Source organism: Halorubrum sp. SS7 (assembly GCF_005435055.1).
Lineage (GTDB): Archaea > Halobacteriota > Halobacteria > Halobacteriales > Haloferacaceae > Halorubrum > Halorubrum salinarum.
In genome coordinates this window covers 1-56,368 of sequence record NZ_SGXV01000014.1, presented here as the reverse complement: position 1 = coordinate 56,368, position 56,368 = coordinate 1, and the positions used below count along the sequence as shown (strand labels likewise).

Genomic DNA, 56,368 nt, shown 5'->3' with positions numbered 1-56,368 from the left:
CGGCGAGCTCCGGGTCGGTGTCCACGTCGACCACGTCGAGGGCGACCGTCACGCCGTCGAGGTCGGCCGCGACCGACTCTATCGTCTCGCGGGCGACGACGCACAGCGAGCAGTCCTCGCGGGTGTAGAGGGTGACAGAGACGGTCGTCGCGTCGGCGTCGCCCTCGCGTCCGGCCGCGTCGCCGGCGTCGTCCCCGCTCACGGCTCGCCGTCGTCGGAGAGCAGCTCCTCGGCGACCGTCGCGGCGTCCAGCAGGTCGGGGTCGACCGCGAGGTCGGCGACCGTCGCGACGAACTCCGGCAGCGACCGGCTCGCGTAGGTGACGACGCGGACCTCGGGGTTCAGCTCCTTGGCCACCGGGATGCCGGTCGCCTCCTCGACGTCGGTGAGGACGAAGTAGGCGGCGTCGGCGACGCCCGCGTCTTCGAGCTTCGGCGCCGTGACGAGCCCCTCGATCCGGCGGACCTCGACGCCCAGCGCGGCGAGCTTCTCGCCGAGGCCGTGTTGGTCGGGGCCGGCGACGACCGCGAGTCGGCCCTCTGCGCGGCCGCCGTCGGGGCGGGCTGACGGCTCCGCCATCACTCGTACTCGATCGTCGCGGGCGGCTTGTGGGTCACGTCGTACACCACGCGCGCCACGTTCTCGTTCTCGCCGGTGATCCGGCTCTGGATGCGCTGGAGCGTGCTCCAGTCGATCTCCTGTGCCCGGGCGGTCATGCCGTCGCGGCTCTCGACGGAGCGCACGGCGACGACCCAGCCGTGGACGCGGTTGTCGCCCTTGACGCCGGTCGCCTTGCCGAGGACCGCGGCGAACGCCTGCCACGGGTCGTACTCCGCCAGTTCCTCCTCGACGACGTGGGTCGCCTCGCGGGCGACCGCGGCCTTCTCGGGCGTGACCTCGCCGACGATCCGAACGGCGAGTCCGGGCCCGGGGAACGGCATCCGCTCGGAGATGATCTCTTCGAGGCCGAGCGCGCGGGCCACCTCGCGCACCTCGTCCTTGTAGAGGTCGCGCACGGGCTCGACGATCCCCTCGAAGTCGACGACCTCGGGGAGGCCGCCGACGTTGTGGTGCGACTTGATGTTCCCCTCCGACTCGATGCGGTCGGGGTAGATCGTCCCCTGAACGAGGTAGTCGGCGTCCACGTCGCGCGCGACCGTCTCGAACTCGTCGATGAACCCCTCGCCGATGACGTGGCGCTTCTCCTCGGGGTCCGTGACGCCCGCGAGGCGGTCGAAGAACCGGTCTTGGGCCTCGATCACCCGCAGCGACTCCATGAAGTCGAACGTGTCACGGATCTCCGCGGTCTCTCCCTTCCGCATCAGCCCCGTGTCGACGTAGACGGGGGTGAGCTGGTCGCCGACCGCCTCGTACGCGAGCGTCGCCGCGACCGAGGAGTCGACCCCGCCGGAGAGGGCGATGACGGCGTTCGCGTCGCCGATCGCCTCCCGTATCTCCGCTTTCGCCTCCGCGATGAATTCCTCCGTCTCGACCATCTATAGCCTCACGTCCGCGTTCCGCTCTGTTGTGTCCGTCGATCCCAGCGCCGCCTCGACGAGGGAGACGAACGGCGGGCTCGCCCGGTCCGGGCGCGACCGGAACTCGGGGTGCGCCTGCGTGCCGAAGAAGAACGGGTGGTCCGGGCGTTCGAGGATCTCCATCCGGTTGTCCGCGCGGCCGGAGAAGACGAGCCCGTCGGCCTCCAGGTCGTCGATGTACTTGGGGTTCACCTCGTAGCGGTGGCGGTGGCGCTCCGTGCAGGCGTCGGCGCCGTACACCTCGGCCGCGAGCGTGTCGGGCTCGATGTCGGTCTCGTGGGCGCCGAGCCGCATCGTCCCGCCCATGTCTTCCGTCTCGTACTGCTCGGGGAGGAGGTCGATGACGGGGTGGGGCGTGTCGGGGTCGATCTCCGCCGAGTGGGCGCCGTCGAGCCCGAGGACGTTCCGCGCGTGTTCGACGACGGCCATCTGGAAGCCAAGGCAGAGCCCGAGGAACGGCACGTCGTTCTCGCGGGCGTAGCGGACCGCCTCGATCTTCCCGTCCGTGCCGCGGGAGCCGAACCCGCCGGGGACGACGACCGCGTCGGCCGTCGCGAGCCGCTGCTCGTGTTCCTCCCGCGTCTCGTCGGCGTCGACCCACAGCACGTTCACCTCGGTGCCGGTCTGGATGCCCGCGTGTTTCAGCGCCTCGTGGATGGACATGTAGGCGTCTTCGAGGGCGTACTTGCCGACGAGCGCCACGTCGATCTCCTCGTCGCGGTCGCGGGTGACGAGGTCCCGCCACTCGGTCGACCGCTCCGCCTTCGGGAGCGCCTCGTCGGCGAGGCCGAGCCGCTCCATCACGTACTCGTCTAACCCCTCGTCTTCGACCATCAGCGGGACGTGGTAGATGTCCTCCACGTCGGGGTTCGAGAAGACGGCGTCCGTGGACACGTCACAGAACAGGGCGATCTTCTCTTTCGTTTCCGGGTCGAGCCGGTCCTCGGAGCGGCCGACGAGGACGTCCGGCTGGAGCCCGATCGAGCGCAGTTCCTTCACGGAGTGTTGGGTCGGCTTCGTCTTCTGCTCGCCGTTCTTCGAGTACGGGACGAGAGTGACGTGGGTGAAGAGGATGTCCTCGTCGTCCTCCTCGTGGGCGAACTGCCGGAGGGCTTCGAGGAACGGCATCGACTCGATGTCGCCGACGGTCCCGCCGATCTCGACGAGGCAGACGTCGGAGCCCTCGGCGGCCTCGCGGATCCGGCGCTTGATGTCGTCGGTGACGTGCGGGATGATCTGAACCGTCTTCCCGAGGTAGTCGCCGGCGCGCTCGCGCTCGATGACGTGCTCGTACGTCTTCCCCGTGGTGACGTTGTGGTCGAACGTCATGTCGGTGCCGAGGAAGCGCTCGTAGTTGCCTAGGTCGAGGTCGACCTCGCCGCCGTCCTTGAGCACGTACACCTCGCCGTGCTCGTACGGGTTCATCGTCCCGGCGTCGACGTTGAGGTACGGGTCCACCTTGACGGCGGTCACGTCGAAGCCCGCGTTGGCGAGAAGGCGCCCGGTGCTGGCGGCCGTGATGCCCTTGCCCAGCCCGGACATCACACCGCCCGTGACGAACACGAACTTCCGACCCAGCGAGGGGTCGTACCCCGTGTCGGGATCTGCTGGCATATCGACCGTCCGTCAGGCGCCGGCAAAACCGTTTCGGACCCTCCGTTTCGGGTGGACGTTCGTGACTGTCCGCTGCGGCACCGTCCGACCCCCGGCGGGGGGCCGGCTCACTCCGGCGCGGCGAGCCGGTAGCACATGCCGGGCTCGTCGGTGTCCTCCGGGGCGCGCTCGGTGTAGTAGATCCCGTCGTCGGTGACGAACGGCGCGCTGGTCACCTCGCCGTTGCCCTCGACCGCCCAGGTCACCGAGCCGTCCCCGCGGTCGAGCGCGTAGAGGTGGTGGTCGTACGAGCCGACGAGGACGTGCCCGTTCGTCACGGTGACGTTCCCGGTGATCCACCCGTCCGTCGGGGTCGACCACAGCTCCTCGCCGGTCGCCAGATCGATCGCGTAGACGTTCGTGTCGTGGCTCCCGACGTACACCGTCCCGTCGTGGACCGCCGGCGCGCACATGACGCCGCCCGTGCGGATCGGGTCGGGCTCGTCCGACGGCGACACGGACTCGTCGGTCTCGAACGCCCAGAGCCCGGAGCCGTCGGCGACATCGACGGCGGTGACGGTGCCCGCCCACGACGGCACCACCGCGATTCCGCGGCTGACCGCGATCGGCGCCTTGACGTCGCCGCCGGTGTCGAAGGTCCACGCGCGCTCGCGGTCGGAGACGGACCACGCGTAGACGCGGCCGTCGTTGGCGCCGAACAGGAAGCGGTCGCGGTCGAGGTCGACCGCGATCGTCGAGTGCGGGTGGTCGGTCGGCCGGCCGTCGCGCCACACCTCCTCGCCGCTCTCGGCGTCGAGCGCGACGGCGGCGCCGCTCGGCGGCGTGAACTCGACGGCGAGGTACAGCGTGCCGTCGTGGTACGTCGGGCTGGCGGCGGCCGCGTCGCCGACGTCGGTCTGCCACTCGATCTCGCCGGTCGCGACCGAGACCGCGGAGACGACGCCGTCGTAGGTGCCGACGTACGCCGACCCCTCGGCGACCGCGGGGGTGCCGTGGCTTCCCCACTTGGCGTCGGAGAGGTCAGTCGCCCAGTTCGTCGTCCCGTCGACCGCGATCGACTGGATCCGGCCCGTGTCGTCGGCGACGAGGATGTCGCCCGCCGGCGTCGGCATCGGGCTGCCCTTCGAGGCGGAGTGCTCGCCGCGGTTCGCCGGCACCGACCACCGCACCTCGACGCTCTCGGGTATCGTCGCGTCGATGTGGCCGTGGTTCCGGAGCCCCTGTCGGAACTGCGACGTGAGCCCGTCCGACGACTGCGGTCGGGCGGCGAGGTCCAGCGGCAGGTCGGCCTCGTCGAATCCCGACCCGGCGCCGGCGGCGGGCGAGTCGCCGTCGCCCGGCGAGTCGCCGCCGAGCGAGCTACACCCGGCGAGGCCGGCGACGCCGACCCCGCCGGCGACGCGGAGCCAGTCGCGGCGCGTGCGATCTCTCATAGGGACCGGTTCGGGGGTGAGGATAAAAATCCACCTCGCTCGGAGCGAGCGGAGTCGAAGGACGCGACGCGGCCGCGGCTGGTCGGGGCAGCGGTCCGAGTGAAGTTTTGCGAGGGAAGAGCGCTCCGAGAGCGCCTTCCGCATCACGGGGGGTGTACCCCGGCGATGCGAGGGGAGGGATTTGAACCCACGGACCTCTACAGGAGCGGAGCTTGAATCCGCCGCCGTTTCCGGGCTTGGCTACCCTCGCACGCGGGCTGGCGTTGGATGGGCGCCTTCTTTACGCCGTCGGTTCCGCGCCGACCAGCGTCGCGCGGAACCCGCCCGCTGCCGACTCGTCGATTTCGAGCGTCCAGCCGTGCGCGGCCGCGACGCGCTCGACGATGGCGAGCCCGATCCCGGTGCCGCCGTCCGGCGAGACGCCGAAGTCGGTCAGCGCCGCGCGGTCGCCCTGGTCGTCCGGAAGGCCCGGTCCGTCGTCGGCCACGTAGATCCCCCGGTCGTCGACCCCGACTCGGACCGTCGGCGCGTCGCCGCCGTGGTCGAAGGCGTTGCCGATCAGGTTGCCGACGGCGCGCCGGAGCAGCGTCGGGTCGCCGGTGACGGGGCCGGCCTCGTCGACGACGAGGTCGGCGTCGGGGGGGCAGTCGCCGAAGTCGCCCGACTCCAGGCAGTCGGCCGCGAGCTCGGAGAGGTCGACCGCGGCGTCCTCGGTCTCGATCTCCTCGGGCTCGCGGGCCATCACGAGCGCCTCGTCGATCATCGTCTCGATCCGGTCGAGCGCGTCCTCGGCCGCCGCCAGCCCCTCCGTCTCGCCGGTCTCGCGCGCGAGGTCGACGTACCCCCGAGCGACAGACAGCGGGTTCCGGAGGTCGTGCGAGAGGAAGCCCGCGAGGCGTTCGAGCCGCTCGTTGAGCCGCTTCAGCTCGCGCTCGCGTTCGACCCGGTCCGTCACGTCGCGGATGACCCCGACCGCGCCGACGATCGACCCGTCGTTCTCGATCGGCGTCAGCCGCGTTTCGACCGTCATCTCGCAGCCGTCGCCGAGCGTCGTCGTGAGCTGGACGCGCTCGTCGTCCGCCTCGCCGTCGAGGACCCGTTCGACCGCCGCCCGGTAGCGGTCCCCGGTCTCCGCGCTCCAGTACCCCTCCTCGACGAGCCGCTCGGGGTGTTTCGCGTGGAGCACGTCCTCGTCGAAGCCGGTCACCTCGCGGAGCCGGTCGTTGACGAACACGCGGTTTCGGTCGCCGTCGAGGACGTAGGCCCCGTCGCCGAGGGCGTTCACGATCGACTCGGCGTGGTCGATCGGGCTCGACTCCGACGGGGGTTCCATACGGTCGCTACGGGGCGCACGGTAAAGTCACTCTCGGGTGACCGACGGCTCGCTCTGCGTGTCAACCAGCTATCATGGCGACGCCGACCACCGCGAGGACGGCCGCGACGAGCCGGAGCCGGAAGTGGCGCTCGCCGAGCAGCACGCCGCCGAGGACGACCGCGACGATCGCCTGCGTGTTGATCACCGGCGAGGCGACGCTCGCGGGCAGCGCCGCGAACGCGACCGTGGTCAGGTGCTCGCCGACGGCGACGAGCGCGCCGGCCGCGAGGAACTTCGGAACGTCCCGCCGGCTCGCGTCGATCGGGGTTCGCACGGCCGCCGGGAGCAGCACGACCGCGACGCCGGCGAGCAGCAGCGGCACCCAGAGCGTGCCGGGGATCGCGAGCTCCTGGAGCGCGACCCGCTTGCCCACGTCGCCGACGGCGTAGCAGGCCGCGCTCGCGAGCGCCAGTTGTGCGGGCCGCGAGCGGGCGGCCCGCGCGAGCGGCGCGAAGAAGCTGCCCGGCTCGTAGTTCGCGACGTACACCGCGAGCGTGGTGACGACGACGCCGGCGACCTGGACCGGCGCCAGCACCTGGCCGAGCAGCCCGACCTCCAGCGGGAGGACGAACATCGGGATCACCTTGTTGATCGGCGCGACGTACGACACCGCCCCGTCCTCGATGGCGCGTAGGAAGAGGACGAACGCCGCCGCCGTCGCGACGCTCGTCCCGGCGACGACGGCGAACCGCCGGGGGACGGCGAGCCCCGACAGGCCGGCCGCGGCGTCGCCGAACCCGACCGTGAGCCCGGTGCCCGCGAGGAACCACCCGAGCGCCGCGGCGTTGACCGCCACCGTCAGCGCCGCGGGCGGGTACTCGGAGAAGGCGCGCTTCAGGACGAAGAGGTACGTCCCCCAGACGACCGCGGCGGCGACGGCGAAGAGGAGTCCGGGAGCCATTCGTTCGCCCCGAGCGCGACCGGCGGAAAGAGTGGTTCGATCCGGTCGCGGAGCCGCCCGGTTCCGGGCCTCGCGAAACGGTTAGGTCGCTCCCGCGAGAACGCCGCGCACATGGACGACCACACCCGCGACCCGGGCGTCGCCCCGCCGCTCGGGAACCCGACCGGGTGGCACGCGGGCGGCGAGCCGTCCGGCGACGGGGAGGCGTCGGCGGACGGCGCGGCCGACGCGGGGGCCGTCGGGGGGTACTGGGAGCACGCGACGCTCCGGCGCGCGACCGAACACGGGGTCCGGCTGTTCAACGACGCCGCCTACCACGAGAGCCACGACTGCTTCGAGGACGAGTGGTACAACTACGGCCGCGGCACCGCGGAGAGCGCCTTCCTCCACGGGATGGTCCAGGTCGCCGCCGGCGCGTACAAGCGCGTCGACTTCGGCAACGACGCGGGGATGCGGTCGCTGTTCGAGACGGCCCTCCAGTACCTCGACGGCGTCCCGAGCGACTTCTACGGCGTCGACGTCGCGGACGTCCGGGAGACCCTCCGCGCCGCGCTCGACGACCCGAGCGCGGTCGACGGCTGGCGGATCGCCCTCGACGACGCTCGCCCGCCGGCGTACCCCGCGGACTACGAGTACGCGGAGCGGGTGGAATAGGCTGTTACATCACGACGCAGTAGTTATCGACAACAGCTGGTTGGCGATCTTATCGAGATCTACTCTTGTTCAAACATCGCACGGATATCCATATCCTCCGAGTCGAATGCCTGACTGATAATCCAGACAACGACCGCAAACAGAAGGAACAGGTATGAGACAAATATCGTCAGTATTCCAAGATTTAGCACCTCTTGAGTAGGAACAGGCAAGAGCGGATCGCCGGTCGGTTGAAATACACCAAAGAGGACCATACCGCCGCCGATAGCGGTTGCTAGGAGGGCGACTGCACCGATTATTACGTGTGTTTGTTCGAAGAACTCACTAGCAGACATCTCCTCTGAATCCGGCTTTGGGTGGACGACAGTATCTCTCGGTAAGGGGTACTCAGAGTCGGGGAAATTAATCCACCAATAGTCCCCGTTGTTGATTGATCCCTTCTTGAGCATTCCCTGCTCAACCATTTCATCGAGACGGTCAGAGATCGTCTGACGATCTCTATCAATCACCGACTCAAGTGACCCAAGAGAGTGTATCGCATCATCGCTGTACCATAACTCTCGGAATACGGCTTCTTGAAGGAGTTCGTTCTGCGTATTGTTGTTCAATCGCTGCTTGAAGTAGTCTGGTATACCCTCATCTTCCCGTTCCGCATTCACGTAACGGCGATGTACGTTCGCCAAATCACTATCCTCGTTCACTGAAAGCCGGTTTCAGCGGCCGTTCAAAGTATCTATCGGCTCTCATGATCGACTGATGCTTCCAACCAAGGCATCGGTGAACCTGGAGGTGTGGAATCGTGGTTAGACAAGCTGCTCAGGTGATCGGGCTGCTCATGACGATTCTGACGCTGGTTAGTTGGTTAGTGATCAACAGCAACCTTCCGGGCACTGTCGGAGCTGGAGTCAACCTCGTCGCGGTTATCGTGTCGATGTTGACCGGGCTGTTTGCTTATGTTGCTGTGATCAAGTCCTGAGAGCGGCAGGGCGTATCAGTAGCCGCCTCAAATTATTCGTCCGGGCGACATCGTAGTCGCATCGCCGATCCGAACGCCACTTATCCGCCGCCCGCCTGGGAGTCGTATGGAGATTCACGACCTGGGCGACGGGGAGCCCGAGGTCGCCGTGGTCGGCGCGATCCACGGCGACGAGCCCTGCGGCGCCCGCGCCGTCGAGCGCCTGCTCGACGCCGACCTCGCCCCCGAGCGCCCGGTGCGGCTGATCGTCGCCAACGAGGCGGCGCTCGACGCCGGCGAGCGGTACCTCGACGCCGACCTCAACCGGTCGTTCCCGGGCAACCGCGACGCGGCGGCCCACGAGGTGCGGCTCGCGGCCGACCTCGTCGACGCGCTGGCGGGGTGTACCACCCTCGCGATCCACTCGACGCAGTCGTACGCCGAGCCGTTCGCCGTCATCGACTCGATGGACGAGGTGACCCGCGCGGTCGCGCCGCACCTCCCCGTCGACGCCGTGATCCAGACCGACGCGTTCACCGAGGGCCGGCTGATCGAGCACCCGCACACGCTCGAAGTGGAGGCCGGGCTCCAGGGCTCCGAGGGCGCCGCCGACAACGCCTACTGGCTCGCCCGCGCGTTCCTCGCGGCGACCGGCGCCATCTCCGCGCCCGGCGCCGACGACGTGCTCGACGCCGGCGGCCGCGAGGACGTGTCCGTGTTCCGGCTCCGCGAGCGGATCCCGAAGCCCGACGCGGAGGCGTACGAGGTGTTCGCGCGCAACTTCGAGCGCGTCGAGTCCGGCGAGCGGTTCGCGGCCGCGGACGGCGAGCCGCTGCTCGCCGACGAGCCCTTCTACCCCGTGCTGCTGTCGCCGAACGGCTACCGCGACCAGTTCGGCTACGTCGCCGACCGGGTCGGCACCCTGGAGTAGCTACCCGACGAGCTCGATGGTGTCGTCCCCGTTCGGCACCGCACAGATGAACGCGCCCGGCTCGTCGCCCGCGTTCCGGTACCAGTGTTCGACGCCCGCGGGGATGAGGAGGGCGTCGCCCGGCGACACCCGATGCTCCTCGTCGCCGATCCCGACGACGTACTCGCCGGAAAGGACGTACTGCTCGTGTTCGACCGCGTTGGTGTGGCGCGGGACCTCGGCGCCCGCCGCGAGTTCGAAGCGGCGCATCGCGAAGTTCGGGGCGCCGTCGGACTCGTCGAGGAGGACGGCCTTCGAGAGCCCCTCGGCGGCGTCGACCGGCTCGGACGCGACCGCGTCGGCGCGTTTCACGACCGCCTCGGGATCGCCTGTGTCGCTCATGGGATTTCGTGACGGGCGGGGGGCACTTAACCGATCACCGCACGGACCCGGTGAGATAACCCATCACCGCACGGACCCGGTGACTTAACCGACCACCGACCGAACCCGAGGGTATGCGTGGAATCAAGGTCGGGAGCGCGTTCGGGATTCCGATCCGCCTCAACTGGACGTTCTTGCTCGTTTTGCCGCTGTTCGCGTACCTCATCGGCGGAGAGGTGAGTACCATCGCGGAGGTGATGAACGAGGTCGCCGGGCTCGGCATCGACACGGCCGCGGTCGCGACCGGGACCACGCCGTGGATCCTCGGGCTGTCGGCCGCGGTGGGGCTGTTCGTGGGCGTGCTGCTCCACGAGTTCGGCCACTCGCTCGTCGCCATGCGGTACGGCTACGAGATCGAGTCGATCACGCTGTGGCTGCTCGGCGGCCTCGCCAGCTTCGCCGAGTTCCCCGAGGACTGGAGACACGAGTTCTGGATCGCGATCGCCGGCCCGCTCGTCAGCGTCGCGGTCGGGGTGGCCTGCTACGCCGTCGTCCTCGTCGCGCCGATGGGCTCGAACGCCGTGCTGTTCGTCTTCGGCTACCTCGCGCTGTTGAACGTCGTGCTCGCGGTGTTCAACATGCTCCCCGCGTTCCCGATGGACGGCGGCCGGGTCCTCCGGGCGCTGCTCGCGCGGAACCAGCCGCACGCGCAGGCGACCCAGCGGGCCGCCGCCGTGGGGAAGGTGTTCGCGTTCCTGATGGGGATCGTCGGCCTGTTCACCTTCCAGCTCTTGCTCATCGTGCTCGCCTTCTTCGTCTACATCGCCGCCTCCGGCGAGGCCCAGCAGACGACCCTGAAGGCCGCCTTCGAGGGCGTCAGCGTCACCGACGTGATGACGCCCCGCGAGGACCTCCACACGGTGACGGAGGACACCTCCGTCGCCGACCTGATGAGTCGGATGTTCGAGGAGCGCCACACCGGCTACCCGGTCCTCGACGGCGACGACCTCGTCGGGATGGTGACCCTCGAAGACGCGCGGTCGGTCCGCGAGGTGGAGCGCGACGCCTACCGCGTCGACGACGTGATGGCGACCGACCTCGTCGCCGCCGACCCGAACGCCGACGCCCTGACCGCGCTCCAGACCATGCAGGAGCACGGCGTCGGGCGCCTCCCGGTCGTCGACGCCGACGGCGCGCTCGTCGGGCTCATCTCGCGGTCGGACCTGATGACCGCGTTCAACATCATCCAGACCGGCGGCACGCCGGGCGTCATCAGCGGCCGCCGGCAGGGGGCCGGCGACGAGCCGCGGATCCTCTGACCGCTCGCGCCCCGGCGACGGCCGACCGCACCCCCCGGCGTGGGGTATATACGCGGCAACGACCTACCTCGGTACGTGACAACCCGGACCATCCGCGCCCGCGACCGGCCGGTGTTCGGCGTCGACGTCCACAGCGGCGACGTCCGCGGCGACAGCCCCTCCTACGCGCTCGTCATCCTCGACCCCGTCGACGAGGACGACCCGGACGCCCCGGACGCTGACGGGCCGATGGCCCGGGTCACCCGCGACGTGGTCTCGTTCCGGAAGCTCTGCCGGCTGATCGACGACCGCGAGCCCCTCTACGTCGCCACCGACAACGCCTACGAGCTGGCGGCCGACAAGAACGAGCTGGTCGGCTTCCTCCGGTCGCTGCCGGACGGGACGCGGCTGGTCCAGGTGACCGGCGCCGAGCGCCCGGAGCCGCTCTCGCGGGTCGCCTCCCGGCACGGGATCCCCTACGGGAAGGAGCCGATGAAGGAGGCGGAGGCGGCCGCGCGGCTCGCCGCGGCCAACGTCGGCCACGAGGTGACCGCCTTCACCGACGAGACGACGGTGAAGGTGTCCCGCGGCCGCTCGACGGGCAAGGGCGGGTGGAGCCAGGACCGCTACACCCGGCGGATTCACGGCAACGTCCGGAAGCGGACGCGGCAGGTCCAGTCGAAGCTGAACGAGGCGAACCTCGACTTCGAGCGCGACGTGACCGAGAAGTACGGCGGCTACGCGAACGCGACGTTCACGGTCGAAGCCCGCCCGGAGGACATCCCCGTCTCGGACTCGCGGGCCGGCGACGTGCGCGTCGAGGTGGAGCGCGAGCGCCGCGACGGCATCGAGTACGAGCCGCTGGTGAAGCGGCGCGACCGCGTCATCGTCGGCATCGACCCCGGCACCACCACCGCGGCCGCGGTCGTCGGCCTCGACGGCACCGTCCACGCGCTCTACTCCTCGCGCACCGGCGACACCGCCGAGGTGACCGAGTGGATCGTCGAGCAGGGGCGGCCGATCATCGTCGCCGCCGACGTGGAGCCGATGCCGGAGACCGTCGAGAAGTTCCGGCGCTCGTTCGACGCCGCCGGGTGGCGCCCCACGACGGACCTCCCGGTCGACGAGAAGCTCCACCGCACCCGCGAGGCGAGCTACGACAACGACCACGAGCGCGACGCGCTCGCCGCCGCGCTGTACGCCTACGACGACCACGAGGACCAGTTCGAGCGGATCGCGGCGAAGACGCCGCCGCGGCTCGACCGCGAGGCGGTGATCGCCGGCGTCGTCGCCGGCGGCTCGTCGGTTGAGGCCGTCATCGAGGACCTGAGCGAGGACGACGGCGACGGAGACGACGGGGGCGACGAGGCGGAGACGGACCCCACGGAGCCGGAGCGCACCGAGGAGGAGGAGACGATCCGCCGGCTCCGCGAGCGCGTCGACCGGCTGGAGTCCCACGCCGAGTCGCTGGAGGAAGACCTCGACGAGCGCGACGACCGGATCGCTGAGCTGGAGTCCGAGCTGGAGGAGGCGAAACGCGAGGAGCGCATCGAGGCGCGCACCCGCCGGGCGGTCTCGCGGCTCGAACGCGAGACGGACCGGCTGGAGCGCGAGCGCGACGAGGCCCGCGAGCGCGTCGAGGACCTCGAACGGAAGGTGGAGACGTTAAAGGAGCTGTGGCGGCTCGACCACTCGAACTTCGGCGACGTCGCCGAGGGGCAGGGCCTCGTGAGCGTGAAGGTCGTCGAGCAGTTCACGCTCGACGCGCTCGACGCCGCCGACGAGGCGTACGGGCTCGTCGCCGGCGACGTGGTGTTCCTCCGGGACGCCTCCGGGGCGGGCCGCCGGACCGCGGAGCGGCTCGCCGAGGCGGAGCCCCGCGCGGTGATCCGCGGCGAGGGGAACCTCTCGGACGTGGCCGACGAGGTGCTGTTCGAGCGCGGGGTCCCGGTGGTGCCCGCGGACGCGGTGCCGGTCCGCGAGGTGGACGAGCTGGCGGTCGCGAGCGAGGAGGCCCTCGTCGAGGCCGTCGACGAGTGGGAGGAGCGGGCCGCCGAGCGCCGGCGCGACGAGAAGGCCGAGCGGATCGACCGGATCATCTCCGAGCACCGCGCGGGGCGGACGCTGCCCGAGACCGAGGAGTGACCCCGACCCGGTCGCCTCGAAACCGAGGAACCGGCGGTCGACGGCCGCGCTGGCGGCGCTCCCCGTGAGTCGTCGGCACGCATCCAGAAGTCATATGTCCGGGAACGCACACTCGGAGGTATGGACGCTCACGAGCTGATCACCCGGAACGCGGCCGAGGTGGTCACCGAGGCGGAGATCGAGGCGCTGGCCGACGACCCCGAGGGCAAGCGGGCGTACGTCGGCTACGAGCCCTCGGGCGTGCTCCACATCGGTCACATGCTCACCGCGAACAAGCTCATCGACCTCCAGGAGGCGGGCTTCGAGGTCACCGTGCTGCTGGCCGACGTACACGCCTACCTGAACGACAAGGGGTCGTTCGAGGAGATCCGCCACACCGCCGAGCGGATGCGCGACCAGTTCATCGCCTACGGACTTGACGAGTCGAACACGCAGTTCGTCCTCGGCTCCGACTTCCAGCTCGACGACGACTACACGCTCGACCTCCACGCGCTCGAACTGGAGACCACCCTCTCCCGCGCCGAGCGCGCGATGGCGGAGATCAGCTCGGGCGACTCGGTGAAGGTGTCGCAGGCCGTCTACCCGCTGATGCAGGCGCTCGACATCCCGTACCTCGGCGTCGACCTCGCGGTCGGCGGGATGGAGCAGCGCAAGGTCCACATGCTCGCGCGCGACGTGCTCCCGAGCATCGACCGCGAGCCGCCGACGAGCCTCCACACGCCGCTGATCGCCGACCTCGGCACCGGCCGCGGGAAGATGTCCTCCAGCGAGGGCGTCACCATCTCGATGGAGGACTCCCGCGAGGACATCGAGTCGAAGGTGAACGACGCCTACTGCCCGCCGACGGCCGACCCAGAGCCGACCGACGACGGCGCCGAGCGCGAGAACCCCGTCCTCCAGGTGTTCGAGTACCACGTGTTCCCGCGGTTCGACGCGGTGACCGTCGAGCGCCCGGAGGAGTACGGCGGGAACCTGGAGTACGACGCCTACGACGACCTGGAGGCCGACCTGGAGGCCGGCGAGCTCCACCCCGCGGACGCGAAGGGCGCGCTCGCGGAGTACCTCGACCGCCTCATCGCGCCGGGCCGCCAGCAGCTCGCGGAGTAGGCCGGTCGTCCCGCGGCGCCCTCACTCGGCGTCCGCCTCGTTTCTCACCGCGCGACCGTCGAGCGCGCAGGTCCCGTCCAGACAGCCGAGCCCCGCCGCCGTCTCGAAGACGGGGAGCCCACAGTCGCACTCGTCGACGACGACCCCGGCCGGGAACGAGAAGGTCGTCTCGCAGTCCGGGTAGTTCTCGCAGCCGAGGTAGACGCGGCCGGGCGCGGAGCGGACCCGGAGGTCGCCGTCGCAGTCGGGGCAGTCCCAGACGCCGTCGAAGCGGTCGCTGACGGCCTCCGCCATGGGGTCACAGCCCGGGTCGAGACAGAGGTGGAAGGGCTCGCCGCGCTCGACGCGGATCTTCGGGAGCCCGCAGTCGTCGCAGGTCGCGTCCGTGACGCTGGCGCCCGCCGGCAGCCCCCGCCGCTCCTCGCAGTCCAGGCAGACCACGTCGCCGCGCGAGCGAACGAGCGGCCCGCCGTCGTCCGGGCAGGTCCCGACCGGGACGCCGGCCTCGGTGACGGGGAGGGCCCGGCTCGCGGTCGCCTCCGCCGCGACGATCCGGAGCCGTCGGGTGCCGTCGCGGGCGGTGACGGTGAACCCGTCGCCGTCGCCCTCGACGACGACGCTCTCGGGGCGGGTGAGCCACGCGACGGGCTGGTAGCCGTCGGCGTCGTGGACGAGCGTCGTGTCGTCGGGTTTGATCAGGACGACGACCCGTCCCCGGTGGGTGCGGGTGCGGTCGCCGCGGTCGGTTACCTCGCAGTCGCCGGCCAGCACGCGGAGTCGCTGCGGCATGGGGCGACTGGCCGCGGAATGGCTGAAAAGCGCTCGTGACGGGGTTTATCGGGGATGCGGAGCGCCGGCAGCGGGCGAGGGCGACGCCGTCACTCCACCCGGACCGTCCGCGTCGCGGTGACGGGGAGCAGCGGGAGGTCCGGGAAGGCGACCTCGACGACGAACTCCAGTTCGTCGGCGTCCGGCGGCCCGAACACGCCGACCGGGACCGTCGCCGTCCCGTCGAGGTACGTCGTCGTCGCGGTCATCTCCACGTCGTTGACCGTGACGCGGATCCCGGCGCGCGCGCCGCCGGAAACGGCCTCGACGGCGACCTCGCACATCTCGTTTTCCCCGACCGCGATGGCCTCGGGGAAGTCGCCCCAGTCGACGTCGACGCGGGGGCAGTCGCGCGCGGCGTCGACGATCCGCTCCGCGACGGAGTCGCTCATGCCGGCGCGTTCGAGGCCCGCCGCGCCGGCGTCGACCACGTCGACCGGGGAGGCGAGGCCGGCGTCGGCGAGGCGCTCGGCGCGACCGGAGCCGACCCCTTCGATCGCCGTGAGCGCGACCGCCTCGCGGGAGACGCCGTGCTCGACGCGCGCCTCGACGCGGCGGGCGAGGTTGGCGGCGCGCGGGCCGGCGAAGCGGTCGAGGAACTCCGCGAGGGCGGCGAGCAGGCGGAGCGCGTTCTGTCGGATCACCCACGCGTCGGACCGGAGGTCCGAGGGGATCGAGTCCGCCATGCCGGCGAGCAGGATGGCGAACACCTTGCGGTGGCCGTCCTCCAGGTCGGTGTCGCGCCCGTCGAGGATGCGGTCGATCGCGTCCGACTCGGCCGACCGCGCCGAGACGGAGTCGAACTCCCCGGCGGCCGCGACCGTCTCCAGCACCGAATCGACCGTCAGCGTCTCGCGGTCGGCGAGGCGGCGGAAGCGGCGCGCGGTGTCGAGTCGGAGGTAGTACTTCGAGGCGAGCCGGCCGAGGGCGGTCGGCTCGATCGCGAGGTCGTCGTCGGCCGCGACGAACCCGTCGTCGACGAGCGATTCGAGCGTGTCGCGCACGCGGTCGCGGAGCGTCGGGAAGTCGTACGCGTCCGGCTCCGACCGCGCGCGGACGTAGTAGAAGGTGGTCTCCAACCACGCCATCACGTCCTCGAGCCCGCGGATCGTCCCCATCGCGATCTCGGCGTTGAGGTGCGACTCGAGGTCGGCGGCGAGCCGCGACTCGATCTCCTTGCCGTCTCGCAACAGCTCGCGGTACCTGTCGGCGTCCGCGCGGTCGCAGACCACCCAGCCGTACCCCACGTCGTCGTACTCCGGCCGGCCGGCGCGCCCGAGCATCTGGAGCACGTCCAGCGGCGAGATGTCGGTCTCTCCCTCCAGCGGGTCGTGGTACTTGGTGTCGCGGATCACGACGCAGCGCGCGGGGAGGTTCACCCCCCACGCCAGCGTCGACGTCGAGAAGAGGAACTTGATCTTCCCCTGCTTGAACCACTCCTCGACGCGGTCGCGGTCGTCCTTCCCGAGGCCGGCGTGGTGGAAGCCGACGCCGTCCGTGACCGACTGCCGGAGCGTGTCGTTGGTGAGCTCCTTGGCCTCGTTGTGGAAGTCGTAGTCGTCCCGCGAGTCGATCGGGATGTCGCGTTCGGTGATCTCGTCGCGCGCCTTCTTGGCCGCCTGAACCGTGTCCTGCCGCGAGGAGACGAACACGAGGGCCTGCCCGTCCTCGCGGACGTGCGGCTCGGCCAGGTCGAGCGCGCGGTAGAGCCGCCGGTACTTGTCGGCGAAGGCGTTCGAGCCGTGCGAGTACGTCTTCACGCCCGTTTCGAGGTCGACCGGGCGGTACTCGTCGCCGAAGGCGTACGTCGTCTCCGCGGGCGCGTCCAGCCACTCCGCGACGTCGTCGATGTTCGGCATCGTCGCCGACAGCGCCACGACGCGGGGGTCCTGGAGCCGGCGGAGCCGCGAGACGGTGACCTCCAGCACCGCGCCGCGCTTCTCGGAGTCGAGCAGGTGGACCTCGTCGATGACGACGCAGTCCACGTCGGTGATAAAGGAGTAGCGCGCGGAGTCGTGCTTCCGCGTCGCGCTGTCGGCCTTCTCGGGGGTCGTCACCAGCACGTCGGCGCGCTCGGCGCGCCGGGGGTTCAGGTCGCGCTCGCCGGAGACGACGTAGACGGAGTAGCCGAGCTCCTCGAAGCGTTCCCACTCGCTCTCCTTCTCGTTGGTGAGCGCGCGCAGCGGCGCGACGAACAGCGCGGTGCCGCCCGCGTCGAGCGTCTTACAGATGGCGAGCTCGGCGAGCGCCGTCTTCCCGGAGGCCGTCGGCGCCGACGCGACCACGTTGTGGTCGGTCTCTAGGATGCCCGGCAGCGCCTCCCGCTGCATCCGGTTGAACTCGTCGAACCCGAAGGCGTCGGCGAACTCCGGCACCGCGTCCGCGACCTTCACGGCACACCACACCCGTGCGCGAGTCGTCGGGAACCGCGGCTGTGTCGCATCGGATCGAGAGGGGGGCTTCGAGGGCAAAGGCGTTTCTCATGCGGCCGCGGGGGAGCCGAGTCGGTCGAGGGAGACGCAGGCGGGGGGTCGGCCCCGTCGCGCCGCCGCGTACCCACACCGTTTAGGTGGCCGCGGCCGACCGCACGGGTATGATTCCCACGTCGCCGCTCGTCGTCGGTATCGCCGTGGCGGTCGCGCTGCTCGCGCTGTTCGTACTCGCCCGCCGGCTCCGCGGGCCGTCGAGCGAGGCGCGCGAGTCGAAACGCGCCCACGAGGCGGCACAGGAGCGCGAGCCGCCCGTCGAGATCGGCGAGACCTACGAGTTCGGCGTCACCGAGCTCACCGACCACCACTCCGGCGACGAGGTCGCCGTCGGGAAGGTCGAGGGGTTCGTCGTCTTCACCGAGGAGATCCCGAGCGGGCTCGAACCGGGCGACGTGATCCGCGCGAAGGTGCTCTCCTTCAACGAGGGGCGTACCTCCGCCGACGCGACGTTCGTCGAACGCGCGTAGCCGAGGGCGGATCGCCGGAGCGAGACGGCGGCCGCGACCACGTCCGCTCCGAACCGGAGGTTCATACGTGATGCCGACGAAGTGGTGTCGCAATGGCTCAGGCCGGCACCCAGGACCTCACGGAGCGGTTCATCCAGTTCTATCGCAACTACTACCGTGAGGAGATCGGACAGCTCGCCCAGCGGTACCCCAACGAGCAGCGCTCGCTGTACGTCTCCTACGACGACCTCTTCCAGTTCGACCGCGACCTCGCCGAGGACTTCCTGAACAAGCCGGAACAGATGCGCGAGTACGCCGAGGAGGCGCTGCGGCTCTACGACCTCCCCGCCGACGTGAGCCTCGGCCGCGCGCACGTCCGCATCGAGGACCTCCCCGAGAGCGTCGACATCCGAGGCATTCGGGTCCACGACGACCACATCGGCAAGCTCGTCTCGATCCAGGGCATCGTCCGCAAGGCGACGGACGTCCGTCCGAAGGTAACCGAGGCCGCCTTCGAGTGCCAGCGCTGCGGCACGATGACGTACATCCCCCAGTCGGACGGCGGCTTCCAGGAGCCCCACGAGTGCCAGGGCTGCGAGCGACAGGGCCCGTTCCGCGTCAACTTCGACCAGTCCGAGTTCGTCGACTCCCAGAAGCTCCGCATCCAGGAGTCGCCCGAGGGGCTGCGCGGCGGCGAGACCCCCCAGTCGCTCGACGTCGACATCGTCGACGACATCACCGGCGAGGTGAGCCCCGGCGACCACGTCACCTGCGTCGGCGTCCTCCACATCGAACAGGTCGAGCAGGGCAACGAGAAGTCCGCCATCTTCGATCTCTACATGGACGGCGTCTCCATCGCCATCGAGGACGAGGAGTTCGAGGACATGGACATCACCGAGGCGGACAAACGCGACATCATCGAGCTCTCCGAGCGCGACGACATCTACGAGGCGATGGTCGGCTCCATCGCGCCCGCCATCTACGGCTACGAGGAGGAGAAGCTCGCGATGATCCTCCAGCTGTTCTCCGGCGTCACGAAGCACCTCCCCGACGGCTCGCGGATCCGCGGCGACCTCCATATGCTCCTTATTGGCGACCCTGGTACAGGGAAGAGTCAGATGATCAGTTATGTCGAGAATATCGCTCCAAGATCAGTTTATACGTCAGGAAAAGGATCATCTGCGGCGGGCCTCACCGCCGCGGCCGTGAGAGACGACTTCGGCGACGGGCAGCAGTGGTCGCTCGAAGCCGGTGCCCTTGTCCTCGCGGACAAAGGGATCGCGGCGGTCGACGAGTTGGACAAGATGGACTGCGTCACCGGCGACGCGCTGGTTTCTCTCGCCGACGGGCGCGTCGAGCGCATCGGAGAGCTGGCGCGGGAAGCGGCCGAGGACGGCGAGGTCGAGGAGCTCTCGAACGGGCGGCGTATCCGCGACGTCGACCTCGACGTCTGGTCGATGAACGAGGACGGAAACCTCGTCGAGCGGTCGGTTTCGGCGGTCCACGAGTACGACGTCCCGTCGGAACTGACCCGAGTGACGACGGAGACCGGCGAGTCGCTGACCGCGACCGCCGACCATCCGTTCTTCGTCCTCGACGACGGCGAGCGCGTCGAGCGCGAGGCGGCAGCGCTGAACGACGGCGACTGGGTGTACGTCCCGCGCGAGATCCCGACGACAGCGGCGGACGGCGGAGCGGTGGCCGCGAGCGGGGGAGGGGGGCCGACGACCGAGCCCGGCGACGGTCCGACGGTCGACGCTGACGGGGTCGACCCCGCCACGGCGAGCGTCCTCGGGTACCTCTCGGGTGACGGCAACGTCTACTACGACCGCGACGAGGGCGTCTACGGCGTTCGGTTCACGAACACTGACGACGGACTCCTCGACGACTTCGAGCGCGCGGCGCGGGCGGCGTTCGACGCGGAGCCGGTGCGGCCGCCGAGCGAACGGCGCGGCGACGGCGTCGAGACGGTCCGGGTCACCGGGAAGGAGCACGCCGACGCCGTCCTCGACGCGGGGATGAACCTCGGTCGGTACGACGAGAAGTGCTTCCCGACCGCCGTGACGACGGGGAGCCGCGCGGCGAAGGCCGCGTTCGTCCGCGCGCTGGCCGACAGCGAGGGCCACGTCGACGAGTCCGCGGGGAACATCCGGATAGCGTCGGCGAGCCGAGACCTCCTCCGCGGCACCAGGAACCTCCTCTTACAGTTCGGCGTGTCGAGCCAGCTCCAGCACCGCGAGCGAGACGGCGGGCGCGACGTGTACTACCTCACGGTGACCGACGCGGACTCGCTCGCGGCGTTCCGGCGGTACGTCGGTTTCACGGCCACGCGGAAGGCCGAAGCCCTCGACCGCGTCGTCGCTGCCGCCGACGGCGACCGCACGATTCTCGACGTGGTCCCGGAGGTCGACGACGTGCTGGCGCGGTGCCGCGACTCGCTACGGCTCCACCAGAGCGAGTGCGGCATCGGCGCCGTCACGTACCACGACTTCGAGACCGGGAGCGCGAACGTCTCGCTCCACCGCGCCGAGCGGATACTCACGGCGTTCGAGAGGCGGCGCGAGCGGGCGGACGAAGACCGCGGCGCGCTCGACGCGACGCCGACGTGGGAGACCCTCTCGGAGCTTCGGAGTCGATACCACGTCTCGCAGTCCGAGTTAGCCGAGGGGACGACGCTGTCCCAGCAGCAGGTCTCCCGCGAGTGGGGGGAGAGCGACGAGGTCCGTCGGACGGTGGCCGCGCGACTCCGGGAGGTACTCACCGACGTCGCGGAGACCGACCTCGACGACCTCCGGGAGTTCGTCCGCGGCGAGGTGAAGTGGCGTCGGGTCGAGTCGGTCGAGACGGTCCCGCCCGAGTCGGTCGAGCACCGCGGCGAGGTGCTCCGGCAGCGGCTCGTCGACGTCATCGGCGGGCCGGTCGACACGGCGGAAGTGCGCGCTCGCGAACTGCTCGACCGCGGTCCGGTCGGCGAGACGCGAGCGGCGCTGTCGGCGGCGCTCGACGCCCACGGCGTCAGTCAGGCGGACGTGGCGTCGGGGCTGGACGTGAGTCAGGCGACCGTGTCGCGCTGGCTGTCCGGCGCCGTCGAGACGGAGCGGTTCGACGACTTGCGCGAAGCCGTCGTTGAGGAGGTCGGCGCCGTGAAGGCGGAACTGCGGTCGATCCTCTCCCGGATCGACGACGGCGAGCGACCGAGGGTGTACGACCTGACCGTCGAGGGGACGCACAACTTCGTCGCGAACGGGCTCGTCGTCCACAACTCCTCGGACCGCTCCGCCATGCACGAGGGCCTCGAACAGCAGAAGATCTCGGTCTCGAAGGCGGGGATCAACGCGACCCTCAAGGCGCGGTGCTCGCTGCTCGGGGCGGCGAACCCCAAGTACGGTCGGTTCGACCAGTACGAGCCGATCGGCGAGCAGATCGACTTAGAGCCCGCGCTCATCTCGCGGTTCGACCTCATCTTCACCGTGACGGACAGCCCGGACCCGGAGCACGACTCCCGGCTGGCCCAGCACATCATCAAGACGAACTACGCCGGCGAGCTCAACACCCAGCGCGAGCAGCTGTCGAGCTCGGAGTTCACCTCGGAGCAGGTCGCGGAGGTGACCGAGGAGGTAGCGCCAGAGATCGACGCGGAACTGCTCCGCAAGTACATCGCCCACGCGAAGCGGAACTGCTACCCGACGATGACCGAGGAGGCGAAAGAGGTGATAGAGGAGTTCTACGTCGACCTCCGGTCGAAGGGCGCCGACGAGGACGCGCCGGTGCCGGTCACCGCGCGGAAGCTGGAGGCGCTGGTGCGGCTCTCGGAGGCGAGCGCGCGGGTCCGCCTGTCGGACACGGTCGAGCGGGAGGACGCCGACCGCGCGACCGACATCGTCGAGTCGTGTCTCAAGGACATCGGCGTCGACCCGGAGACGGGGCAGTTCGACGCCGACGTGGTCGAGACGGGCACCTCGAAGAGCCAGCGCGACCGCATCAAGAACATCAAGGGGCTCATCGCGGACATCGAGGAGGAGTACGAGGAGGGTGCGCCGGTCGACGAGGTGCTCGACCGCGCCGGCGAGATCGGGATGGACCCGGGGAAGGCCGAGCAGGAGATCGAGAAGCTCCGGACGAAGGGCGAGGTGTACGAGCCCAAGCAGGGCCACCTCCGGACGACGTAGATGGACCGCATCTCAGCGATACGGAACGTCGAGGACGCGCTCCGCGAGTTCGAGGACGGCGATGCCGACCTCGCGGCCACGGAGCGGCGCGTCGCGGCCGTCCTCCGCACGTACGCAACCGAGTTCGACGGCGACGGCGACGTGTTCCGCGCGGTCGGCGACGACCCCGTCGACGGCACCGTGGTCGTCGCGCCCTCGGAGCCGGCGGCGCGGGAGCGCGTCCTCGCCACCAGCGGCGTCGACGGCGAGCGCGACCCGGACGGCGGGGACGGGCCCGCGTTCGACGTCGAGCGCTTCTGAGGACCCAGCCTCGAAGGCGGGGGCGCCAGCCTGGACGGCGGTCGCTGAAGGCGACTGAAACGTTCCGGTCCGGAACGGCTAAATTGGAAAATCGACCACCCGCGGGCGTGCTGCTGGTCGTGACTTATTCGGCGGCCGCCCGAACCGGCCTCCGGAACCTGTGTCGCCGCCACGAGGCGGTCGTCGCCCGGCGGTTCGGTCGCGCCGCGCTGTTCGACGAGACGGTGTACGCCGCGTTCCTCGCGCTGCGGCTCCGAGAGTCGCACGGAGGGGACGTCCAGATCGAGCGCACCGAGCCGTTCAACGAGTTCGTCGCCGTCGACGAGCCGGTCCGAGAGGCCGCCGCGGCCTACGCGGACCGGAGCGCTGAGTCGACGCCGTACGCGGCCTTCGCGGCGGGGACGGACCACCCGGACCCGGACGCCATGCGCGGCAGGGAGCTGTGACCGAGACGAGACCGACACCGCGGGAGCCGGACCGGGGGGAGGAGGCCGACGGCAGCGAGGACGAGTCGGCCGCGGTCGAGGGACCGCCGGAGCCGAGCGCGGTGCTCGGGCGGCTCCCCACCGACGCGGGGCTCCGTCGGCAGCTGGCGGCGGCCGCGCGCTCACGAGGACGGAGCACCTCGGTCGCGGCTGAGATCGAGGAAGTCGAGGCGGAGCTCGCGGCGATCGAGGTCGATCCGGTGGACCTGACCGCGGCGCGGCGGCGGGTCGCCGAGACGAGCGGCGAGATAGAGCGCCTGAAAGAGCGGGTCGCGGCGCTGCGCGGCGACGCCCGGGCGCGCCGCGCGGTCGACGCCGAAGCGGACGAGGCGCTCGACGACCTGGAGGCGGCGGCCGCGGAGCTGTCTGCGGCGCAGACGGAGGCGATCGCCGCCGAGCAGGCGCTCGAACGCGCGCGAGCGGAGGCGGCTCGAAACCGCGACGAGCGGCGACGGCGCCTGCGGCTCCGCGACCGGCTCCGGAACCGCCGCCGCGCCGCCCGCCGCGAACTCGCCGAGGGGATCTATCCGGCGTTTCGGCGCGCGCTCGCGGTCCTCCCCGGCGGCGACCCCGACGCCGCCGGCGCGGCCCCCGACGCGTACGACGGCGACCCGGTCGCGGCGTCGCTCGCGGCGGTCAGGGTCGCGGCGCTCGACGGCGCCGTCGAACTGCGAGGGGAGGCGGCCCGGAAGGTCGCGGCCGCCGACCGGAGCGCGAGGTCGCTGCTCCGAACCCCCGAGGTCCGCGTGACGTCCGACCCCGACGGTTAAATATGATTCCGCGGGACTCGGCGCATGGAACTCGACTGGTCCGTCGACCGCGAGGGGGAGGCGTCGCTCGTCGGTGTCCGGGTTCGCAATGACGGGGCGGTCCCGCGGCGGGTCCGGATCGAGAGCCGGCTGGACGGCCCCGTCCTGCCGCCGCGTCGCGGCGGCGTCCCCGAACGCGGGTGGGACGCCGGCGGCGTCACCGCGGTGATCGACCCGGGCGAGCGCGCGGCGTTCGGGTTCGCGGCGGTGGCGGAGCCGGTCGACCCGCCGGTCGAAATCGCGGGCGTCGAGCCAGCGACCGCGGAGCCGAACGGGGATGACGCGGCGACCGGAGGCGACGCGGACCGCGTGCGGGCGGCGATGCGCGACCTCGACACCCATCGTCCTCCGCGGCAGGTGGTCGACGGTGCGGCGGCGGTCAACGGTGACGGAAACGTGGTCGACGGCGACGGATCCGGGAGCGCGAGAGGGAGCGACTCGGACGAGGACGAGACCGAGCGGGCGCGAAGCGGGGACGACGCGGGATCCGACGACGCGGGATCCGACGACGACGCGGACTCGATCGAAAGGGCCGGCGAGGGCGACGCGGAGCGGTCGGCGACCGTCGAGTCACCGCCGAGTGCGGCGGGGGCAGACGGGATCGACGCGTGGTTCGCGGCCGTCGAGGACCGAGTCGAGCGGGCGGAGCGACTGAGCGGCGCCGACCTCGAAACGGCGACGGCGGCCGTCCAGGAGGCCGGCGGCCTCGACGCGGTCGCGTCTCTCGACGAGCGCGTCGCGACCGACGCCGAGCGGCTGCGGGCGGTTCGCGACCGCGCCGCGGCGCTGGCCGAGCGGGCGGAAGCGAGCGAGGTGCCGACCGCGGCGCTGGAGGATCTGGCGTGATCCTCGCGGTCGCCGGCGGGAAGGGCGGCGTGGGGAAGACGACGCTCGCGTACAACGTCGCCGCCGCGCTCGGCGGGGTCGTCGTCGACGCGGACCTCGGGATGGCCGACCTGCCGGACGGCCGCGGCCCCGACCTCCACGACGTGCTGGGCGGCGCGGCGGACCCTGTCGAGGCGGTGCGGCCGGGTCCGGTCGACATCGTCCCGTGCGGGCGGACGCTGGCCGGGGCGCGGGCGGCCGACCTGACGCGGTTGGAGGGGGCCGTCGCCGCGGTCGAACGGGAGTTCGGGACCGTCGTCCTCGACTGTCCCGCGGGACGCCGCGCCGACGCCGGCGTGCCGCTCGCGGTCGCGGACGCCTGCCTGCTCGTCGTCTCGCCACGGGCGTTCGCGCTGGCGGACGCGATCCGCACCCGGGAACTCGCCCGCGAACTCGACGCCGGACTGGTCGGCTGCGCGGTCAACCGCGTGACAGAGCAGCCGCCGGTCGAGGCGATCGGCGACGCGCTCGGCGCGCCGGTCGAGGTGGTCTCGGCCGACCCCCGCGTCGGCCGGTCCGTCGCCGCGGAGCGGCCGGTCGTCGACGCCGCGCCCGACAGCGAGGCCGCGGCGGCGGTCCGGGCGCTCGCGCGCCGCGTTCCGGAGTGATCGGAGATGGCGGCGACCCCGCGGCCCGTCGCGACACCGCGCCTTTTTACTCCGGGCGTCCCGTCGGCGAGAGCGATGATCAGGGTCGCGCTCGTCGCCGGCGTCGCCGTCGTCGCCGCGCTCGCCGTCGCCGTCGGACCGCTGTACGCGGCCGACCGCTTCCGGGACCTCCGAGAGCCGACGGACGCCGAGCGGGCGCAGATCGCGGCGCTTGCGGACCCAGGCGGGCTCGGCGTCGACCGGATCGCGATCGAGGCCGTCGACGAGGGGGACGCGGCGGGCGGCGACGGCGCCTCGGCGGCCGCCGGCCCCGCGGAGGTGTCGGTCCGGGGACCGCCCGGTCGACGGGTGTTGTTCCTCACGGAGGACGTGCTGACCGACCTCGACGAGGACGCCGCGATCGGGCTGCTCGCGGCGGAGGCGGGGCGCGTCGCGACGTACTACGCCGAGTTCCGCGCGGTCGCGGTCGGGGCGGTGCTGGCGGCGCTTTCGGCCGTCGTCACGGCGCTCGTACCGTTCGAGTCCGGCTTCGCCGCCCTCGTCGCCGTCGGGCTCGTCTCCTTCTGGGCCGGGCGGCGCGTTCAGTACGCGGCGGACGGCCGCGCCGCGGACGCCGTCGGCGCCGACCGCGTCGCGGACGCGTTCGAGCGGGTCGCGGCGCGCCGCGGCGCCGAGCCGGAGACCGGCGACTGGTCGACGTGGTTCGAGGTCCAGCCGCCGCTCGGGGACCGGATCGCGCGGCTCCGCGAACGGGCGGCGGAAGAGGAGTAACGACGGCGTTCGGTATCGGTTCCCGAGTTAGTTCCGCGCTCGACGAGCGACCGCGGAGTCGGGGCCGACGCGGACGTCGTAGCCCGCGACCGTGAGGGAGACGTCGACGTCGCCGTCGGACCGACCGGCGACGAGCGCGTTCAGCGCGTCGGGGTCGACGTGGTCGTACAGCACGACGCCCTCCTCGGGGAGCTCGGTCGGGTCGACGTCGGCGAGTTCGGCGATCGCCTCGACGACGGCGAGGCTGGGTGCGGGGCCGTCGCCGCCGTGGCTGACGCGCGCCGTCTCCGGGACCGGCCCGGAATCGCTCGATCCGGTCGTTGCGCTGCTCATAGTCCCCTCTACTCCGATCTACTATATAGCTCGGTCGTTCAACTTATCAGAAATGATTACCGAAGGGCGCGGTCCGGTCCCGGAACCGTTACCAACCAGCCGCCCGCGTGTAGGGATAACTCGAATGCGACTCCCGGAACGACAGCTCGCGGTCCTCGAGGCCGCGAGCGCGACGGACGAACGAACGGTGGCGGAGATAGCCGACGAGACCGACCTGAAGCCGGAGACGGTCGCCGGCGCCGCCTTCGACCTGGCCGACGAGGGGCTCGTCGCGGTCGGCTCGGCGACCGACGAGACGCTCGAACTCACCGACGAGGGACGGCGTTACGTCGAGGCCGGGCTGCCGGAGACGCGGCTCTACCGGGCCGGGCTCGACGCGGGCGCCGACGCCGAGCCGGCCGCGATGGGGGCGGTCATCGGCGCGGCCGAGTTAGACGGCCCCGAGGTCGACATCGCCCTCGCGAACTTCGCGCGGAAGGGCCTCGGGAGCGTCGACGGCGGCGAGCTCTCGGTCGACCCGGACGCCGACCCGGACGCCGACCCCGAGGCGACGGCGCTCGCGGCGCTCGCTGACGCCGACAGCGAGGGGGCCGACACCGACGCCCTCGACGGCGAGGGGCTCGACGCGGAGGCCCTCGGCGTCGACGAGGCCGTGATCGAGCAGCTCGACTCGCGCGGGCTCGTGGAGGTCGGCGAGTCGGTCACCCGGACGGTGACGCTGACCGACGACGGCGTCGACGCGCTGATGACCGGCGTGGAGGCGACCGAAACGGTCGGCGCGCTCACGCCCGAACTCCTCGCGAGCGGCGACTGGCGCGACGCCGAGTTCGCCGAGTACAACGTCGAGGCCGAGGCGGAGACGGCCCGCGGCGGCCGCAAGCACGTCCTCCGCCGGACCGCCGACCGCGTGAAGGACGTGCTGGTCGGCATGGGGTTCCAGGAGATGGAGGGCCCCCACGCCGACGCCGACTTCTGGATCAACGACTGCCTGTTCATGCCCCAGGACCACCCGGCGCGGACCCACTGGGACCGGTTCGCGCTCGACGTGGACCCGATGGACTCGATCCCGGACGAGCTGATGGCCCGGGTCGAGGCCGCCCACCGCGACGGGTGGGGGCTCGACGGCGACGGCTACCACTCGCCGTGGTCCGCCGACTTCGCTCGGGAAGTGGCGCTCCGCGGCCACACCACGTCGCTGTCGATGCGCTACCTCTCCGGGGTGGCGGGCGCGGAGCTGGAGCCGCCCCAGCGCTACTTCTCCGTCGAGAAGGTGTACCGCAACGACACGCTCGACCCGACGCACCTCCTGGAGTTCTTCCAGATCGAGGGGTGGGTGATGGCCGAGGACCTCTCGGTGCGCGACCTGATGGGCACCTTCGAGGAGTTCTACCGCCAGTTCGGGATCACCGACATCCGGTTCAAGCCGCACTACAACCCCTACACCGAGCCCTCCTTCGAGCTGTTCGGCGAGCACCCGGAGACGGGCGAGGAGATCGAGATCGGGAACTCCGGCGTCTTCCGCGAGGAGGTGACCGGCCCGCTCGGCGTCGACTGCGACGTGATGGCGTGGGGGCTCGCCCTCGAACGCCTCGCGATGTTAACCACCGGCGCGGAGGACATCCGCGACCTCCACGGCACGCTCGCCGACATCGACTTCCTGCGGAACGCGGAGGTGAGCTACTGATGCCCGTCGTCGACGTCGACCCCGACGAGCTGCGCGAGCTCACCGGCCACGACGAGAAGGGCGACGCGGAGCTGAAAGACGACCTGTTCGGGCTCGGCTTGGAGTTCGAGGGCGAGACCGACGACGGGATGTTCCAGTTCGAGTTCGCGCCCGACCGCCTCGACCGGCTCTCCGTCGAGGGGGTCGCCCGCTCGCTGCGCTACCACTACGGCGACGCGCGCGGCGTCTACGTGCCGAACACGAACGACCCCGAGTGGACCATCGAGGTCGACGAGTCGGTGCCCGACGAGCGGCCGTTCGTCACCGGCGCCGTGGTCCGCGGCGTCGACCTCGACGAGGCGGCGCTGGAGTCGCTGATCCAGCTTCAAGAGAAGCTCCACGCGACGATGGGCCGCGGCCGCGCGAAGGGCGCCATCGGGATCCACGACCTCGCGATGGTGAAGGGCGCGCCGCTTCAGGAGGGCGCGGAGCCGTCGATCACCTACCGCGGCGTCGACCCCGAGGGCGACACGTTCGTCCCGCTCGACGCGAACGACGAGCTGACGCCCGCCGAGGTCTTGGCAGAGCACGACACGGGGACGACCTACGCGGACCTCGTCGAGGACCTCGACCGCTACCCGGCGATCTACGACGAGCTCGGCCTCTTCTCGTTCCCGCCCGTCATCAACGGGAAGCGGACCGAGGTGACGACCGGCTCGCGCGAGCTGTTCGTCGAGCTCACCGGCACCGACCAGTGGACGATCGACCGGATGTGTACGATTATCTGTTACGCGCTGTCGGCCCGGGGCGCGACGATCGAGGAGGTCGAGGTGAACTACGCCGACGGCGCGACGCACCCGAGCGAGTACGGGGCGGAGCTGGTCCGCCCGAACCTCGACACCGACGAGAAGAGCGTCTCGCACGACCGTATCGAGACGCTGCTCGGCGTCGACTTCGAGCCCGAGGAGGTCGTCGACTGCTTCGAGCGCGCCGGCCTCGACGCCTCCTACACCCTCGGCGAGGACGTCCGGTACGACGTGGAGATCCCGCCGTACCGCGTCGACGTGCTCCACCCGCTCGACCTCGTCGACGACGTGGGGCGTGCGTACGGCTTCGACAACTTGGAGCCGCGCTACCCCGACGTGGGCACCGTCGGCGGGCGCCACGAGCGCTCCCGGCTGGAGGACGCGGTCCGGACGAGCCTCGTGGGGCTCGGCTTCGAGGACCTGCTGAACTTCCACATGACGAGCGGGACCGAGAACTACGACCGGATGCGGATCGAGCCGGGCACCGGCGGCGCCGCGGTCGAGGGGGACGGCGTCTTCGGCGGCGGCGACCCCGTCGAGATCACGGAGCCGTACAGCGAGGAGTACACCCAGCTCCGCACCTGGGCGCTCCCGTCGCTCGTGATGCTCTTGGAGCGGAACACCCACAACGCCTACCCGCAGGACGTCGCCGAGGTCGGCTTCGTCGCCGAGCGCGACGACGCCGCGGACACGAACGTCGCCGAGTCGCGCCGCGTCGCGGGCGCGGTCGCCCGCCGCGACGCCTCCTACGAGGCCGCGAAGGGACGGCTCCAAGCCCTCTGTGACGACTTCGACGCCGACCTGGCGACCCCGCGGACCGAACACCCCTCGTTCATCGAGGGCCGCGCCGCCGCCGTCGCGATCGACGGCGAGCGCGTCGGCGTCATCGGCGAGCTCCACCCCGAGGTCCTCGTCGAGCACGACCTGGAGGTGCCGGTCGCGGCCTTCGAGTTCGACCTCGACGCGCTGCGCTGAGCGGCCGGGAGGCTCGATCGGAGGACGGCGGAACTTCCGTTTCGGCGGTTCCGTCACGAATTATCACGAATCCGACCCGGAGCAGAAGACATATATTCGTCTTGCCGTACCCGCCGAGCATGAACTGCGACAGATGCGGCGTCGACGCCTCGCTCGCGCACCGGGACGTCGACGGCTTCGCGTACTACCTGTGTGACGCCTGTATCAACGGGTGGGACGCGGTCCGCGGTTCGTCGCCCGAGGCCAGCGACGAGACGCGCTCGACCGCGCAGTAGCGCGCGTCGCTCGCGAGGGCGACGCCGAAGTCGGAGCGTCGGCGCACGGAGCGGTCGCTCCCGACGCGCCGGAAAGCGGAGCGGTCACTCGCGAGCCGCCGCGACGGCCTCGACCACCGCGCGCGCGTTCGACCGGACCGCGTCGAAGTCGCCGGCGGCGATCGCCTCCTCGTCGACGATCGAACTGCCGACACCGACCGCGGCCGCGCCCGCCTCGACGTAGTCGCCGGCGTCGTCCGCGCCGACGCCGCCGGTCGGGACCAGCGGGATCTGACCGAGCGGACCGCCGATTGCCGCGACGTGGTCCGGCCCGCCGGTCTTCGCCGGGAACACCTTCACCAGGTCGGCGCCCGCCTCGAAGGCGTCGAGCGCCTCGGTCGGCGTGTACGCCCCGACCGCGATCGGCGTCCCGTACCGGTTCGCGGTGCGGATCGCGTCGCGGTTCACCGTCGGCGTCACGAGGAACTCGGCGCCGGCGAGCTGCGCCGCGCGCGCGGTCTCCGCGTCGAGGACGGTACCGGCGCCGACGACGGCGTCGTCGACGCGGTCGGCGATCGCCGCGATCGACGCCGTCGCGTCCGGCGTGTCCGCCGTCACCTCCAGCGCCGTCACGCCGGCGTCGACGACCGCGTCCGCGACCCGCACGGCGTCGTCGCGCTCGACGCCGCGGAGGATCGCGATCACGCCGCCGTCCGTGATCCGGTCGAGTCGGTCGGTTCGCATGGTCGGTACCTGCCCGCGGGGGGTCTTAAATCGGCCGTGTGGGGGTCGGGTGCGGACGACCGCACCCGCCCGCTATTTAACGGACGCACGGGGAAGTACGACCGAGGCGACGGACCGGTCCGCGTCGGCCGCCGACGGCGACGGACGACGCCCGAGTCCCGCGGCCGCCGGACCGGTTCGGAGACCCCATCACACCATGCACATCACCGACTACGAGCTGTTCGAAGTGCCGCCCCGCTGGCTGTTCCTGAAGCTCACGACGAGCGACGGGACCGTCGGCTGGGGGGAACCGATCGTGGAGGGGCGGTCCCACACGGTCGTCGCGGCCGTCGAGGAGCTGCTCGACGACTACCTGCTCGGCGAGGACCCGGCGCGGATCGAGGACCACTGGCAGACGATGTACCGCGGCGGCTTCTACCGCGGCGGGCCGGTCCTGATGAGCGCCATCGCCGGCATCGACCAGGCGCTGTGGGACATCAAGGGGAAGCGGTTCGGCGCGCCCGTCCACGAGCTGCTCGGCGGCCGCGCGCGCGACCGGATCCGCGTCTACCAGTGGATCGGCGGCGACCGGCCGGCGGACGTGGGCGAGGCCGCCCGCGAGAAGGTCGACGCCGGCTTCTCCGCGCTGAAGATGAACGCCACCCCGGAGCTGGAGTCGATCGACTCGCCGGCCGCGGTCGACGCCGCGGCCGACCGGATCGCGGCCGTCCGGGAGGCGGTGGGCGACGAGGTCGACATCGGCGTCGACTTCCACGGGCGGGTGGCGAAGCCGATGGCCCGCCGGCTCGCGGGGGCGCTGGAGCCGTACGACCCGATGTTCATCGAGGAGCCGGTGCTGCCCGAGAACAACGACGCGCTGCCGGCGATCCGGGCGTCGACGACGATCCCGATCGCGACCGGCGAGCGGATGTACTCGCGGTGGGACTTCAAGGAGGTGCTGGAGGCGGACGCGGTGGACCTGATCCAGCCGGACGTCTCCCACGCCGGCGGGATCACCGAGCTGAAGAAGATCGCCTCGATGGCCGAGGCGTACGACGTGTCGGTCGCGCCGCACTGCCCGCTCGGCCCGATCGCGCTCGCGTCCTGTATCCAGGTCGACGCCTGCACGCCGAACGCGCTCATTCAGGAGCAGTCGCTCGACATCCACTACAACGAGACGAGCGACGTGTTGGACTACCTCGCAGACCCTTCGGTGTTCGAGTACCAGGACGGGTTCGTCGACATCCCCGGCGGCGACGGGCTGGGGATCGAGATCGACGAGGATCACGTGCGCGAGCAGGCCGAAGAGGCGGTCGACTGGCACAACCCCGTCTGGCGCCACGACGACGGGTCGATCGCGGAGTGGTGATCCCGATGGCGACCGACCCGCGGCGACGGGGGGAGAGCCGATGACCCGGCGACGGGGGTCGCCGACCGAGGGCGCGGTCCCGGGCCGGTTCGCCGGCGAGACCGCGATCGTGACGGGGTCGACCAGGGGCATCGGCGCCGGCATCGCGGAGCGACTGGCCGCCGAGGGGGCGAACGTCGTGGTCAGCGGGCGCTCGGAGGCGGCCGGGGAGGCCGTCGTCGAGCGGATCGCGGCGGAGAGCGCGGAAGGGGACGCGACGTTCGTCCGCGCCGACATGCGCGACCCGGACGACGTGGCCGCGCTGGCGGAGGCGGCCGCGGAGCGCTACGGCTCGGTCGACGTGCTCGTGAACAACGCCGGGGTCCAGACGGAGACGGCCGCCGACGAGGCGACGCTCGACGACTGGGCGTTCGTCGTCGAGACGGACTTCCGGGCGTACTGGCTGGCGGCGCGGGCCGCCCTCGAACACATGGACCGGGGCGCGATCGTGAACGTCTCGTCGAACCACGCGTACGCGACGATGCCCGCGCACTTCCCGTACAACGCCGTCAAGGCGGGCATCAACGGCATGACGCGGTCGCTCGCGGTCGACTTCGGCCCCCGCGTCCGGGTGAACACGGTCGTCCCCGGCTGGGTGGAGGTCGAGCGGACGCGCGACGAGCTGCCCGAGGGCCGGCTGGCGGAGGTCGAGGCGATCCACCCGACCGGCCGGATCGGGACGCCGGCCGACGTCGCCGGGGCCGTCTCCTTCCTCGCGAGCGAGGACGCCGCCTTCGTCACGGGGGCGGCGCTGCTCGTCGACGGCGGCCGCGGCGCGGTGATGCAAGACGACACGCTCCCGGACTACCGAGCGCGAGAGGACGCGGAGTAGGCGGGCGCGGGACGGCGCGGCGGCGGCGCGGAGAGACGCCGGAGTCCCCTGCTCGCCGGTCGACGGCGATCACCCCCTCTTATAATCGGCCGAGAGTAGCACCCAATATGAACCCGTCCGAGACCTGCGCCGCGGGGTGGCGCCGATGACCGACCTCGTCACGTTCGGCGAGACGATGCTCCGGCTGTCGCCGCCGCGGGGCGAGCGGCTGGAGACGACGCGCGAGTTCACCGTCCAGGCCGGCGGGGCGGAGAGCAACGTCGCGGTCGGGGCCGCGCGGCTCGGCGCCGACGCCCGCTGGCTCTCGAAGCTCCCCGACTCGCCGCTCGGCCGGCGGATCGTGACCGAACTGCGGAGCCACGGCGTCCGCCCGGGCGTCGCGTGGGCCGACGCGGACGAGAGCCGCGTGGGGACCTACTACCTCGAGCACGGCGGCGAGCCGCGCGGGACGAACGTGATCTACGACCGCGCCGACGCGGCGATCACGACCGTCGAGCCCGACGAGCTCCCGACCGACGCGGTGGCGGCGGCGGACTGGTTCCACACCACGGGGATCACGCCCGCGCTCTCCGAGGCGACCGCCGAGACGACGGCCGCGCTGTTACGGACCGCCGGCGAGGCGGGGACGACCCGCTCGTTCGACCTGAACTACCGGGCGAAGCTCTGGGACCCGGAGACTGCGCGGGCGGCCTACGAGGACCTGTTCGAACACGTCGACACGCTGTTCGTCCCGCGGCGGGACGCCCGGGAGGTGCTCGACCGCGAGGGCGGCGCCGTCGAAATAGCCCACGGGCTCGCCACGGAATTCGGCTTCGACACGGTGGTCGTCACCCGCGGGCTGGAGGGAGCGGTCGCGCTCCACGACGGATCGGTGTACGAACAGGACGTGTACGAGGCGGAGACGTTCGACGCGATCGGCACCGGCGACGCGTTCGTCGCCGGCTTCGTCGCCGAGCGGCTGCGCGGCGGCGACCTCCCCGCGGCGCTCCGGTGGGGGTCGGCGACCGCGGCGCTGAAACGCACCACCGACGGCGACCTCGCGGTGACGACCCGAGAAGAAGTCCGCGACGTCATCGACGGCGAGGGCGGGATCGACCGGTGAGTCGCGCGGCGGCGCGCGTGCCACAGTAACGGGACCCGAAGGCTGCGATCCGGTTCCCGCGGTCAGAGGTCGACCGGGCCGCCGTCGGCGGCGCTCTCGGCGAGCGCGTCGATGACCCTCATGTTCGCAATCGCCTCCTCGCCGTCGGTCAGGGGGGCGCTCCCGTCGGCGACGCGCTCGGCGAAGTGCTCGACCTGGAGCCGGTACTGGTCGACGGCGGGGAACGTCTCGACCCCGTGTCGGCCGTCGATATCGTACGTCAGCTCCACCGGCTCGTCGGTCGGCGCGTCGAACGCGCGCTCGACTTCGACCCAGCCGTTCGTCGCGTCGACGCGGTACCGCTGGACGAGCTGGGTGTCGAACCCGGACGCGACCCGCGCCGAGCGGCCGTCGTCGTACGAGAGCACGCCCGCGAGCTCCGTGTCGACCCCGGCGCCGCGGGTGTCGCCGGCGTGGGCGTAGGCGCGGTCGGGCTCGCCGAGGACCGTCCGGGCGAGCGAGACGGGGTAACAGCCAACGTCCATCAGCGACCCGCCCGCGAGGTCGGGGTCGAGCCGCACGTCGTTCGGGCGGTCGTACAGCGGGAAGCGGAAGGTCGCCGTCACCGTGCGCACGTCGTCGAGTTCGTCCGCCGCGAGCGCGACGGCGCGCTCGGTGCGGGGGTGATAGCGGTACATGAACGCCTCCATCAGCGTGACGCCCCGCTCGTCGCAGTGGGCGACGGCGTCGCGCGCCTCGTCGGCGTCGGCGGCGAGCGGCTTCTCGCAGAGGACGTGGAGGCCGGCGTCGGCGGCGCGTTTCGTCCACTCGGCGTGGGCCCCGTTCGGGAGCGGGACGTACACGGCATCGAGCGCGTCGTCGTCGAGCAGGGCCTCGTAGGAGCCGTAGCTGCGGGGGATTCCGTTCTCGGCCGCGAACCGCTCCGCGCGGGCGGCGTCGCGGGACGCCACCGCGCCGACGGTGTGATCGCTGGCGGCGATAGCCGGGATGACCGCTTTGCGGGCGATCCCAGCGGTGCCGAGGACGCCGAATTCGAGGCTCGTCGAGCCGGCCGGTGAATCGGACATGGCCGGGGCGACGCGCCCGCCGGGCAAGTCGGTTGGGGTCGGCGAGCGCGACGGCGGCCGGGACGGCGACCGCCGCCGACGACCGTGTGGGAGTGTCGACGCTTCCGTGCGACGACACGGGTTTCCCCCCTGAGCGGCTACCCAAGGCAATGGCACAACGGTCCCTGCTCGTTCGCGCGCTGTGGTTCGTCGTCGTCGGCTGGTGGGCGACGCCGGTCGTCGTCAACGTCGCGTGGCTGCTCAACGTCACGGTCGTCCTCCTCCCGGTCGGTATCAAGCTGATCAACCTCGTGCCGACGGCCCTCACGCTCGCGGAGCCGCGGTCGCTCTCGGAGCCCGACTCGGCCCGCGGCCAGCGGTCGCTCGTCGTGCGGGCGGGCTACTTCGTCCTCGTCGGCTGGTGGCTGAGCCTGCTGTGGGCGAACGTCGCCTCGGCGCTCGCGGTCACGGTCGTGGGGGTGCCGGTCGCGGTGTGGATGCTCAACCGGCTGCCGTACGTCACGTCGCTGTACCGGTTTCACGGGTGAGGCCGGCGGCTCTCACCCGGCCCCGACGGTCAAGATGCCCCTTCCGCCGCGGACCGGGGCGCCGACGGGTCACGCTTCGAACGTCGCCGGATCGAACGGCGTCGCGTCCGCCCAGTACGCCGAAAACGTCTCTCCGGCCCAGTCGCGGACGGCCGGGTCGTCGGTGTGGATCGCCGCGCGGAGGATCCCGCCCTCGTCGCGGACGAGCAGGTAGACGGTGCCGTCGGCGACGGTGACCGAGAGCGGCACCTCCCCGTCGGCGACGCGGATCTCGGCGTCGTCGTGGTCGGCGAGCGCGCGCACCTGCGTCCACAGCCGGTCGTCGGCCGCGAGCGCCGCGAGCGCGCTCGGCGAGAGCACGGCCTCGAACGCCTGCCGCCCCGCGGCGACGCGGTCGTGCGCCGTCGAGAGGCTCTGCTCGTTCAGCGTGTGCGAGACCGCGCGCAGCGTCGACGCGCCCTCCATGCCGTCGAGGACGCGCTGAAGCGGCGCGCTCGGTCGCGTCCGGCTCGGCACCGTCACCGTCGCGTCGGCGAGCCGCCGGAGGTCGAAGCCGAACTCGGCCGTGGGCAGGTACGCGACCACGTCGCGGAGCTTGCCCTCCGTCTCCAAGACGGCGACGAGGTCGTCGATCCCGTCCGCCACCAGCTCGCCGGTGGCGGTCGCGACGTGTCTGCCGCCCTCACGCGTGACCCACGAGCGCTCGGCGAAGTCCTCGAGGATGCGGCCGAGCGTCGCCTGTGACGCCCCGGTCGCGGCCGCGAGTTCGCCCCGCGTGTGCGGCCGGGTCGCCAGCAGCCGCAGGACCTCGACGCGGTTGGTCGAGCGCGCGAGGAACTCGATCGCTTCGAGCGGCGCCTCCATAACGCGGTACAGTGCCCTCGCGGATAAACCGGCTTCGCTCCCCGCGGGGATTTCACGGGATGAAACGCTGTCGTAGTGGGCGGGCGTTTCGCGCTGCCGAAGGTTTTCTGAATTTCGTTATATGTCCGGGCGACGTTCGCCGAAGTGTGACCGATATTCCCGCTGCGATTGGCCGTTCGTCCGGCGACGAGACCGAGGTGTTACGGTAACGTGTTCACCCGACGGTCCGCCGCGCTGTTCGCCGTCTCGGCGCTGCTGTTCGGCGGGACGTTCGTCGCGGCCAAGACCGGCCTCGCGCACCTGCCGCCGCTGTTCTTCGTCGCCGTGCGGTTCGACATCGGCGCCGTCGTCCTCGCCGCGTTCGCGGCGACGCGCCTCTCGTGGGCGGACCTCCGCCCGCGGACCGCCGGCGACGTCGCCGGGATCCTCGCGACCGGCGTGCTGGTGATCGGACTGACGAACGCGCTGCTGTTCGTCGGGCAACAGTACGTGACGAGCGGGGTCGCGGCCGTCGTCTTCAGCCTGAACCCGATCCTCACCCCGGTGTTCGCCGGGATGCTGCTCGCGGACGCGCGGCTCACCGCCCGCGGCGTCGTCGGGATGGGGCTGGGACTGCTCGGGGTCGTTCTGGTGGCGAACCCCTCGCCGTCGGCGCTGCTCGGCGGCGGGATGGGCGTCCCGCTCCTCTTCGCGGCCGCGGTGACGAGCGCGTTCGGTGCGGTGGCGATCCGCCGCGCCGAGGCGACGCTGTCGAGCACCGCCCGCACCGTCTGGGGGGTCCCGCTGGCCGCCGTCCTCTCGCACGCCCTCAGCGTCGGCGCCGGCGAGTCCGTGGCCTCGCTCGCGGTGCCGCCCGTCGCGGTCGCCGCGCTGCTGTACGTCGGCGTCTGTTCGGGCGCCGTCGCGTACCTCGCCTACTTCGCGCTGATCGACGAGACCGACGCGACGCGGGCGAACCTGCTGTTCTACTTCGTCCCGGTCGTCTCGGCCGTGGGCGGGTGGGCGCTGCTCGGGGAGACCCTCTCGGCGCTGTCCGTCGTCGGGTTCGGCGTGATATTCGTCGGCTTCCTGCTCGTTAGCGGGCGCGCCGTGCGCCCGTCCCGGATCGTTCGCTCGGTCGCCCCGGAACGGTTCGTCGGCGACCGGTCGGCCTGAGCGGCCCGTTGGCGATCGCGTCGGCGGAGCGATGCTGCCCCGGAGTTACACCAACGCGACCTCGGCGGCGGCAGCGAGACGCCCGTTACTGGGGTTCGACAGATACACGCCTGACCGCCGTCGTGTCAATCCGTCTTGTCAGAAAACGTAACGGGCGCGACGGGATTTGAACCCGCGGCATCTTGGTCCGGAACCAAGTGCTCTGTCCGCTGAGCTACGCGCCCTCACGAGCCGGTACCCGCGGCGAGCGTTTAACGCTTCTGACTCGGATCCTCGGCGGGCGGCCGCGGGTCGGTCTGCCACTCGAAGGCGTCGTCGTCCGTGCCGCCGTCGGTCCGGGCCCGGTCGGTCGCGTCGCCCTCGGCGTCGGCGTCGATAGCGCCCGCGGCGCCGAGGAAGCGCCCGACGAACAGGAGTTCGGGGCGGCGCTCGACGACGGCGACCCAGACGACGAGCGCCGGGGGCAACACGATCAGCGACGCCAGGTACGCGAGCGTGATGCTGGCGGCCGTGAGCAGCCCGAACTGACCGAGGATCGGGGTGATAGCGAGGACGAGCACGCCCGTGCCGAGGGCGGTCGTCGCCCACGTGCCGGTGAGCGCGCCGCCCGTCCCGCGGAGCGTGGTGACCACCGCGGCGTCGACGTCGCCGCCCGCGGCGTACTCGTCGTGGAACCGGTGGGCGACGTGGACGGTGTAGTCCACCCCGAGCCCGATGGTGATCGCGAGGATCGTCGCGGTGATCGCGTTGAACGGGATGCCGCCGAGCCGCATCGTGGCGGTGAGCGTCGCGACCGCGACCGTCACCGGGACGAGCGTGACGAGCCCCAGCGTCGGGCTGCCGAGCAGCAGCCAGAACAGGATGACGAGGAACACCGCGGAGAGCCCGAGTGCGGCCGCCAGCGAGACGATCGCGGATTCGAAGATCGTGTCGGCGACCGCCTGGAACACGACGATCTGCCCGGTCGCGGTCGCGTCGCCGCGGTAGCGGTCGGCGACGCGGCGGGCGTCAGCGGTGATCTCGGCGTCGCTGGCGTCGGATTCGACGGCGTAGACGATCCGGGCCGAGCGGCCGTCGTCCGCGAGGTACTCGCCGGTGAAGTCGTCGTACGGCGAGTTCCGCAGCTCGGCGTAGATCCGGTCGAGGTTCCGGTTCGGGCGGCCGTCGTCGAGCGCGGAGTTCTCGACCAGCCGCTCGAACTCGGGGTCCTCCGCGGCGTACGCGTCGATCGCGCTCTGGACGCTCTCGGCGCTGGCGCGGCCGTCGACCGTGACGAACGTGTCGGGCGGGTCGCGCTCTGCGCGCGCGAGGCTGCGGAGGGCGCTGTCGCTGGTCATCCGCCGCTCCACGTAGATGGTGACGGTGTCGTCCTCGCTCGTGGCGAAGTTGTCGGAGAGGAAGTTGATCGTCTCCGTCGCGGTGTACTCGCCGGGCTGGAGCGGGCCGGGGAAGTAGTCGACGTACGCCGGCTCCTCGCTCGGCGGCAGGAAGTCGTCCTGCTCGAAGGTGGTGTCGACGCCCGCGCCGTAGCCCGCGGCGCCCGCGGTGACGAGCAGGACGGCGACGAGGAAGACGGCGGGCGCGGGCCGCGAGATGGCGGACAGCTTGGGGAGGAACCGCCCGAGCGCGGACTCCTCGGAGCCGAGGGGGCGCGAACCGAACTCGGGCAGCGAGCGCTCGGCGCGCCAGCGGTCGAGCATCAGCTTGGCGGCCGGGAGGAAGCCGACGAAGATGACGAGGGTGAAACAGATGCCGAGCCCGGCGACGACGCCGAACTCCCGGAGCGGGGGCAACGAGCTGGTGAGGTTCGCGAGGAAGCCGATGATCGTCGTGCCGGCGATGATCGAGTACGCCACCACGAGCTGGCCCAAGGCGCCGCGCATCGCCGTCTCGGGCGGCGCGCCCGCAGCACGGTCCTCGCGGTAGCGGTTCACCGTGTGGATCCCGAAGTCGATCCCGATCGCGAGGAGGAGGACCGGCACCGCGATCAGCACCTCGGAGAAGGCGATGCCCGCGTAGCCGGTGAAGCCGAACGTCCACACGACCGTCATCAGGAGCGCGATCCCGCCGAGCACGAAGTCGAAGGGGTCGCGGTAGGCGTACGCCAGGAGCCCGAGGATCACGGCCAGCGCCGCGGGCACGACGATCGACAGCGAGTCGAAGATGACGCGCTGGAACTCGTCGTCGACGATCCCGCCGCCGAACGCGGTGATGTCGCCGGGGGCCTCCTCGGCGACCGTGCGGGCCTCCTGCTGGATCGCCTGCGTGTCGGCCGAGGCCGGGAACGAGTGGGAGACGACGCCGAGCGACGCGGAGGCCGTCCCGGACTCGCGGTTGAAGTCGTCGGACAGCAGCGTCGCGAAGCCGGGATCCTCCGCGGCGGCGTCGACCGCGTCGTCGATCTCGCCGTCGCTGGCCCGTTCGATCGCGTCGCGGGCCGCCGCGGGCGTGTCGGCGTCCTCGTCCAACTCGGCCGCCACGTCCATCGCGGGCGCGGAGAAGTCGGTCACCCGCAACCCGTCGCGCTCGTCGAGCCGCTCGGCGGTCGCCAGCATGTCGAGCAGGCCGCGGCGGTCGAGCACGTTCGCGTCGCGCTGGATCAGCTGCGTCGTCGGGTCGTCACCCCCGAACGCGGGCTCGAACCGCTCGTTCACGCGGTCAAGGGCGTCGGCCTCCTCGATCCCGTCGGTGAACTGGTCGCTGCCCGCGCTCGCCTCCAGCAGCGCCATGCCGGGCGCGAACAGGGCGGTGACGACGAGACAGGCGATCACGACCCGGCGCGGCCGCTCGACGACCCGGTCGGTGATCGCGCCGAACAGCCGACTGACGGGGTCCATCTATCGAGAGCGGAGCCGGCTGCGGAGCCGAGCGATCGCCGCGCTCACCCGACCGCGCTGCCAGACGACCGCGCCGCCGACCGCGACGGCGCCGAGCAGGGCGACGATCCCCAGCGGCGAGGAGAGCGCCCCGCTGTCGTCGGTGTCGGTCACCTCGACCGGGAGCCGGTAGGTGTCCGAGAGCTGCTCGTCGCCGTCGGCGTCGTCGTACCGGAAGTCGACCGCGGCCGCGTACGTCTTCGGCGTCGCGCCGCCGTCGACCGCCACCTCGAAGGTGATCGTGGTCTGCTCGCCCGGGTCGAGGTCGGTGACGAACGCCTCGTCGTCCGACGAGGAGAGCGGCGAGTCGACGAACAGCTTCGCCTGGACGTTGGAGATCGGCTCCGGGCCGGTGTTGCGGACGACCGCGCGGTACTGGACCGTCGACCCCGGCGTCACCGCCGCCGGCTCGGTCGCGTTCGCCGCGGGCGACACCGCGAAGACGTCCGCCTCGGGCGCGACGTCGACGACCACGTCGAGCGAGTCGGAGACGATGACGTCGCCCGCCGACCCCGTCGAGACGAGCGAGACGCTCCCGTCGTCGGTCCGGCTGGCGCTCACGCCCTCGTCGGTGGGGATCCCGCGGTAGCGGACCGCCACGTTGACCGTCCGCGGCCCGGGGTTGGCGTCGGTGCGGAGGCCGGCGTCGAACGTCGCGGTCGCGGTCTCGCCGACCGCGAGGTCGCCGATCGTGTCCCGCGTCGAGCGCGGGACGATGTTCTGGTCCGTCTGGACCGTGTCCTGGCCGACGCCGTCGGGCGCGGGCGCCTCGTTGCTGAACACGACGACCGCGTTCTCGACGTCCCGGGGCCCGCGGTTGCGCACCTCGACGGTGAAGGAGCCGTCCTCGCCGACGCGCAGCGTGCTGTTCAGGCCGCGCGCGGTGAACGCCTGCCGCGAGAGCGGCGTCACGCCGGTCCGGACCGTCCGCGCGGCGGCGTTCGCGCGCTCGGCGTCGCGGTAGTCGACCTCGAACTCCAGCGTCGACGCGCGCGCGGTCGCCTGGCCGGCGGCGGCGAACCGATAAGCGAACGTGCGGTTCTCGCCCGGCGCCCACGCGCCGACGTACGTCTCGGTCGTGCCCGCGTCGGTGGCGAATGACAGGTCGGGGTCGACCGGGTTCGCGGCGACGCTCGCCTCGTAGGCCGTCTCGTTCCGGACGTTCCGCATCGTCACCTCGACGATGCCGTCGTCGCCGGCCTGGACGACGCCGTCGACGTCGACGACCGCGAACTGCGCGCGGTCGGTGATCTCCACGGACACGTACACCGTCTCGGTCACGATCTCCTCGTCGCGGACGGTGGAGCCGTCGTCCACCTCGGCGCTCTCGACGTTCCGGTACTCCAGCCGGATCGGGACCTGATAGACGCCCGGCTCGGCGTCCGCGTCGGGGACGACGGTGAACTCGATCGGTCCCGTGACGCCGCGCGCGACGTCGCCGACCGTCTGCTCGCCGGTCCGCACGTCGAAGGGGACCTCGCGGTTCGTCGCGTCGCCCGTGAGGATCCGGGCCGTGGTCTCGTGGGCGGTCACCACCTCGCTCTCGAGGTTGTCGGCGCCCTGCGCGTCGATGTCGCCGCGGTTGTTCAGGCTCACCTGGAGCGTCGACTCCTCGCCGGGGACGAAGGCCGTCTCCGGCGCGAACGCCTCGATGTCGGGGTCGCCGCGCACCGTGTCGTTCGCCTGCTGCGCGACCACCGTCCCCGTCGCGAGAAGCGACGCGACGAGCACGAGGACGGCCGCCGTCCGAATTCGACTCATGTTGGTTGCGAACTGGTACGGGGCTGCGACGTAATACCCTTCGGGAACCTGTGACAACAACGTATCTGTTTCCGTAGATAATTCGCCGTGACGGACGGCGGAACGAATCGTTCCGAAACCGCCGCGAAGCCGTTTACAGCTCCGTCAAAGCGATTCATCGAGCAACGACCGACCGAGTTCATCGGGCGGTCTTCGAAACAGTCGACCGTTGTGCGTCCGTTCTTTTATATATCGGCGCGAGAGGGAACGCCGACGCTTTGTAGCGGGACCGCCACGGTGAACGCATGGAGTCGCTCCGAGACCTCGGCCTGTCGAGCTACGAGGACCGGGCGTACCGCGCGCTGCTGACGCTCGGCACCGGCACCGCCGCGGCCGCCGCCGAGGAGAGCGGCGTGCCGAAGGGGCGCATCTACGACGCGCTCGGCGGGCTGGAGTCGCGGGGGCTCGTCCGCGTCCAGACCGACCGCGAGCCGAAGCGGTACGCGCCCGTCGAGCCCGCGGTCGCCGTCGACCGCCTCGTCGAGGCGAAGCGGCGGGAGCTGCGACAGCGGATCGAGACGTACGAGTCCGGCAAGTCGGAGCTGATCGACCGGCTGGCCGACGCCGAGGCGACCGACGACGAGTTCTGGACCGCGGCGGTCGGCGCCGACGACTCGCTCGACCTCCTCTTCGAGCGGATCGACGCCGCCGAGGAGTCGATCGTCGTCGTCGCCACCGACGTCTCGGCGCAGTTCGACGTCGACCGCGAGGGGCCGGAGCTGCTCGACCGGCTCCTCGCGTCGATCCGGAGCGGCGTCGACGTGTCCGTGCTGCTCTCGCCGAGCGTGTTCGACGACGCCCGCGCCGCCGTCGACGAGGACCGCGCGACGCTGACGATCGCGCAGGGGCCCTTCGAGCTGCGGATCACGCAGGACGCGTACGGGAACTTCTACCTCATCGACGGCGAGGAGGTGTGCCTGGAGGTCGCCGACCCGCTCGCGCCCGACCGGCTGTTCGGCATGCTCGACCTGCGCGACCGCGGGTTCGCCGCCCGCGTACGCGAGGGCTTCGAGGCCGCGTGGGCCGAGGGCACCGTCGTCGACGAGGTGTGAGGGCCGGGGCGACGGTATCCAATTATCAGTTCTGATTTCGAGGGCGCGCGGTTTTATCACCTCGTAGTCGTACCATTTGGTAGAACTGACTGTGACCCTCCGGCCATCCGACACGTCGACGCCGGGCCGCGGCGCCGACGAGGGCGACGCCCCCGACGCCAAGGACCGATCCGCCGTCGACGCCCCGCCCGCCGGCGGGGAGCGGGCGACCCCGTCGGACGACAGCGGCGACGGTGGCCGATCGACACCGCCCTCAGCCGACGCCGACGAGGCGTCGGCCGGCGTCGACGCGACGCCCGCCGAGCGCCGGTCTCGGCTCGCCGAGGCGGACCGCTTCCTGCTCGCCGTGGCCGTCGACGGCGAAGTGCTGTTCGCGGGGCCGTCGGCGCCGGACGTCGTCGGTGTGAGCCGGGGCGCGCTCGTGGGCAGCGACCTCCTCGACCGCGTCCACCCGAGCGACCGCGAGCCGGTCGCCGACGCGCTGTCCGCGGTCGCGACGAGCCGGACGGTCACCCACCGCATCCGCCGCGCGAGCGGCGGGTACGCGTGGGTCGAGTCCGTCGTCGACGAGGAGCTCGCCCCGCAGTTCGGCGGGCGGATCGTCACGGTCCGGCGCGTCGACGTCGACCGCACCTTCCCGGAGCGCTATCGCGCCTTCTTAGAGTACGGCAGCGACCTCGTCACCGTGGTCGACGAGGACGGCCTCGTCGTCTACGAGAGCCCCTCCGTCGCGGAGGTGCTCGGCTACGAGCAGGGGTCGACCGTCGGGCGCTCCCCCCTCGGCTACGTCCACCCGGACGACCGCGAACGCGTGACCGAGCGGTTCTACCGCGCGCTCAACGAGCCGGACACGTCCCCGACGCTGGAGTACCGCTACCGAACCGCCGACGGCGACTGGGTCTGGCTGGAGTCGCGGACCCGCTCGCTCCCGGCCGACAGCCCCGTCGGCGAGCTGCTCATCAACTCCCGGGACGTGAGCACGCGGAAGGCGCGCGAGCGGCGGCTCGCCGACCGCAACGAGCGGCTCGACCGCTTCGCGAGCATCGTCTCGCACGACCTGCGGAACCCGCTGTCGGTGATCCGGGGGTCGATCGAGATGGCGCGGCTGCGCGGCGAGGCGGAGCCCCTCGAGCGCGGCGAGCGCGCCGTCGACCGGATCGACCAGCTCGTCTCGGAGCTGCTCACCCTCGCGCGGCAGGGGACCGGGATGGACGAGCCGATGGAGTTCGCGCTCGCCAGCGTCGCCCGCGACGCCTGGGAGACCGCCGCCGAGGGCGAGGACGACGCGGACCTCGTCGTCGCCCGCGACGCGCGGGTGTACGGCGATCGCGGCCGGGTGCGCCAGGCGCTGGAGAACCTGTTCCGAAACGCGACGGAACACGGGAAGCCGGACGCCTCGGAGGCGGGAGCGTCCGAGTCGAGCGACGACGCGACCGACTCCGGCGGCGACGCGCCCGACTCCCGGGACGACGCGACCGCGTCTGCCGACAACGACGCGGACGGCGATCTCACCGTCCTCGTCACCGCCACCGACGAGGGGTTCCTCGTCGCCGACGACGGGACCGGGATCGACCCCGACGACCGGGACTCCGTGTTCGACTCCGGGTACACGACGCGAGCGGACGGGACGGGCTACGGGCTCGACATCGTCCGCGAGGTGGTCGAGTCGCACGGGTGGCGCGTCGAGCTGCGGACGACCGCGGACGGCCCCGTGGACCTCGCCGACGGTCGCCGGCTCCGGCCGCCGGACGGCGCCTGCTTCGAGGTGCGTGCGCCCGGTCCCGCCGACGCCGACCCGGACGAACCCTGGATCGACGCGTGAGCGGGGCGGCGCGCCGCCGCCCCGGTCGACCCGGCGCGTTTATTCCCCGCGGGCCGCAAGCTGACCCGTGAGCGCCGCCGACGTCACGATCCGAGGGGCCGAGTCCGCCGACCTCCTCGCGGTGGTCCGGATCGAGCGGGCCTGCTTCTCGGACCCGTGGCCGCACGACGCCTTCGAGCGACTGCTGGACGAGCCGGCGTTCCTCGTGGCGGAGCGGGCGGGCGCGGTCGTCGGGTTCGTCGTCGCCGACCGGACGCCGAACCACGGCCGCGACATCGGCCACGTAAAGGACCTGGCCGTCGACCCCGACGCCCGCGGCGAGGGGATCGGCCGGACCCTCCTCCGGTCGGCGCTGGCCCGCCTCCGCGCGACCGGCGTGGCCGTCGTCCGGCTCGAAGTGCGCGAGGGGAACGACCCGGCGCGGTCGCTGTACGCCGACGAGGGGTTCGAGCCGATCCGCCGGGTCGGCGGCTACTACCGCGACGGCGAGGACGCGCTCGTCCTGGTCGTCGACCTCGCGGCGTGGGCCGGGGGCGAGGACGGCGGCGGGCGGGGCGAGTCGCGTTGACACGCCACGGGTGGCGCCGGTTCACACGCATATCGGTCCGCCGCGCGGGGTTTGACAAGGCTTAGTGTGCGGGAGGCCGACCCGAACGGTATGAGTTCGGTTCCCGAGCGGTCCGAGATCGACACCGAGTACAAGTGGGACCTCGACGGCATCTACGCCGACGACGAGGCGTGGGAGTCGGCCTACGAGACGGTCGCCGACCGGGTCGACGAGCTGGCCGCCTACGAGGGGCGGGCGGTCGAGGACGCCGCCACCCTCCTCGAACTGCTCGAACTGCGCGAGGAGATATTCCGCGAGCTCCAGCAGGTGATGACCTACGCCCGCCTGCGCAGCGCCGAGGACACGCGGAACCAGGAGTACCAGGCGATGTCCGCGCGGGCGTCGTCGCTCGGCTCCGAGGCGTCGAGCGCGGTCTCGTACCTCGAACCGGAGATCCAGTCGCTCACGGAGGCCGACGTCGAGGCGTTCGTCGACGACGAGCCCGCCCTCGCCGAGTACGAGCACTACCTCGACGACGTGCTGCGAAAGAAGCCGCACACGCGGTCGAGCGAGGTCGAGGAGGTGCTGGCGGACCTCTCGGAGGTCACCGACGCGCCGAGCGAGATCTACTCGATGCTGACGAACGCCGACATGACCTACGGCGTCGTCGAGGACCCCGACGGCGAGGAGGTGGAGATCACGCAGGCGAACTTCACCAAGCTCCAGACGAACCCGGACCGCGAGTTCCGCGAGCGCGTCCACGAGACGTTCTACGACGAGTGGGCCGACGTGCGCAACACGGTCGGCACCTCCTTAGAGAAGGCCGTCCGCGAGCACGTCACGAGCGCCGAGATCCGCGACTACGACTCCGCGCGGGCCGCCGCGCTCGACGACTCGAACGTCCCGGTCGAGGTGTACGACACCCTCGTCGACACCGTCGACGACAACCTCGACGTGCTCCACCGCCACGCGGCGCTGAAGGAGGCGGCGCTCGGCGTCGACCAGCTCCAGAGCCACGACCTCTACATGTCGCTGACGGGCGACCAGGGGCCGGACGTGGAGTACGAGCAGGCCCGCGAGTGGGTGATCGAGGCGGTCGCGCCGCTCGGCGACGCCTACCAGGAGCGGCTGGCCGAAGGGCTCGACTCGCGGTGGGTGGACGTGTACGAGAACCGCGGGAAGCGCTCGGGCGCGTTCTCCTCGGGCACGTACGACACCCAGCCGTACATCATGATGAACTACCAGGACGACATCGCGTCGATGTACACCCTGGCCCACGAGCTCGGCCACTCGATGCACTCGGAGCTGGCGGGCGACGCCCAGCCGTGGCACGACGCGAGCTACGAGATCTTCGTCGCGGAGATCGCCTCCACGGTCAACGAGACGCTGCTCACCCACCACCTGCTCGACACCGTGGAGGACGACGAGCTCCGCACCCACGTCCTCGACGAGTATCTCGAGCGCTTCCGCTCCACCCTCTTCCGGCAGACGATGTTCGCGACGTTCGAACAGCGGATCCACGAGCGCGTCGAGGCCGGCGACGCGCTCACCCCCGACGCGTTCGACGAGATGTACGGCGACCTGAAGGCCGACTACTACGCGCCCGCCGAGCTCACGGGCGGCATCGAGCGCGAGTGGCAGCGCATCCCCCACTTCTACTACGACTTCTACGTCTACCAGTACGCGACCGGCATCTCCGCCGCGGCCGCCATCGTCGAGCGCGTCCTCGACGAGGGCGAGTCCGCGGCCGCCGACTACCGCGAGATGCTGAAGGCCGGTGGCTCGAAGTACCCGCTGGAGGTCGTCGAGCTCGCCGGCATCGACATGGCCTCTCCCGACCCGATCGAGTCCGCCGTCGGCGTCTACGACGACTACCTCGACGAGATCGCGGCGCTGCTCGACTTGGAGTAATCCGGTCGGCGCGGTCCCTCCCGAGTCGCGGCCCCTCGGGGTGACGACGCGCGACGGCGCGGACGGGGCGGTTCCGGGCGGAGGGCTGTCGCAGACAGCTATTTCTCGTTATCACGCGTACACGTAGCATGTCTACGAAGACCGTGCTTCAGGCGTTCACCGCGGGGATGCTCATGCTGGGGTGCCTCGGAATCGCCGCGTCGTACGCGCCCGCAGTCCCGTTCTTCTGGGCAGGCGAAGAGGCGCTGTTCGTCGGCGCCGGCCTCCTGTCGATCGGGGTGGTGATGTTCGCCGACCTGCGACGCCGGAACTGGGGCGAGGACCCGGCGACGGAGAGCGTCTGAGCGGCCGAACCCGGAGCGTCTGGCGAGTCCGTAACGTCGCCGCACGGCGGTCGACGGTCCAGCCACGTCGCCGGGCGCACCGCATAAAGCATATGCCGCGCTCGCCCGAATCCGTCCGGCGCGATGGACCGCCGACTCCTCGCCGTCCCGGGCGCCCTCCTCTTGCTCGCCGCCGCCGCGGACGTGAGCGTCGTCGGCTGGGAGGCGACGTTTCGGGCGGGCGCGGGGCTCGACCAGCACGCGACCGTGAACGCCGCCGAGCTCCCCGCGCGCTGCGCCGACGCCGCGGTCGCCCTCGCCGACGGGCGCAACGTCTCGATCCGGGGGTATCGGGTCGCGCCCGGATCGGTCGACCTCCTCGTCGAACGCACCTCGACCGCCGGGGAGTGGGCGCTCGGTGACGCCAACTGCGCCGACCGGCTCGCCGGGACCGACGACCTGCGCGTCGACGGGGAGTCGTACAGGGTCCTCGGAAGCTACTCGCGGGAGCGGCTGGACCGGACCCCGCTCTTCGGACTGGCGAGGCTCGGCGGCGGGCTCGGCGGCGTCGCGCTGCTCGCGGTCGGGCTCTTTGAGGCCATTCACGGGGAGCGCGAGTGACGGCCTCGCCGTCTCCTCCACGAGCCATTTAAATAGCGCGGTGGCGCGTGCCGGCGAGCGGCCGCCGAAGGCGGTCGCGAGTCGCACGCGCGAGGGAGTCGCTGGCGCCGTCGGCGCCAGCGACGAGGCTGGGGAGGCACGAGGTGCTGTGCGGGGCGGGGTGGGACTCAAAGGGGCAGTCGTGAGGGGGTCGCAGGCGACGTAAGGACCGCAGGGAGTGAGCGGAGCGAACGACTGAGGACCGCAGCGAGCGTGCGCCGCCCTCGCGGCTGGGGCTTTGGCGGTGTTTTTCGCAGGTCCGACAGAACAAGTGGTCGACGCGTCGGCGAGGGATGTCGCGCCCTCGATTACGTGTGATTGATCACCGTCCCGGCACCGATTTACCGCTCCTCCACGACACACCGCGTAATGGACGAACGCGTACGCGAGCACGCCGAGGTGCTCGTCGACTGGAGCGCGCGGGTCGAGGCCGGCGACGACGTCGTCGTGAGCGTGGCGGAGGACGCCCACGAGCTGGGCGTCGCGGTCGCCGCGGCGCTCGGCGAGCGCGGGGCGAACGTCACGACGCTGTACGGGTCGAGCGAGGTCTCGCGCGCCTACCTCAAGGGCGTCGAGGCCGGGACCGACGGCGACGTCGAGGCCGACGACTTCGATTCGGACCCCGCCGTCGACCGCGCGATCTTCGAGGCCGCCGACGCCTACCTCCGGATCGGGGGCGGGCGAAACACCACCGCGTCGGCGGACGTCGCTCGACCGACCCGGCAGTCGTACGCGACGGCGCGCAAGGGCGTCCGCGAGGCGCGGATGGACACCGACTGGGTGTCGACGGTCCACCCCACTCGCTCCCTCGCCCAGCAGGCGGGGATGGCCTACGAGGAGTACTGCGACTTCGTGTACGACGCCGTCCTCCGCGACTGGGAGTCGCTCGCCGAGGAGATGGCGCAGATGAAAGACGTGCTCGACGCGGGCGAGGAGGTCCGGATCGTCACCGAGCGCGACGACGCGCCCGACACCGACGTGCGGATGTCGATCGCGGGCCGCACCGCGGTCAACTCCGCGGCCTCCGTCGCGTACGACTCCCACAACCTCCCCTCTGGTGAGGTGTTCACCGCCCCGTACGACACCGAGGGCGAGGTCTTCTTCGACGTGCCGATGACCATCGACGCGACGCGCGTCCGGAACGTTCGCCTCGCGTTCGAGGGCGGTGAGGTCGTCGACTTCTCGGCCGAGTCGGGCGAAGAGGCGCTCGCGGACATCCTCGACACCGACGCGGGCGCCCGCCGGTTGGGCGAACTCGGTATCGGGATGAACCGCGGCATCGACCGCTTCACCGACTCGATCCTCTTCGATGAAAAGATGGGCGACACCGTCCACCTCGCGGTCGGCCGGGCCTACGACGCCTGTCTTCCGGAGGGCGAATCGGGCAACGACAGCGCGGTCCACGTCGACATGATCACCGACGTGAGCGCCGACTCGCGCATGGAGGTCGACGGCGAGGTCGTCCAGCGGAACGGGACGTTCCGGTGGGAGGACGGGTTCGAGGAGTAGGTCGGAAGGACGATAGCTCGGTGAGACTCCGTCGCCCCTGTTGAGATCCGCAACTGCTGATTTGTTCCTCGCGGCGGGCTGAATGTAGAGTGCGAGTCGGTCAAGACGCCTCTCTTGAATCGCTCAGCACAGAGGGCTAGAGAACAAATCTGGTGCTACAGAGTTTTCTTCATACAGGTGGCTGTTGAAGGGCAAAGGTCGTCGAATTCTGTAGTTTGCTGAATAGCTCTTGGAGCTACACTTCGATCTATTTCTACGTATCCTAGCTCGGTAAAGAAACCAGGAGCGTTCGTCGTCAACAGGTACAGCGTGTCAACGTCGGCAGATTGCGCTTCCGTTTCCGCAGCCGCACAGAGCGCTGTTCCGTATCCCTGGCCTCGCACAGCTTCTTCGACGACGACCGACCGTAGAAGACCGTCAGTGTCATAAATTTCGATACCTGCGGCGCCGATTCGTTCGTCTCCATCGTAACCGATGTAGAAGCAGTCGGGTTTCGACCGTACGTCCTGAGACGGCAAACCGTTCGCTTCAAGTTTAGTTTCGATATAAGAGAGAGTGGCCTCGTCCGCTCGTCGGAGCTTGAGGGGTGCTCCATTCATACTTCGGAGGAGTATCCGAAGCATCTAATAGCTTCATCAGGTGTGGTCCTGTTCAATACGCAAGCGCAATCTATCGGCTGATTCGTCGTTTAGACCGAGGAAACAACGCAGTCCTGTGCTGATTAGATCCGCTGTATCTCGCACGGCGTTTGTACCAGTTCCCGAGGATTTCAACGGACTCAGACCGCCGGAAACGGGCCGCGCGTGACTACGCCGTCGCCGCCTCGATGGCGGCCTCTAAGTCGGCGACGATGTCCGCGGGGTCCTCGATGCCGACCGAGAGGCGAACCATGTCGTCGGTGACGCCCGCGGCCTCCTTCTCTTCGTCCGTCAGCTGCTGGTGCGTGGTCGACGCCGGGTGGATGACGAGCGTCTTCGCGTCGCCGACGTTCGCGACCAGCGAGGCGAGGTCCGCCTCCTCGACGGTCGCCCGCGCCGCCTCGTAGCCGGCCTCCAGCCCGAAGGTGAGCATGCCGCCGTACCCCCCGTCGAGGTACTCCGTCGCCTCCTCGTGGGTCTCGTGGTCCTCCAGGCCGGGGTAGTTCACCCACGCGACCTCGTCGTGGTCCGCGAGGTACTCGGCGACGATCCCGGCGTTCTCGCAGTGGCGGTCCATCCGCAGCGGGAGCGACTCCGTCTGCTGGAGCGTGTTCCAGGCGTCGAACGGCGACTGCTGGTCGCCCAGGTCGCGGAGCCCGCGGGTGATCGCGGCGAAGGTGAACGCGGCGTCGCCGAACCGCTCGGCGAAGTTGATCCCGTGGTACGCGGGGTTGTCCTGTGCGATCTCCGGGTACTTCTCGGCGTGCTCGGCCCACGGGAACGAGCCGCCGTCGACGACGACCCCGCCGACCGTGGTGCCGTTGCCGGTGAGCCACTTCGTCGTCGACTCCCAGACGAGGTCCGCGCCGTGTTCGAGCGGCCGGCAGAGGTACGGCGTCGCGAACGTGTTGTCGACGAACAGCGGGGCGCCGTGCTCGTGCGCGATGTCCGCGATCCGCTGGATGTCCGGCGTGACGAGGGCGGGGTTGCCGATCGTTTCGAGGTGGACGTAGGCGGTGTCCTCGTCGATGGCCTCGGCGTAGCCCTCGTAGTCGAGGGGGTCGACGAACCGCGTCGAGACGCCGCGGCGCTCGACCGAGTGGGTGAGGTAGGTGTACGTGCCGCCGTACAGCGCCGACGAGGAGACGATGTTGTCGCCCGCCGAGGCGAGCAGGAACGTCGTCACGTCGAGCGCCGCCATGCCCGAGGCGGTCGCGACCGCGCCGACGCCGCCCTCCAGCGAGGCGATCCGCTCTTCGAGGGCGGCGTTGGTCGGGTTCATCAGCCGGGAGTAGACGTTGCCGGCCTCTTCGAGCGCGAAGAGGTCCGCCGCGTGGTCGGCATCGTCGAACTGGTAGGCGGTCGTCTGGTAGATGGGCGTCGAGCGGGCCCCGGTCGTCGGGTCCGGGTCCTCGCCGGCGTGGACGCTTCGCGTGCTGAATCGGGGGCCGTCTGTCTCCTCGTCGGATGGCATACCCCTCGGTTCGACCGCCGACCAGTTAAACCCGGCCGGCCCGTGCCGACCTTTCCGGTATCTCGGAGTCCGGCGCCGCGGGAGAGAATCGACGGGCGCGACGCGGATCGGGCGCGGACTCGTGCGAACCGTTAACAGCGTCCGGCCGTAACTTCGGGTATGGGAACACAAGGTCCGCGCGGCGAGTCCGCCGAGCTGGAGGATCTGCTGGCGGAGGTCCCGGACGGGGTCTGGCAGTACCTCGCGCTCGGCGTCGCCCTCCTCGTCGGGGTCGCCCTCCTCGGGCAGAGCCTCGTCTTCGGCGTCGCGGCGCTCGCGGTGCTGCTGGCGGCCGTCACGGTCGTCAGCGCCGTCGAGATCGTCGACGCCTACGACAAGGAGGCGCTCACCGTCTTCGGCGAGTACCGGAAGCTGCTCGAACCGGGCGTTCACGTCATCCCGCCGTTCGTCTCGCGGACGTACGCCTTCGACATGCGGACGCAGACGATCGACGTGCCGAGCCAGTCGGCGATCACGCGGGACAACTCCCCCGTGACCGCCGACGCGGTCGTCTACATCAAGGTGATGGACGCCAAGAAGGCGTTTCTGGAGGTCGATAACTACAAGAACGCCGTCTCGAACCTCGCGCAGACCACCCTGCGCGCGGTCATCGGCGACATGGAGCTCGACGACACGCTCTCGCAGCGGGAGCTGATCAACGACCGGATCAACGAGGAGCTCGACGAGCCCACGGACGAGTGGGGGATCCGCGTCGAGGCCGTCGAGGTCCGCGAGGTGAGTCCGTCACAGGAGGTCCAGCGCGCGATGGAGCAACAGACCGGCGCGGAGCGCCGCCGTCGCGCGATGATCCTCGAAGCGCAGGGAGAACGCCGCTCCGCCGTCGAGCAGGCCGAGGGCGACAAGCAGTCCAACATCATCCGCGCGCAGGGCGAAAAGCAGTCCCAGATCCTCGAAGCGCAGGGGGACGCCATTTCGACCGTGCTGCGGGCGCGGTCCGCCGAGTCGATGGGCGAGCGCGCCATCATCGAGCGCGGCATGGAGACCCTCGAAGAGATCGGCAAGGGCGAGTCCACCACGTTCGTCCTCCCGCAGGAGCTGACGAGTCTGGTCGGCCGCTACGGCAAGGCCCTCTCCGGCTCCGACGTCCAGGAGATGGAGGGCCTCGAGAGCAAGGAGTTCGACGCGGAGACGGAGCAGATGCTCGGGTTAGAGGACATCGAGTCCGCGTTAGAGGAGCTCGACAGCTACTCCGACGAGAACCTCTCGGCGAGCCGCGACGGCGAGGGGATCCCGGACGGCGAGGTGGAGGAGTTCGAGGTCGACGAGGCCGACATCGACCTCGAAACGGAGAGCGAGCGGCCGAGCGATTAGGCCGGGAGCGGGGTCGCGGCCGCGCGACGGGGCGCGTTCTCAGGCCGCCGGCGTTCTCGGGGTCGACAGCCCGGAGCAGCCCGACGGCGACCTGGATTCGAAGACGGAGGGACCGGGGTAACGGGCAGGCCGACTACGAGGAGCGATCAGCTCTCACAGGCCCGACACTCGAGAATGTCTCGACTGAACTTCTGTGCGGCGTTCACGCTGTGCTGATAGTAGAGGCTCTTGACGCCCTTCTTCCACGCTTCGATGTAGAGCTGATTGATCTCTTTCACGCTCACTTCGCTCGGGTCGATCGAGACGTTCACGCTCTGTGCTTGGTCGATGTGTTTCTGCCGCTGTGCCGCCTGATTGATGATCGCCATCTGCGGGATCTCGGCGAAGGTCTTGAACACCTCTTTCTCTCGGTCGGTCAGGCAGTCGAGGTGCTGGACGCTCCCGTCCTTGTTCGCGATGCTGTCCCAGACCTCGCGGGTGTCTTCGCCCCGCTCCGCCAGTATCGCCTGAAGGAACCTGTTCTTTTGCGTCGACTTCAGCTTCGCACCGTCCCGCACGAAGTAGTTCGACTTCAGCGGCTCGATGCTCGGACTGACCTGCCCCAGAATGACGCTGCTCGACTTCGTCGGAGCCACGCTCATCGTCGTCGTGTTCCGCCTGCCGTACCCTTCGAGCACCTCCGGCTCCCCGAACTCGTCGGCGAGCGCTTCGCTCGCCTCGTAGCTCCGCTCTCTGATGGTCCGGAATATCTCCTCGTTCTTCTCCATCGCCTCCATGCTGTCGAAGGGGATCATGTTGCGCTGGAGGTAGCTGTGCCACCCGAGGACGCCGATCCCTATCGCTCTGTGTCGCTTCGCGAACCGCACGGCCCGCTCCATGAACCGGACGCCCTCCGTGCGCTGGATGAACTCCTCCATCACCGCGTCCAGGAACCGGGTCAGCGTCTCCACCGCATCGGTGTCCTTCCATTCGTCGTAGTGGAGCGCGTTCATGCTCGAGAGACAGCAGACGAAGCTCTCGTCCGCGGTGGCCGGCAGCGCTATCTCGGTACAGAGGTTGGACGCGTTTATCTGGTAGTCCTTGTCCTTGTAGACCTGCGGCTTCCCCTCGTTCATGTTCCCCCGGAAGATGATGTACGGAACGCCGACGTTGATCCGGGTCTCGATGATGTCCGCCCAGGTCTCTCGCTTCTCTTCGTCGCCGTCGATCATCGCCTGGAACCAGTCGTCACCGACGATGACGCCGTAGTAGATGTCCTGTACCGGGTCCCCCTCGGTTTTGATGTTGAGCCATTCCTCCAAGTCGTCGTGTTCGACGTCGATGTAGCCGGCAAACTGCCCGCGCCGGGTTTCGCCCTGGCTGATGACGTTGATGATCGTGTCGAACAGCTCCGTGAAGCTGTAACTCCCGTTGCTCTTGCCGTTGTTCGTTATCGGACTGCCCCGCGGCCGCAGCTCGCCGAAGTACCCGCTCGTGCCGCCGCCCTGCTTCGTCATCTCACCCACCTCGGCCTGGGTGTAGAGGATGCTCTCGATGTTGTCTTCCATGTAGCTGCCGAAGCAGCTGATGGGAAGCCCCCTGTCCAGTCCGAAGTTGGCCCATATCGGGCTGGCGAGGCTGTAGAAGCCGCGGCTCATGTACTCGTAGAACCGGTCCGCGAACCCATCCTCACCGAGGATCTCTTCGGCGCGCTCGGCGATCTGTCTGACCCGCTCTTCCGCTTCGACGCCCTCGATCAGGTACCCCTCTCTGAGGAACTCCCTGCTGTCCTCGTTCAACCAGTAGAACGGTTCCGTGTACTGTTCCGAAACGCCGTCGAGTGCTGTTTGTGCCATTTTAGAACATGTCCTCCGCGGTAACGCTCTGCGTGTGCTTGTTGTACGTGGTCGACCGCTTGCTGAAGAAGTCGTTATCCTTCGTCATCATGATGTCCTCGTCGAACCAGCGCGTCTCTTCGAGCAGGTCGTCGTCCGGCTCGAATATCGGGTCCACGCCGACGTTTTCCAGGCTCCGATTGAACCGGTCTCGCAGGAACGCGTCGACGTGGGGGCGGGGGAGGAACTCCAGTTCCCCGTCCTCGAATATCCAGTCCAGGATCTCCGTCTCCGCCTCGTAGGCCTGCCGGCAGGCCGCTTGGACCTCGTCCTCGAAATCGTCGTCGAAGAGGTCCGGATTCTCCGCTCTGATCGTCTCTACCAGTTCGACCCCGAACAGCCCGTGAATCTGCTCCTCCTTGCTGGTCGCTTCGACGGCGTTCGCTATCCCCGTGAACTTCTTTTCGTGCTTGTCGAAGCTCGTCATGATGAGGAACTGGCTGAACAGCGATACGTGCTCGACGAACGCGCTGAACAGCAGGATGCTCATCACGTACTCCCGTTCGTCGTCGCTCTCGCTTCTGTCCAGGTACTCGTCGAGGTACTCGATCCGCTTTTTCATCGCCGGCTCCTCCGTCACCTGCTCGAAGTCGTCCGTGATTCCCAAGACGTCGAGGAGGTGACTGTAGGCGTCCATGTGGCGCACCTCGCTTTCCGCGAAGGTCATGCCCACGTTCCCGACCTCGGCTTTGGGCATCTCC

51 protein-coding genes and 2 tRNA genes (1 of these 53 cut by a window edge) are annotated in these 56,368 nt (G+C 70.7%); 30 read left to right on the top strand and 23 right to left on the bottom strand.

Translation table 11 applies throughout. The features are described 5' to 3' along the window. The 8 genes from EXE44_RS12740 to EXE44_RS12705 form a co-directional block, all read right to left on the bottom strand. Positions 1-202, bottom strand: partial view of a glutaredoxin family protein gene (locus EXE44_RS12740; RefSeq protein ID WP_137717458.1) — the 5' portion only. 107 nt of this gene lie to the left of the window's left edge; only the first 202 of its 309 coding nucleotides appear in the window; the start codon lies at positions 200-202; its stop codon lies beyond the left edge, outside the window. Then, positions 199-579: a CTP synthetase gene (locus EXE44_RS12735; protein WP_137717457.1), complete on the bottom strand. Its 381-nt coding sequence runs from the start codon at positions 577-579 to the stop codon at positions 199-201. Before EXE44_RS12735 ends, EXE44_RS12740 begins: the two co-directional genes overlap by 4 nt. Further along, positions 579-1,496 (bottom strand): glutamine-hydrolyzing GMP synthase, encoded by a 918-nt coding sequence (gene guaA, locus EXE44_RS12730; protein ID WP_137717456.1) that lies wholly within the window; start codon positions 1,494-1,496, stop codon positions 579-581. Before guaA ends, EXE44_RS12735 begins: the two co-directional genes overlap by 1 nt. Beyond that, positions 1,497-3,152 (bottom strand): CTP synthase, encoded by a 1,656-nt coding sequence (locus EXE44_RS12725; protein WP_137717455.1) that lies wholly within the window; start codon positions 3,150-3,152, stop codon positions 1,497-1,499. A 107-nt stretch (positions 3,153-3,259) separates the two neighbouring features. Continuing rightward, positions 3,260-4,585 carry a PQQ-binding-like beta-propeller repeat protein gene (locus tag EXE44_RS12720; protein ID WP_137717454.1) on the bottom strand — a complete coding sequence of 442 codons (1,326 nt, stop codon included), beginning with the start codon at positions 4,583-4,585 and terminating at the stop codon, positions 3,260-3,262. A 166-nt stretch (positions 4,586-4,751) separates the two neighbouring features. Next, positions 4,752-4,835, bottom strand: a tRNA-Leu gene (locus EXE44_RS12715). 30 nt (positions 4,836-4,865) lie between these two features. Next, positions 4,866-5,918: a PAS domain-containing sensor histidine kinase gene (locus tag EXE44_RS12710; protein WP_137717453.1), complete on the bottom strand. Its 1,053-nt coding sequence runs from the start codon at positions 5,916-5,918 to the stop codon at positions 4,866-4,868. Positions 5,919-5,979: 61 nt separating this feature from the next. After that, complete coding sequence (locus tag EXE44_RS12705; protein WP_137717452.1) at positions 5,980-6,861, bottom strand: EamA family transporter; 882 nt, start codon at positions 6,859-6,861, stop codon at positions 5,980-5,982. Positions 6,862-6,972: 111 nt separating this feature from the next. Here EXE44_RS12705 and EXE44_RS12700 point away from each other — a divergent pair, with 111 nt between their 5' ends. After that, positions 6,973-7,515 (top strand): DUF309 domain-containing protein, encoded by a 543-nt coding sequence (locus EXE44_RS12700; RefSeq protein ID WP_137717451.1) that lies wholly within the window; start codon positions 6,973-6,975, stop codon positions 7,513-7,515. A 59-nt stretch (positions 7,516-7,574) separates the two neighbouring features. On the opposite strand, the gene EXE44_RS12695 is transcribed toward EXE44_RS12700, so the two are convergent. After that, the gene (locus tag EXE44_RS12695; RefSeq protein ID WP_137717450.1) at positions 7,575-8,216 is read right to left on the bottom strand and encodes a hypothetical protein; all 642 of its coding nucleotides are present in this window, start codon (positions 8,214-8,216) and stop codon (positions 7,575-7,577) included. A gap of 98 nt (positions 8,217-8,314) precedes the next feature. On the opposite strand from EXE44_RS12695, the gene EXE44_RS20260 reads away from it, so the two are divergent. Together EXE44_RS20260 and EXE44_RS12690 are read left to right on the top strand one after the other, a co-directional pair. After that, the gene (locus EXE44_RS20260) at positions 8,315-8,491 is read left to right on the top strand and encodes a hypothetical protein (RefSeq protein WP_158293461.1); all 177 of its coding nucleotides are present in this window, start codon (positions 8,315-8,317) and stop codon (positions 8,489-8,491) included. 106 nt (positions 8,492-8,597) lie between these two features. Beyond that, a complete protein-coding gene (locus tag EXE44_RS12690; protein WP_137717449.1) occupies positions 8,598-9,401 on the top strand; it encodes a succinylglutamate desuccinylase/aspartoacylase family protein in 804 nt (267 codons plus the stop codon). Here EXE44_RS12690 and EXE44_RS12685 read toward each other — a convergent pair whose 3' ends face one another. Beyond that, the gene (locus EXE44_RS12685) at positions 9,402-9,782 is read right to left on the bottom strand and encodes a cupin domain-containing protein (RefSeq protein ID WP_137717448.1); all 381 of its coding nucleotides are present in this window, start codon (positions 9,780-9,782) and stop codon (positions 9,402-9,404) included. Positions 9,783-9,895: 113 nt separating this feature from the next. On the opposite strand from EXE44_RS12685, the gene EXE44_RS12680 reads away from it, so the two are divergent. The 3 genes from EXE44_RS12680 to EXE44_RS12670 all read left to right on the top strand — a co-directional run bounded on the left by EXE44_RS12680 (position 9,896) and on the right by EXE44_RS12670 (position 14,311). After that, positions 9,896-11,080, top strand: coding sequence for a CBS domain-containing protein (locus tag EXE44_RS12680; protein ID WP_137717447.1), 1,185 nt, complete (start codon positions 9,896-9,898; stop codon positions 11,078-11,080). A gap of 75 nt (positions 11,081-11,155) precedes the next feature. Beyond that, positions 11,156-13,204 carry a DUF460 domain-containing protein gene (locus EXE44_RS12675; RefSeq protein WP_137717446.1) on the top strand — a complete coding sequence of 683 codons (2,049 nt, stop codon included), beginning with the start codon at positions 11,156-11,158 and terminating at the stop codon, positions 13,202-13,204. A gap of 120 nt (positions 13,205-13,324) precedes the next feature. Beyond that, on the top strand, positions 13,325-14,311 hold the full coding sequence (locus EXE44_RS12670; protein ID WP_137717445.1) for a tyrosine--tRNA ligase: 987 nt from the start codon (positions 13,325-13,327) through the stop codon (positions 14,309-14,311). Between the two features lie 21 nt (positions 14,312-14,332). On the opposite strand, the gene EXE44_RS12665 is transcribed toward EXE44_RS12670, so the two are convergent. Together EXE44_RS12665 and EXE44_RS12660 are read right to left on the bottom strand one after the other, a co-directional pair. Continuing rightward, on the bottom strand, positions 14,333-15,100 hold the full coding sequence (locus tag EXE44_RS12665) for a topoisomerase DNA-binding C4 zinc finger domain-containing protein (RefSeq protein WP_199241213.1): 768 nt from the start codon (positions 15,098-15,100) through the stop codon (positions 14,333-14,335). Between the two features lie 89 nt (positions 15,101-15,189). After that, complete coding sequence (locus tag EXE44_RS12660) at positions 15,190-17,532, bottom strand: DEAD/DEAH box helicase (RefSeq protein ID WP_137717444.1); 2,343 nt, start codon at positions 17,530-17,532, stop codon at positions 15,190-15,192. Between the two features lie 200 nt (positions 17,533-17,732). Here EXE44_RS12660 and EXE44_RS12655 point away from each other — a divergent pair, with 200 nt between their 5' ends. The 8 genes from EXE44_RS12655 (at position 17,733) to EXE44_RS12620 (ending at position 26,101) form a co-directional block, all read left to right on the top strand. Continuing rightward, a complete protein-coding gene (locus EXE44_RS12655) occupies positions 17,733-18,095 on the top strand; it encodes a TRAM domain-containing protein (RefSeq protein ID WP_053770397.1) in 363 nt (120 codons plus the stop codon). 92 nt (positions 18,096-18,187) lie between these two features. Beyond that, complete coding sequence (locus tag EXE44_RS12650; RefSeq protein ID WP_137717443.1) at positions 18,188-22,243, top strand: LAGLIDADG family homing endonuclease; 4,056 nt, start codon at positions 18,188-18,190, stop codon at positions 22,241-22,243. Next, entirely contained in the window at positions 22,244-22,543 is a 300-nt protein-coding gene (locus EXE44_RS12645; protein WP_137717442.1) for a hypothetical protein, read from the top strand. Between the two features lie 107 nt (positions 22,544-22,650). Further along, a complete protein-coding gene (locus EXE44_RS12640; RefSeq protein ID WP_137717441.1) occupies positions 22,651-22,989 on the top strand; it encodes a hypothetical protein in 339 nt (112 codons plus the stop codon). Further along, entirely contained in the window at positions 22,986-23,798 is an 813-nt protein-coding gene (locus tag EXE44_RS12635) for a hypothetical protein (protein ID WP_137717440.1), read from the top strand. Before EXE44_RS12640 ends, EXE44_RS12635 begins: the two co-directional genes overlap by 4 nt. A 24-nt stretch (positions 23,799-23,822) precedes the next feature. Beyond that, positions 23,823-24,683, top strand: a complete 861-nt coding sequence (locus EXE44_RS12630; RefSeq protein ID WP_137717439.1) for a hypothetical protein — start codon at positions 23,823-23,825, stop codon at positions 24,681-24,683. Then, positions 24,680-25,330 carry a chromosome partitioning protein ParA gene (locus EXE44_RS12625; protein ID WP_137717438.1) on the top strand — a complete coding sequence of 217 codons (651 nt, stop codon included), beginning with the start codon at positions 24,680-24,682 and terminating at the stop codon, positions 25,328-25,330. Before EXE44_RS12630 ends, EXE44_RS12625 begins: the two co-directional genes overlap by 4 nt. A gap of 75 nt (positions 25,331-25,405) precedes the next feature. Then, positions 25,406-26,101, top strand: coding sequence for a peptidase (locus EXE44_RS12620; protein ID WP_137717437.1), 696 nt, complete (start codon positions 25,406-25,408; stop codon positions 26,099-26,101). A gap of 27 nt (positions 26,102-26,128) precedes the next feature. Here EXE44_RS12620 and EXE44_RS12615 read toward each other — a convergent pair whose 3' ends face one another. Continuing rightward, positions 26,129-26,434: a HalOD1 output domain-containing protein gene (locus EXE44_RS12615; RefSeq protein ID WP_137717436.1), complete on the bottom strand. Its 306-nt coding sequence runs from the start codon at positions 26,432-26,434 to the stop codon at positions 26,129-26,131. Positions 26,435-26,558: 124 nt separating this feature from the next. Between EXE44_RS12615 and EXE44_RS12610 the strand changes: the two genes are divergently transcribed. From EXE44_RS12610 to EXE44_RS20255, 3 genes are all read left to right on the top strand, one after another. Continuing rightward, positions 26,559-28,118, top strand: coding sequence for a phenylalanine--tRNA ligase subunit alpha (locus tag EXE44_RS12610; protein ID WP_137717435.1), 1,560 nt, complete (start codon positions 26,559-26,561; stop codon positions 28,116-28,118). After that, positions 28,118-29,878, top strand: a complete 1,761-nt coding sequence (pheT, locus tag EXE44_RS12605; RefSeq protein ID WP_137717434.1) for a phenylalanine--tRNA ligase subunit beta — start codon at positions 28,118-28,120, stop codon at positions 29,876-29,878. The genes EXE44_RS12610 and pheT overlap by 1 nt, the downstream gene beginning before the upstream one ends. A 119-nt stretch (positions 29,879-29,997) precedes the next feature. Further along, positions 29,998-30,153 (top strand): hypothetical protein, encoded by a 156-nt coding sequence (locus tag EXE44_RS20255; RefSeq protein ID WP_158293460.1) that lies wholly within the window; start codon positions 29,998-30,000, stop codon positions 30,151-30,153. Between the two features lie 84 nt (positions 30,154-30,237). Here the strand turns inward: EXE44_RS20255 and EXE44_RS12600 are convergent, their stop codons facing one another. Beyond that, positions 30,238-30,876: a bifunctional 4-hydroxy-2-oxoglutarate aldolase/2-dehydro-3-deoxy-phosphogluconate aldolase gene (locus tag EXE44_RS12600; RefSeq protein WP_137717433.1), complete on the bottom strand. Its 639-nt coding sequence runs from the start codon at positions 30,874-30,876 to the stop codon at positions 30,238-30,240. Between the two features lie 196 nt (positions 30,877-31,072). On the opposite strand from EXE44_RS12600, the gene dgoD reads away from it, so the two are divergent. The 3 genes from dgoD to kdgK1 all read left to right on the top strand — a co-directional run bounded on the left by dgoD (position 31,073) and on the right by kdgK1 (position 34,197). Further along, positions 31,073-32,224: a galactonate dehydratase gene (gene dgoD, locus EXE44_RS12595; RefSeq protein WP_137717432.1), complete on the top strand. Its 1,152-nt coding sequence runs from the start codon at positions 31,073-31,075 to the stop codon at positions 32,222-32,224. Positions 32,225-32,264: 40 nt separating this feature from the next. Further along, positions 32,265-33,095, top strand: a complete 831-nt coding sequence (locus tag EXE44_RS12590; protein ID WP_137717431.1) for an SDR family NAD(P)-dependent oxidoreductase — start codon at positions 32,265-32,267, stop codon at positions 33,093-33,095. 145 nt (positions 33,096-33,240) lie between these two features. Further along, positions 33,241-34,197 carry a bifunctional 2-dehydro-3-deoxygluconokinase/2-dehydro-3-deoxygalactonokinase gene (gene kdgK1 / locus EXE44_RS12585; protein WP_137717430.1) on the top strand — a complete coding sequence of 319 codons (957 nt, stop codon included), beginning with the start codon at positions 33,241-33,243 and terminating at the stop codon, positions 34,195-34,197. Positions 34,198-34,259: 62 nt separating this feature from the next. On the opposite strand, the gene EXE44_RS12580 is transcribed toward kdgK1, so the two are convergent. Then, positions 34,260-35,264, bottom strand: a complete 1,005-nt coding sequence (locus tag EXE44_RS12580) for a Gfo/Idh/MocA family protein (protein WP_137717429.1) — start codon at positions 35,262-35,264, stop codon at positions 34,260-34,262. A 149-nt stretch (positions 35,265-35,413) separates the two neighbouring features. On the opposite strand from EXE44_RS12580, the gene EXE44_RS12575 reads away from it, so the two are divergent. Next, the gene (locus tag EXE44_RS12575) at positions 35,414-35,791 is read left to right on the top strand and encodes a YccF domain-containing protein (protein ID WP_137717428.1); all 378 of its coding nucleotides are present in this window, start codon (positions 35,414-35,416) and stop codon (positions 35,789-35,791) included. Between the two features lie 69 nt (positions 35,792-35,860). On the opposite strand, the gene EXE44_RS12570 is transcribed toward EXE44_RS12575, so the two are convergent. Next, complete coding sequence (locus EXE44_RS12570) at positions 35,861-36,655, bottom strand: winged helix-turn-helix domain-containing protein (protein WP_137717427.1); 795 nt, start codon at positions 36,653-36,655, stop codon at positions 35,861-35,863. A 210-nt stretch (positions 36,656-36,865) separates the two neighbouring features. Here EXE44_RS12570 and EXE44_RS12565 point away from each other — a divergent pair, with 210 nt between their 5' ends. Then, entirely contained in the window at positions 36,866-37,810 is a 945-nt protein-coding gene (locus tag EXE44_RS12565; RefSeq protein WP_137717426.1) for a DMT family transporter, read from the top strand. A gap of 151 nt (positions 37,811-37,961) precedes the next feature. On the opposite strand, the gene EXE44_RS12560 is transcribed toward EXE44_RS12565, so the two are convergent. From EXE44_RS12560 to EXE44_RS12550, 3 genes are all read right to left on the bottom strand, one after another. Beyond that, positions 37,962-38,034, bottom strand: a tRNA-Arg gene (locus EXE44_RS12560). A 27-nt stretch (positions 38,035-38,061) separates the two neighbouring features. Continuing rightward, positions 38,062-40,647: an RND family transporter gene (locus tag EXE44_RS12555; protein WP_137717425.1), complete on the bottom strand. Its 2,586-nt coding sequence runs from the start codon at positions 40,645-40,647 to the stop codon at positions 38,062-38,064. Further along, complete coding sequence (locus EXE44_RS12550) at positions 40,648-42,447, bottom strand: COG1361 S-layer family protein (protein ID WP_137717424.1); 1,800 nt, start codon at positions 42,445-42,447, stop codon at positions 40,648-40,650. Between the two features lie 284 nt (positions 42,448-42,731). Here EXE44_RS12550 and EXE44_RS12545 point away from each other — a divergent pair, with 284 nt between their 5' ends. The 7 genes from EXE44_RS12545 (at position 42,732) to EXE44_RS12515 (ending at position 50,310) form a co-directional block, all read left to right on the top strand. Then, on the top strand, positions 42,732-43,538 hold the full coding sequence (locus EXE44_RS12545; RefSeq protein ID WP_137717423.1) for a TrmB family transcriptional regulator: 807 nt from the start codon (positions 42,732-42,734) through the stop codon (positions 43,536-43,538). Positions 43,539-43,629: 91 nt separating this feature from the next. Beyond that, entirely contained in the window at positions 43,630-45,360 is a 1,731-nt protein-coding gene (locus EXE44_RS12540) for a PAS domain-containing protein (RefSeq protein WP_137717422.1), read from the top strand. Positions 45,361-45,427: 67 nt separating this feature from the next. Further along, on the top strand, positions 45,428-45,928 hold the full coding sequence (gene rimI, locus EXE44_RS12535) for a ribosomal protein S18-alanine N-acetyltransferase (protein WP_137717421.1): 501 nt from the start codon (positions 45,428-45,430) through the stop codon (positions 45,926-45,928). A gap of 90 nt (positions 45,929-46,018) precedes the next feature. Beyond that, positions 46,019-47,818 (top strand): oligoendopeptidase F, encoded by a 1,800-nt coding sequence (pepF, locus tag EXE44_RS12530; protein WP_137717420.1) that lies wholly within the window; start codon positions 46,019-46,021, stop codon positions 47,816-47,818. A gap of 128 nt (positions 47,819-47,946) precedes the next feature. Further along, a complete protein-coding gene (locus EXE44_RS12525) occupies positions 47,947-48,162 on the top strand; it encodes a hypothetical protein (RefSeq protein ID WP_137707060.1) in 216 nt (71 codons plus the stop codon). 123 nt (positions 48,163-48,285) lie between these two features. After that, positions 48,286-48,762 carry a hypothetical protein gene (locus EXE44_RS12520; protein ID WP_137717419.1) on the top strand — a complete coding sequence of 159 codons (477 nt, stop codon included), beginning with the start codon at positions 48,286-48,288 and terminating at the stop codon, positions 48,760-48,762. A gap of 408 nt (positions 48,763-49,170) precedes the next feature. Continuing rightward, positions 49,171-50,310, top strand: coding sequence for an aminopeptidase (locus EXE44_RS12515; protein ID WP_137717418.1), 1,140 nt, complete (start codon positions 49,171-49,173; stop codon positions 50,308-50,310). A 155-nt stretch (positions 50,311-50,465) separates the two neighbouring features. Here EXE44_RS12515 and arsN2 read toward each other — a convergent pair whose 3' ends face one another. Continuing rightward, on the bottom strand, positions 50,466-50,909 hold the full coding sequence (arsN2, locus tag EXE44_RS12510; RefSeq protein ID WP_137717417.1) for an arsenic resistance N-acetyltransferase ArsN2: 444 nt from the start codon (positions 50,907-50,909) through the stop codon (positions 50,466-50,468). A gap of 208 nt (positions 50,910-51,117) precedes the next feature. Then, positions 51,118-52,422: an O-acetylhomoserine aminocarboxypropyltransferase/cysteine synthase family protein gene (locus tag EXE44_RS12505; protein WP_137717416.1), complete on the bottom strand. Its 1,305-nt coding sequence runs from the start codon at positions 52,420-52,422 to the stop codon at positions 51,118-51,120. Between the two features lie 159 nt (positions 52,423-52,581). Between EXE44_RS12505 and EXE44_RS12500 the strand changes: the two genes are divergently transcribed. Next, complete coding sequence (locus EXE44_RS12500) at positions 52,582-53,793, top strand: SPFH domain-containing protein (protein WP_137717415.1); 1,212 nt, start codon at positions 52,582-52,584, stop codon at positions 53,791-53,793. A 146-nt stretch (positions 53,794-53,939) separates the two neighbouring features. Here the strand turns inward: EXE44_RS12500 and EXE44_RS12495 are convergent, their stop codons facing one another. Continuing rightward, a complete protein-coding gene (locus EXE44_RS12495; RefSeq protein WP_053770370.1) occupies positions 53,940-55,628 on the bottom strand; it encodes a ribonucleoside-diphosphate reductase subunit alpha in 1,689 nt (562 codons plus the stop codon). A gap of 1 nt (position 55,629) precedes the next feature. Continuing rightward, positions 55,630-56,368, bottom strand: a 739-nt coding sequence (locus EXE44_RS12490) for a ribonucleotide-diphosphate reductase subunit beta (RefSeq protein ID WP_137717414.1), incomplete at its 5' end; no start/stop codon positions are given.

What these genes read in the sequence shown, in the direction of transcription:
- EXE44_RS12500 (WP_137717415.1), top strand. Translation starts at nt 52,582, where the DNA reads ATGGGAACACAAGGTCCGCGCGGCGAGTCCGCCGAGCTGGAGGATCTG.
- EXE44_RS12545 (WP_137717423.1), top strand. Translation starts at nt 42,732, where the DNA reads ATGGAGTCGCTCCGAGACCTCGGCCTGTCGAGCTACGAGGACCGGGCG.
- EXE44_RS12520 (WP_137717419.1), top strand. Translation starts at nt 48,286, where the DNA reads ATGGACCGCCGACTCCTCGCCGTCCCGGGCGCCCTCCTCTTGCTCGCC.
- EXE44_RS12555 (WP_137717425.1), bottom strand. Translation starts at nt 40,647, where the DNA reads ATGGACCCCGTCAGTCGGCTGTTCGGCGCGATCACCGACCGGGTCGTC.
- dgoD (WP_137717432.1), top strand. Translation starts at nt 31,073, where the DNA reads ATGCACATCACCGACTACGAGCTGTTCGAAGTGCCGCCCCGCTGGCTG.
- EXE44_RS12665 (WP_199241213.1), bottom strand. Translation starts at nt 15,100, where the DNA reads ATGCCGCAGCGACTCCGCGTGCTGGCCGGCGACTGCGAGGTAACCGAC.
- EXE44_RS12735 (WP_137717457.1), bottom strand. Translation starts at nt 579, where the DNA reads ATGGCGGAGCCGTCAGCCCGCCCCGACGGCGGCCGCGCAGAGGGCCGA.
- EXE44_RS12515 (WP_137717418.1), top strand. Translation starts at nt 49,171, where the DNA reads ATGGACGAACGCGTACGCGAGCACGCCGAGGTGCTCGTCGACTGGAGC.
- EXE44_RS12525 (WP_137707060.1), top strand. Translation starts at nt 47,947, where the DNA reads ATGTCTACGAAGACCGTGCTTCAGGCGTTCACCGCGGGGATGCTCATG.
- EXE44_RS12590 (WP_137717431.1), top strand. Translation starts at nt 32,265, where the DNA reads ATGACCCGGCGACGGGGGTCGCCGACCGAGGGCGCGGTCCCGGGCCGG.
- EXE44_RS12575 (WP_137717428.1), top strand. Translation starts at nt 35,414, where the DNA reads ATGGCACAACGGTCCCTGCTCGTTCGCGCGCTGTGGTTCGTCGTCGTC.
- EXE44_RS12720 (WP_137717454.1), bottom strand. Translation starts at nt 4,585, where the DNA reads ATGAGAGATCGCACGCGCCGCGACTGGCTCCGCGTCGCCGGCGGGGTC.
- arsN2 (WP_137717417.1), bottom strand. Translation starts at nt 50,909, where the DNA reads ATGAATGGAGCACCCCTCAAGCTCCGACGAGCGGACGAGGCCACTCTC.
- EXE44_RS12610 (WP_137717435.1), top strand. Translation starts at nt 26,559, where the DNA reads ATGCGACTCCCGGAACGACAGCTCGCGGTCCTCGAGGCCGCGAGCGCG.
- EXE44_RS12505 (WP_137717416.1), bottom strand. Translation starts at nt 52,422, where the DNA reads ATGCCATCCGACGAGGAGACAGACGGCCCCCGATTCAGCACGCGAAGC.
- EXE44_RS12495 (WP_053770370.1), bottom strand. Translation starts at nt 55,628, where the DNA reads ATGGCACAAACAGCACTCGACGGCGTTTCGGAACAGTACACGGAACCG.
- EXE44_RS20255 (WP_158293460.1), top strand. Translation starts at nt 29,998, where the DNA reads ATGAACTGCGACAGATGCGGCGTCGACGCCTCGCTCGCGCACCGGGAC.
- EXE44_RS12570 (WP_137717427.1), bottom strand. Translation starts at nt 36,655, where the DNA reads ATGGAGGCGCCGCTCGAAGCGATCGAGTTCCTCGCGCGCTCGACCAAC.
- EXE44_RS12700 (WP_137717451.1), top strand. Translation starts at nt 6,973, where the DNA reads ATGGACGACCACACCCGCGACCCGGGCGTCGCCCCGCCGCTCGGGAAC.
- EXE44_RS12645 (WP_137717442.1), top strand. Translation starts at nt 22,244, where the DNA reads ATGGACCGCATCTCAGCGATACGGAACGTCGAGGACGCGCTCCGCGAG.
- EXE44_RS12655 (WP_053770397.1), top strand. Translation starts at nt 17,733, where the DNA reads ATGATTCCCACGTCGCCGCTCGTCGTCGGTATCGCCGTGGCGGTCGCG.
- EXE44_RS12680 (WP_137717447.1), top strand. Translation starts at nt 9,896, where the DNA reads ATGCGTGGAATCAAGGTCGGGAGCGCGTTCGGGATTCCGATCCGCCTC.
- EXE44_RS12620 (WP_137717437.1), top strand. Translation starts at nt 25,406, where the DNA reads ATGATCAGGGTCGCGCTCGTCGCCGGCGTCGCCGTCGTCGCCGCGCTC.
- EXE44_RS12615 (WP_137717436.1), bottom strand. Translation starts at nt 26,434, where the DNA reads ATGAGCAGCGCAACGACCGGATCGAGCGATTCCGGGCCGGTCCCGGAG.
- EXE44_RS12685 (WP_137717448.1), bottom strand. Translation starts at nt 9,782, where the DNA reads ATGAGCGACACAGGCGATCCCGAGGCGGTCGTGAAACGCGCCGACGCG.
- EXE44_RS12580 (WP_137717429.1), bottom strand. Translation starts at nt 35,264, where the DNA reads ATGTCCGATTCACCGGCCGGCTCGACGAGCCTCGAATTCGGCGTCCTC.
- pheT (WP_137717434.1), top strand. Translation starts at nt 28,118, where the DNA reads ATGCCCGTCGTCGACGTCGACCCCGACGAGCTGCGCGAGCTCACCGGC.
- EXE44_RS12690 (WP_137717449.1), top strand. Translation starts at nt 8,598, where the DNA reads ATGGAGATTCACGACCTGGGCGACGGGGAGCCCGAGGTCGCCGTGGTC.
- EXE44_RS12600 (WP_137717433.1), bottom strand. Translation starts at nt 30,876, where the DNA reads ATGCGAACCGACCGACTCGACCGGATCACGGACGGCGGCGTGATCGCG.
- pepF (WP_137717420.1), top strand. Translation starts at nt 46,019, where the DNA reads ATGAGTTCGGTTCCCGAGCGGTCCGAGATCGACACCGAGTACAAGTGG.
- EXE44_RS12705 (WP_137717452.1), bottom strand. Translation starts at nt 6,861, where the DNA reads ATGGCTCCCGGACTCCTCTTCGCCGTCGCCGCCGCGGTCGTCTGGGGG.
- EXE44_RS12650 (WP_137717443.1), top strand. Translation starts at nt 18,188, where the DNA reads ATGGCTCAGGCCGGCACCCAGGACCTCACGGAGCGGTTCATCCAGTTC.
- guaA (WP_137717456.1), bottom strand. Translation starts at nt 1,496, where the DNA reads ATGGTCGAGACGGAGGAATTCATCGCGGAGGCGAAAGCGGAGATACGG.
- EXE44_RS12550 (WP_137717424.1), bottom strand. Translation starts at nt 42,447, where the DNA reads ATGAGTCGAATTCGGACGGCGGCCGTCCTCGTGCTCGTCGCGTCGCTT.
- EXE44_RS12630 (WP_137717439.1), top strand. Translation starts at nt 23,823, where the DNA reads ATGGAACTCGACTGGTCCGTCGACCGCGAGGGGGAGGCGTCGCTCGTC.
- kdgK1 (WP_137717430.1), top strand. Translation starts at nt 33,241, where the DNA reads ATGACCGACCTCGTCACGTTCGGCGAGACGATGCTCCGGCTGTCGCCG.
- EXE44_RS12710 (WP_137717453.1), bottom strand. Translation starts at nt 5,918, where the DNA reads ATGGAACCCCCGTCGGAGTCGAGCCCGATCGACCACGCCGAGTCGATC.
- EXE44_RS12670 (WP_137717445.1), top strand. Translation starts at nt 13,325, where the DNA reads ATGGACGCTCACGAGCTGATCACCCGGAACGCGGCCGAGGTGGTCACC.
- EXE44_RS12725 (WP_137717455.1), bottom strand. Translation starts at nt 3,152, where the DNA reads ATGCCAGCAGATCCCGACACGGGGTACGACCCCTCGCTGGGTCGGAAG.